The following is a 40,944-nucleotide window of genomic DNA, read 5'->3' as shown; positions in this document are numbered from 1 at the left end:
TGGTCTGTCCTTTCGCTTGCTGACGCATCCAAACCCCAACCCCGTCGGGGAAGGTGTGGGGGTTCCCAGCGGGGCCCACCCCCCCCCCCCCCCGCGGGGTCCCCCCCCCCCTCGCCCGGGGCGGCTCCGGCGAGATCGTCATCCAGGACAGGTCGGGGCCGCGGAGCGTGAACGTCGGTTTCTACCACGAGGGTTGAGACCGCCGGCCGTGGATCATTCGCGGGTCAGTCGACTACGCGGGCCAGCGCGAAGCCGTCGTACCCCTTGGTGCCCACCGTCTGGATCGCCGTGGCGCTCAGCCGTGGGTGCTCGGCCATGATCTCCAGGGCGGCGCGGGTGCCGAGCACGCCGGGGTCGGTGCTCGACGCGTCGGTGACGGCGCCGTTGCGGACGACGTTGTCGAGGACGATCAGGCTGCCGGGGCGGGTCAGTTCGAGCGCCCACTCCAGGTAGCGAGGATTGTTGACCTTGTCCGCGTCGATGAAGACGAAGTCGAAGGGGTCGGGGTCGGCGGAGTGGGCGGCGCCGAGTGCCGTGAGCGAGTCGAGCGCGGGGCCCACGCGCACCTCGACGATCTTGTCGAGGCCGGCGCGGACGAGGTTGCCGCGGGCCACGTCCGCGTGTTCGGGGCTGTATTCGAGGGTGATGAGGCGGCCGTCGGCGGGGAGGGCGCGGGCCAGCCAGATGGTGCTGTAACCGCCGAGGGTGCCGATCTCCAGGATGCGGCGGGCGCCCTGGAGCTGGGCGAGGAGGTGGAGCAGCTTGCCCTGGTTCGGGGCGACGCTGATCCGCGGGAGGCCGGCGGCGTCGCTGTCGCGCTGGGCCGCGGCGAGGGCGTCGTCGGCCGGGGTGAGGAGGTCGGTGAAGTAGGCGTCGACGGAGTTCCACTGCTGCTGGTTCATGCGGCTCGTACGGTCCCTTCGACTGACCAGTTAGCTTCGCTAAGTAGCCTACGCCGTGTGGGAGTTCGGGGCGCGGTGGTTGCCCGAGACGAGACGGGGTGGGGCGGGTGCGAAGGCCGGAAGGTGACCCCTCAGCGCCCGCCCCCGCGCAGCGCCACCGCTTCCGCTTCGGTCTCCACCGACGGGGGTGAGCCCGGGAGGGGCTGGCGGGCCGATTCCGTCATGTACCAGACGGCGATTCCGCCGACCACGGCCGCGGCCATCATGTAGTACGCGGGCATCATCTTGTCGCCCGTCGCGCCGATCAGCGCCGTCACGATCAGCGGGGTCGTGCCGCCGAAGACGGAGACGGAGATGTTGAAGCCGATGGAGAGGGAGCCGTAGCGGACCTTCGTCGGGAAGAGGGCGGGGAGGGTCGACGGCATCGAGGCCGTGAAGCAGACCAGGAGCAGGCCGAGGGCGCCCAGGCCCAGCGCGATCGCCCACAGGGAGCCGTCGCGGATCAGGAGCATGGCGGGGACGGAGAGCAGCAGGAAGCCGGCGCAGCCCGCGGCGATGACCGGGCGGCGGCCGACGCGGTCGGTGAGTGCGCCCATGAACGGCTGGACGCACATCATCAGCGCCATGACGGCCAGGATGACCAGCAGCCCGTGCGTCTCGTCGTACTTGAGCTCGCTGGTCAGATAGCTCGGCATGTACGACAGCAGCATGTAGTCCGTGACGTTGAAGACCAGGACCAGGCCCATGCAGAGGAGCAGGGCCTTCCACTGGCCCGCGACCATGTCGCGCAGGCGTACCTTCGCGCGGGTCTGCTCGTCCTTGTGGGCCTTCTCCAGTTCGGCGGCGAACGCCGGGGTCTCCTCCAGCTTCATCCGCAGGTAGAGGCCGATCAGGCCCATCGGGCCCGCGATCAGGAACGGGATGCGCCAGCCCCAGGAGAGGAGGTCGTCGGTGGAGAGGAGCGCCGTCATCAGGGTGACCAGGCCCGCGCCGCCGATGTAGCCCGCCAGCGTGCCGAACTCCAGCCAGCTGCCGAGGAAGCCCCGCTTCTTGTCGGGGGCGTACTCGGCGATGAAGGTCGAGGCCCCTGCGTACTCGCCGCCGGTCGAGAAGCCCTGGACCAGGCGGGCGAGCAGGAGCAGGATCGGCGCGCCGACGCCGATCGACGCGTACGACGGGATCAGGCCGATCGCGAAGGTGCCCGCGGCCATCATGATCATGGTGAGCGCGAGGACCTTCTGGCGGCCGACGCGGTCGCCGAGCGGGCCGAAGACCATGCCGCCGAGCGGCCGGATCAGGAAGGCGGCGGCGAAGGCGCCGAAGGTGGAGAGCAACTGGGCCGTCGGGTTGCCCGAGGGGAAGAAGACCTTGCCGAGCGTCACGGCGATGTAGCTGTAGACGCCGAAGTCGAACCACTCCATCGCGTTGCCGAGGGCGGCCGCCTTCACCGCGCGCCTCACCATCGCGGGGTCGGTGACGGTGACGTCACCGGCGGCTTCCGCGCGGGATCCGGCGGGGCGTCCTGCCGGGGGCAGGTGTTCCCGTGAGGATCGCGGTCCCCCCGGGGACTCGGGCTTCCGTAGGGCGACGGGTGTGGCGCTCGCCAAGGGTTCGCTCGCCTGCTCTCGGTCGACGACAAGGGCGGGGCCGCACCCGGTCACCGGGGGCGGCCCGAAAAGCGACCATAGGTGCAAGGAGCATCATTACGGTCGGTGTCCGTTCGGCCGCACAGCGCGCGGAAACCGCTTCTGTCCAGGTCAAACGGTGTTTCCGCAGACTGCGGGGATAAGGCGCCTTTGTGATCTATGTCGCGGCTCCGGCCGGGAACCGCACGCTGCGGCCCGACGCGCGATCCTGGAATTCGGGGTGTCGTCCCTGGTGCGTTCGGGTGGGGCCCACCCCCGAAGGGCCCTAAGGACACCCCGTTCGGGTCAAAGCGCCCGGGGGCCGATGGAAAGCGATGTGGCTGCCAGGTGAAAAGGTGGTTGCGTGCGTCTCACATCAGGGCGCGGAACTCTCGGGCCCTTCACCGGCCCTTCACGGACGGGGTCGCTGACATGACGGACGGGACGGGAGGGCCGACGGGGCGTGGCGAACGTTGAGCACAGGGGATCGGGCAATGCTGTGGGCGCCGACCGGCCGGGTGGGCCCGGGGCGCGGACCGCGACGGCCCGGGTCGTCCTCTGGCTGATCGCGGCCTTCCTGGCGGCCCGGCAGGTCGCCGACGTCCTGCGCACCCCCAAGGGGGAGCGGTTCACCGATCTGGAGACCTGGATCGGGCCGCAGGGCGTCCTGCACGTCAACGGCTCCTTCTACGACGGGGACAAGTTCACCGGACCGCCCTTCGCCGGCCTCGTCCTCAAACCGCTCGCGCGCTCGGGCGAGCAGGCCCTCGGCTGGGCCTGGACGTTCGGCACCCTCGGTCTCGTCGCCGTGCTCGGCCTGGTCGCGGCCCGCGCGCTGCCGCAGCCCGTCGCCCGGCGGACCTCGCTGCTGGCCGCGCCCGTCGCGATCAGCCTGCTCATCCTGTCGCTGCCGGTGCGCAACACCCTGCACCTCGGTCAGACCAGCGTCATCCCCGTGCTGCTCGTCCTCCTCGGCCTCTTCGCGGTCCGCGACGAACGGGTCGGCGGCGCCCTGATCGGCGTCGGCGCGGCCCTGCAGCCCACCGCGCTGCTCTTCGCGGCGCTGCTCTGGTTCACCGGCCGCAGGAAGGCGGCCGCGTCCACCGGCGCGGCCTTCGCCGCCTGCACGGCGCTGACCTGGGCGGCGATGCCGCAGGACTCGTCGACGTACTGGTTCCACCACCTCGCGGGCGCGGGCCTCGGCACCCATCCGGACGCCACCGCCAACCAGTCGCTGCACGGCATGCTGCTCCGCTTCGGCCTCACGGGCCCGCTGGAGACGGCGCTCTTCGTCGTCCTGAGCGCGGCCGTCGTCGTGGTCGGCCTGCGCCGGGCCGTGCGCTACGCGCGGGACGGGCAGCTGCTCCTGGCCGTCGCGATCACCGGCTGCGTCGCGGTCGCCGTATCGCCGACGACGTGGCAGCACCAGCTGCTCTGGGTGCTCTTCGCGGTGGTCGGCCGGGTCGGCAAGCGCCGGTCGGACCGGTACGTGTGGCCGGTTGCCGTCGTCCTCGTCTCGACGCTGCCCGCCACGATGATGCTGCCGAACATGCCGGTCATGGAGCCGATCCGGGACAACGTCGTGCTGATCGCGGCGCTCGCGACGGCCGTCCTCGTGCCGTTCCTGCCGCGCTCCCACCCGCAGTACGGGGAGCCCATCCCCACCGAGCACGCCGAGCCCGTCCCGGCCCGCTGGAGCCGGGTGCCGCTCGTCCCGTTCTGGCGGCGCGTCCTGACCCGCCCGAACCTCCTGCTCGAACTGCTCCTGATCCGCGTCGGCTACTCCGCGTACCAGCAGGTCAGGCTGGCGGCGACGGGCGGCACGATCTCCGGGGGGCGGGCCACCGCCGAGCACCACGGCGAGCAGGTCCACGCGATCGAGCAATTCCTCCACATCGACCTGGAGCGCTGGTTCAACCATCTGACGGCGCGGACCGGCTGGATGGAGGACTTCTTCAACTTCTACTACACGTCGTTCCACTTCGTGGTGCCGCTGACCATCCTCGGCGTCCTGTACGTCCGCAGGCCCGCCGACTACCGCTGGGCGCGCTCCGCGCTCGGCTTCGCGACGGTCCTCGCCCTCGTCGGCTTCTGGGCCTATCCGCTGGCCCCGCCGCGGCTGATGCCCGGGCTCGGCTTCATCGACACGGTGCACGGCGTGCAGGACTTCACGCAGCCCGACTACGGCACGCTGACCAAGCTCACGAACCAGTACGCGGCGATGCCCTCGCTGCACTTCGGCTGGTCCCTCTGGTGCGGCCTGGTCATCGCGGTCATCGCGCCCCGGTGGTGGATGAAGGCGCTCGGCCTGATCCACCCGTTCTTCACCCTCTCCGCGATCGTGGGCACCGGCAACCACTGGGTGCTCGACGCGGTGGGCGGCGCGACCGTCGTGGGCCTCGGCTTCGGCCTCACCTATCTGCTCTCGGGGCCCCGGGTGCGGCAGCCGGCCAAGGCGGCGCGGGCGGAGAGGGCGCGGGAGCCGGCCGTCAGCGGCACGTCGAAGGGCGGCTCCGCGGAGGACCGTACCCCGAGCTGATCTCGTACGTGCCGGGCGCGGGAACCGAGAGGCGCGTGAACTCGCCCTCGCGGCGCAGGCAGGCGCCGTTGGCCCGCAGCCACGGCGAGTACACCAGACGCAGCGTCACCGAGCCGCGCTCGGGCACCCGCACCACGACGTTCGACCCCGTGGAGCGCACGACGGCCGCGGGCTCGGAGACGAGCGGCACCGGGTTCTCGACGCGGAAGATCTGCCAGTGCGCGTCGTGCCAGACCGGCTCGAGCCACTTCGGCCCGCTCGCCACCAGCGCCGCCTCGTCCTCGGCGAAGCCGTCCGGTTTGCCCGCGGGCAGCACCACGTACCCGACGGCCCACTTGTCGAGCCACTTGCGGTAGGTGCCCGCGGAGAACGACCCGTCGTAGAAGAGGCGGCCGCGCTCGATGTCGAGCTGGCGGTTCCAGCCGCGCGCCATGTTCACGTACGGGGCGAGGGCGGTGGCCTCCCGGTGGTTGCGGGTCGGGACGACCTCGACGCGGGTGCGGTTGGCCTCCAGGCGCTCCAGTTCCCGTACGACGCCGTGGGTGTCGACCGCCCACTTCGGCACCTTCGTCGACACGGCGAGGTCGTCGAGGGTCTTCTGCGCCACCCAGGCCGAGGAGAGCACGAGCGCCACCGTCAGGGCGATCCTGCGCGCCCGGGTGAGGCCGGGGACGAGCAGGGCGGCGAGCAGCAGGGCGGGCCCGACCAGCTCAGCGAGCCGCTCGACGTTGGTGCCGATGGGGGAGGGGATGAGGTACGTGAGGACGGTGCCGACCGCGTAGACGCCGGCGCCCCACCGCACCACCCGCCACTCGCGGGGCCCCGCCAGGATGAGGGCCAGGCTGAACAGCACGGGCGGGAAGATCCGGTCGAAGGGCATCAGATGCTCGCCGGTGAAGGGGAAGAGCACCGTGGTCGCCGCCACGACCAGGACCGGCGGCAGGATCAGCGCCGCCGCCCGCACCCAGTCGCGCACGAAGAAGTAGCCGGCGCCCGCCACGACGAGGAAGAGCCCCGCGACCGGGGAGCCCATGGTGGCGAGGGCCGAGCAGGCGACGGCGGCCGTCACGCACCGCCTGCGCACCAGCGCCAGACAGGCCGCGAGGCCGAAGGCGAGGCCGAGCGCGAAGGTGGTGCGGCCGGAGGCGACGTTGCACCAGATCGCCAGCGAGGCGAGGACCGCGGGCCACAGCGGTCTTCGGATGCCGGTGCGGGCGATCAGGGCGGCGACCAGCCAGGCCCCGGCCACCCCGGAGAGCACGGTCACGGTCCGCACGCCGAGGGCGGCCATCAGGTACGGCGAGATCAGGCTGTAGTTGGCGGTGTGCATGCCGCCGTACCAGAAGAGGTTGTACGCGGCCGTGCCGTGCTCGGAGGCGAACCGCGCCCAGGCCTCCTGCGCCGCGAGGTCGCCGCCGCCCGTGGCGAGAAAGGCCACCCAGACGGCGTACAGCGGAAGGGTGGGGAGGGTGGCGAGGAGCGGGACGCGGTGGCGCCGCAGGAACGGCCGCAGGGGGGCGTTCCGGCCGGTGGGGGCGGTGCCGGACGGGCTGAGCGATACGTCGGCAGAGACCACGGCCACCGTTTCCGTTCGAGTCCAGGGGAGGCAAGGTTCACTTCTCAGGACGCTTCGTGCAACGGAAACGTTGGTTCAGTAAACGTGATTGACCTGATAGGTCGCTTCACCCGTCCGGGGGAGGCGGGGGCGGGGCGTGAGAGGTGTGCCCCCGCCTCCCTTGCGCCGGGTCAGCCGGTGCTGACCTGGAGCTCCTTGACGCCGTTGAGCCACGCCGAGCGGAGCCTGCGGGGGTCGCCGGTCAGGTGCAGGCCGGGCATGGCGTCGGCGATCGCGTTGAAGATGAGGTTGATCTCCAGGACCGCCAGGGACTTGCCGAGGCAGAAGTGTGGGCCTCCGCCGCCGAAGCCGAGGTGCGGGTTCGGGTCGCGGGTGATGTCGAACCGCTCCGGGGATTCGAACACGTCGGGGTCGTGGTTGGCCGAGGAGTAGAAGATGCCGACCCGGTCGCCCTTCTTGATCAGGGCGCCGCCGAGCTCGGTGTCCTGGGTGGCCGTGCGCTGGAAGGAGACCACCGGGGTGGCCCACCGCACGATCTCCTCCGCCGTGGTCACGGGGCGCTCGCGTTTGTAGAGCTCCCACTGGTCCGGATGGGTCAGGAAGGCGTGCATGCCGTGGGTGATGGCGTTGCGGGTGGTCTCGTTTCCTGCGACCGCGAGCAGGATCACGAAGAACCCGAACTCGTCGCCGGAGAGGTTCCCCTCGTCCTCGGCCGCCACCAGCTGGCTGACGATGTCTTTGGCCGGGCACTCCTTGCGGGCGGCGGCGAGATGCATCGCATAGGCGACGATCTCCATCGCGGCCTCGGCGCCGATCTCCTCGGTGATGGCGTACTCCGGGTCGTCGTACCCCGCCATCTTGTTGGACCAGTCGAATATCTTCGAGCGGTCCTCCTGGGGGACGCCGATCAGCTCGGCGATGGCCTGGAGCGGGAGCTCGACGGCGACGTTGGTCACGAAGTCGAAGGAGCCGTCCGCTGCCGCGCCGGCGAGCGCCGTCTCGACGATGGAGTGGGCGCGGGAGCGCAGCGCCTCCTCCAGGGAGCGGATCGCGCGGGGGGTGAAGCCGCGCTGGACGATCTGGCGGACCCGGGTGTGCTCGGGCGGGTCCATGTTCAGCATGATCAGCTTCTGGACCTCGATCTGGTCCCGTTCGATCGACTCGTTGAAGCGGATGATGGCGGTGTTGAGGTTGGAGGAGAACAGCTCGGGGTGCGTGGAGACGTACTTGACGTCCTCGTGCCGCGTGACGGCCCAGTAGCCCGCGTCGTCGTAGCCGGATATCCGCGGCCGCTGGGCGATCCAGCGCACCGGTTCCGTCTGCCGCAGCCGTGCGAACTCCGGCAGCGGCACGCGGTCTTGGAGCAGGTCGGGATCGGTGAAGTCGAACCCGTCGGGCAGCGCTGGACAGGGCATCGGCAACTCCAGGCGTGAGCTTGGTTCTGACGGTCCATCAGGGCAGTTCGCTCGCAAGGTAGTAACGGGTTCTACAAGAGGCAAGGCCCAGGGCGGCCCGGTTGCGTGCGGGTCCCGCGCAAGGTGCGTGCAAGACTCTTGCGGCGCCGGGGTCCGGCTCAGCAGACTGCTGCACAGAACTAGAACGCGTACTAGTTCCACTCGCGAGCCGCCGGGACGGCTCGCGGGACGTGGAGGGAGAGGACGAGCCCATGGCCGCGGAACCCGTCATCGTCGAAGCAGTACGCACGCCCATCGGCAAGCGCGGGGGCGCGCTCGCCAATCTCCACCCCGCCTATCTGCTCGGCGAGACCTATCGCGAACTCCTCGGGCGCACCGGAATCCACGCCGACTGCGTCGAGCAGATCGTCGGCGGCACGGTGACGCACGCCGGTGAGCAGTCCATGAACCCGGCGCGCACGGCCTGGCTCACCATGGGACTCCCGTACGAGACCGCGGCGACCACCGTCGACTGCCAGTGCGGCTCCTCCCAGCAGGCGAGCCACATGGTCGCCAACATGGTCGCGGCCGGTGTCATCGACGTCGGGATCAGCTGCGGCGTCGAGGCGATGTCGCGGGTGCCGCTCGGCTCGGGGTCCAAGCACGGGCCCGGCAAGCCCTTCCCCGACGAGTGGAACGTCGACCTGCCCAACCAGTTCGAGGCCGCCGAGCGCATCGCCCGCAGGCGCGGCCTCACCCGCGAGAACGTGGACTCGCTCGGCCTCATCTCCCAGGAGCGGGCGGCCGTCGCCTGGGCCGAGGAGCGCTTCAAGCGCGAGACGTTCGCCGTGCAGGTGCCCACCACGGAGGAGGAGCAGGCCGCCGGGCAGGGCATGTGGCGGCTGGTCGACCGCGACGAGGGGCTGCGCGACACCACCATGGAGGGGCTCGGCCGCCTCAAGCCGGTCATGCCCACCGCCGTGCACACCGCGGGCAACTCGTCGCAGATCTCCGACGGGGCGGCGGCCCTCATGTGGGCGTCCAAGCGGATGGCGCGGGCGCTGAAGCTGAAGCCGCGGGCCCGGATCGTCGCCCAGGCGCTGGTCGGTGCCGACCCGCACTTCCACCTGGACGGGCCGGTCGACGCGACGCGCGCGGTGCTCGGCAAGGCGGGCATGTCCCTGAAGGACATCGACCTCGTCGAGATCAACGAGGCTTTCGCGTCGGTGGTGTTGAGCTGGGCGCAGGTCTTCGGGCAGGACCTGGAGAAGGTGAACGTGAACGGCGGCGCGATCGCCCTCGGCCACCCTGTCGGCGCGACGGGGGCCCGCCTGATCACGACGGCCCTGCACGAACTGGAGCGCAGGGACAAGGAGTTCGCGCTCATCACCATGTGCGCGGGCGGCGCGGTGGCGACCGGCACGATCATCCAGCGGCTCTAGCGAGCACCACGGCGAAGGGGTCCTTCCGGGGGCGGGCCCCCGCCGGGTGGTAGTAAGTACACCATCTGGCCGGGGGGTTCTCGGATGTCGCGGGCGCCCCGGCCCTCCGTAGCGTCGTCGGCATGACCAACTCCACGCCCGTACGCACCCGTTCACCGCGCAGGACGGCCGTTGCCCTCGCCGCCCTCCTGCTCGCCGGACTCGCCGCCGCGCCCGCCGCCGGGGCCCTCGACGGCTCCGCGCACCCCCGGCACACCGGCCGCGGCGACCTCCTGAAGGTCACGCAGGTGGCCGAGCTGAGCCGCGCCGAAGTGGTCCGCCACCTCAAGGAGGGCAAGCTCGACACGGGACCGGTGCGGTACGGGGTGACGGCGTACCGTCTCACCTACCGCACCGTCGGCCCCGAGGGCCGGCCCACCACCGCCACCGGCCTGTTCGTGCTGCCGAAGAGCCCCGGGGGCCGGGCGCACGAGCGACGGCTCGGCCTCGTCTCCGACACCCACGGCACCATGGTCCACCGCGACTACGCGCCCTCCGTCGCCGAGGACTTCGGCCGCCTCACCCCCTATCTCCACGCCGCGGCGGGCAAGGCCGTCGCCGCCCCGGACTACCTCGGACTCGGCAGGGGCCCCGGCCGCCACCCGTACATGGACACGCGCTCGGCGGTGACCGCGTCCGAGGACATGCTGCGGGCCTCGCGCACCGCGGCACGGCGCGAGGGGCGCGGGCTCTCCGGCGATCTCTACCTCACCGGCTTCTCGCAGGGCGGGCAGGTGGCGATGGCGCTGGCGAAAGAGCTGAGCGGCAAGGACACGCCGTTCACGCCGCGCGCGGTGGCCCCCGTCAGCGGTCCCTACGACCTGTCCGGCGAGGAGATCCCCGCCCTGTACGACGGCCGGGTCAACGGCACGAGCGGCGTCTTCTACCTCTCGTACTTCCTGGTGGCCCAGAACCGGCTGCATCCCCTCTACAAGGACCCCGCCGACGTGTTCCGTGCCCCCTACGCGGGCCGGATCGAGAAGCTCTTCGACGGCCGGCACGGCGAGGAGGAGGTCATCGGGGCGCTCCCCGGTTCCGTGCGGGAGCTGGTCACCCCCGCTTTCTACGAGAAGATGAAACATCCCGTGGGCCCGCTGAAGGATGTGCTCGAGGCGAACGACGGCTCGTGCGCCTGGAAGCCCGACGCCCCCGTACGCCTCTATGCCGCCCACGGCGACACCGACGTGCCGATCGGCAACGCCCGCAGCTGTGCCGCGGACCTCGCCGCGCACGGCGTACGGGCCCCGGTCGTGGACCAGGGCGGCGTGCCGCACATGGAGTCGGTCGCGAAGGCGGCGCCGAAGATCGCGCGGTGGTTCGCGACGGCCCGGTGACGGGCCCCGGACGCGCCGGAGGCGGCAACCCCGTACAGGGGTCGCCGCCTCTCGGATGCTGCGGTGGCGGGTCGCGGCGGCTCAGTACCAGCCGTTGGCCTGCCAGTGGTTCCAGGCGCCGACCGGGCTGCCGTAGCGCTCGTTCATGTACTTCAGACCCCACTCGATCTGGGTCTCGGGGTTGGTCTTCCAGTCGGCGCCCGCGGAGGCCATCTTCGAGCCGGGCAGGGCCTGGACCAGGCCGTAGGCGCCGGACGAGGAGTTGGTGGCGCTCGGGTTCCAGCCGCTCTCGTGCGAGACGATCTTGTCGAACGCGGCGAACTGCGCCGGGTCCGCGATCTTCTTCTTGGCGATCGCCTTGGCGGACGCGGGGGCGGCGGCGGGAGCGGCGGCCGGGGCGGCGGCCTTCGCGGTGGTCGGGGTGGCTGCCTGAGCGGGGGCCGCGGCGAAGACCATGCCGGAAGCGGCGGCGGCGACGAGGCCGCCGGTGATGGCCTTCTTCGGGGAAGCGATGCGGCGGATGAGCGAGGCGGACACAGAGGACCTTCCGGTGGGGGACGGGGCTCGCGGCGCACGTCGTGGGACACGGGAGTGTGGGGGACATGCGGCGGCGCCGAGGCCCGGGTGGGCTGTCGGCGCCTTGCGACTCATCCAGAGAAGCAGGGCCGTTACCTCGCCGCAATGCCCCTGCTTACTAGTGGAAGTCGCATCCGCGCCGAATGTCCGTCGTGTGACGTGGCTCTCAATGCGCAGGTCAGGACGCAGATTGATGCATGCATGTCAAGAGAGATGATCTACGGGCCTCCTTCGTAGAGGACCAAAGTACTGTGGGCCGCCTCACGGATCCGGGGCCCCGATGTAACGGAGAGCGGCGGGCCCCTTACGGCTTCGGGGCCTCGAATGTGACGGGCGCCTCGAACGCGGCCCGGCGCGTGGCCCGGCGCAGCGCCTTCAGTACGGCGGGACCGAGCGTCAGACCGAGCACCACCGTGACGACGGCGCGCGGCAGGTCCCACCCGAGCGAGGTCGCCAGGCAGTACGCGATGAACCGCCCGAGGTTGTCCAGGACCGGATCGCCCGGCACGAAGGAGACACCGGTGGCCGGGCCGCCGAGGTAGGGCCAGCCCTGGAGGTTCATCACCGTCCCGTACAGCACGGAGGCCACCGCCCCGTAGAGCGCCAGCAGCCACAGCTCACGCCGCCCGCGCAGGGTGTCGGGGCCCGGCAGCAGCCCCGCGCCCATGCAGACCCACCCCATCGACAGCATCTGGAACGGCATCCACGGCCCGACGCCGCCGGTCAGCAGCGCCGACGCGAACATCGACACCGCCCCCAGCACGAATCCGAAGCCCGGCCCGAGCACCCGCCCGCTCAGCACCATCAGGAAGAACATCGGCTCGATGCCCGCCGTCCCCGCGCCGAGCGGCCGCAGCGCCGCACCGGCCGCCGCCAGGACCCCCAGCATCGCGATGGCCTTCGCGTCGAGGCCGACGTCCGCGATGGTCGCCACGACGACGGCGAGGAGCAGCGGCAGGAGCGCCGCGAACAGCCAGGGCGCGTCCTGCGCGTGATCGCCGAGCCCGGAGCCGCCGGCCGCGAGGAGCGGCCAGCCGAAGGCGGCCACGCCGACGGCGCTGACCAGGGCGAGCGCCACGACGGAGCGGGGGCCGAGCCGGACGGGTCGCGCCTGGGCCTGCACCCCGGCGCGGGCCTCGGTCTTGCCTCCGGACCCGGGGTCCCCGGGCCGGGGGAGCTTCCGGCCGCCCGTCACGACGCGTCCTCCTCGCCCGCGTCGAGCGCGCGGCGCACCTGCGCCACCGTCAGCCACTCCTGCGGCGCCAGAACCTTCGTGACCTGCGGCGCGAAGGACGGCGACGCCACCACGATCTGCTCGGTCGGACCGTCCGCGACCGCCTCGCCGTCCGCCAGGATCACCACCCGGTGGGCGATCTCCGCGGCCAGCTCCACGTCATGGGTGGCCAGCACGATGGCGTGCCCCCCGACGGCGAGCCCCCGCAGGATCGTCACGAGCCGGGCCTTCGCCGCGTAGTCGAGTCCGCGGGTCGGCTCGTCCAGGAGGAGCAGCGGCGGCCGGGCGGTCAGGACGATCGACAGGGCGAGCGCGAGCCGCTGGCCCTCGGAGAGGTCCCGTGGATGCGTGTCGTCCGCGATGCCGGGCAGCAACTCGCTCACCAGGGCACGGCACGCGCCGGGCGCGGCCCCCGCGTCACGGTCCGCCGCCGCGCACTCGGCGGCCACCGTGTCCGCGTACAGCAGGTCGCGTGGCTCCTGGGGGACCAGGCCCACGTGCCGGATCAGCTCCCGCGGGGGCGTGCGGTGGGGGACCGCGCCGCCGACGCGGACCGCACCCGATGTGGGTTCGAGCAGGCCGACGAGGGTGGACAGGAGCGTGGACTTCCCGGCGCCGTTGCGGCCCATCAGGGCGACGGTCTCGCCGGGCGTGACGGTGAGGTCGACGCGGCGCAGCGCCTCGACGCGGCCGCGCCGCACGGCGAGACGTTCGACGGACGCGGCCGCCGCGACCGTCTCGGGGGTACGTTCCTTGCCGCGCGGCCGGGACCACCGGCCGGGCGCCCGCCCCTTTGCCGGTGGGGTGGCCTGTGCGGCCTGTGCGACGGGTGCGGTGGGTGCCTCGGCCGGCGGCCGGGCCTCGGCCAGCCGCTCCCGCAGCGCCCCCGCCCTGCGGCGGGCGTCACGCACGGTCAGCGGCAGCGGCGACCAGCCCGCGAGGCGGCCGAGCGCGACGACCGGGGGGAAGACGGGGGAGCGGGCCATCAGCGCGGCCGGATCGCCGAGCACCGGCGGCTCACCCGGCGCGCCGAGCAGCAGCACCTGGTCCGCGTACTGCACGACCCGCTCCAGGCGGTGCTCGGCCATCAGGACCGTGGTGCCCAGGTCGTGGACGAGCCGCTGCAGCACGGCGAGGACCTCTTCGGCGGCGGCGGGGTCCAGCGCGGAGGTCGGCTCGTCCAGGACGAGGACCTGAGGGTGCGGGGTGAGTACGGAGCCGATGGCGACGCGCTGCTGCTGGCCGCCGGAGAGAGTGGCGATGGGGCGGTCGCGCAGGTCGGCGAGGCCGAGCAGGTCGAGGGTCTCCTCGACGCGGCGGCGCATCACGTCCGGCGCGAGCCCCAGCGACTCCATGCCGTACGCCAGCTCGTCCTCGACGGTGTCCGTCACGAAGTGCGAAAGGGGGTCCTGGCCGACGGTGCCGACGACGTCGGCGAGTTCGCGCGGCTTGTGCGTACGGGTGTCGCGGCCCGCCACGGTCACCCGGCCGCGCAGGGTGCCGCCGGTGAAGTGCGGCACGAGCCCGCTCACCGTGCCGAGCAGTGTCGACTTGCCGACCCCGGACGGCCCGACGAGCAGCACGAGCTCCCCCTCGGGCACGACGAGGTCCACCCCGCGCACGGTGGGCACGGCCGCCCCGTCATAGATCACCGAGACGTCCTCGAACCGGATCATGAGGTCTCCTCGGGGGGCGTGGGGGATGTCGGGGATGCGGGGGCTGCGGCGGTCCCCTCACGGCACGAACCCAGGGGTGAGGCGGCGTCGCCGGTGCGGCGCCCGGGGGCGGGGGCCTGCGCGGGCCGGTCGGGTGCGGGTGTGGGCGGGGGAGCCCCGGAGGGGTCGGCCGGGGGCAGACGCCAGGCGGCGGGCGAGGGGCGCCCGGCCACCGGCCCTGGCCCCCGCGATCCGGGACGCGCCGTCCCCGGGACGGCCGCGTTCCCGGACGACGCGGTCGTGCCGCCTGAGCGCGTGGAGCCCGAGCCTGAGGTGTCCGAACACGTGTCACCCGAGCCTGCGGTGGGCGAACGCGTGTCGCCCGAGCGCGCGGCACCAGAACGCGTGCCGCCCGACCGCGTGGCACCTGAACGCGTGCCGCCCGAGCCCGCGGTGTCCGAACGCCTGTCGCCCGAGCGCGTGGCACCTGGACGCGTGTCGCCCGAGCCCGCGCCCGAGCCCGAACTCGCGACGCCCGGACTCGACGCGGTCGCCTCGCTGGAGCCAGCGGGTTCTGGTGCGGTCGGGCTCGGGGTGCCGGTCGGGTCGGAGGTGGTCCGTCTGTCGGAGGATCTCCGCTTCCGCGCCGGGGGGCCGGACGGTCTGGAAGGGGACGTCGTCGGAGGTGGTGCCGGGGCGACGACTGCGGGGAGTAGGCCGATCAGGGCTGCCGCCGCGGGCCACAGTGGCAGGGTTGGGGCGACCAGTGGGACGACCCCGGGGTGCAGGGCCGCCGGGTCGTGCGACGCGGACCAGATCGTCAGGGCCGCCACCGCGAGCCCGGACGCGGAGACCAGCCAGGCGCGCGCGCCCCACGGATCGGGCCGGTACCGGGTCCGCGTCGAGCGCCGGCCGCCGAGCCGCAGCCCCGCGAGGGCGGCGAGGAGACCGGTGGCGAGGACGGGCACGCCGTAGCCGGCGCCGTCCGCGGTGAGCAGTCCGTACGTCCCTACGCAGACGCCCATCAGACCGCCGAGCGTGAGGACGGCCGTCGCCCTGCGCACCCCGGCGGGGACGGGGACGGTACGGCCGAAGCCGCGCGCGTCCATCGCCGCGGCCAGCGCGACCGACCGTTCGAGGGCGCCCTCCAGGACCGGGAGCCCGACCTGCAGCAGCCCGCGCATCCCGTGGTCGGGGCGCCCGCGCAGCCGCCGGGCGGCCCGCAGCCGCTGCACGTCGGTGACGAGGTTCGGCGCGAACGTCATCGCCACGACGACGGCGACCCCCACCTCGTACAGCGCGCCCGGCAGCGACTTGAGCAGCCGGGCCGGGCTCGCCAGCGCGTTCGCGGCGCCGACACAGATCAGCAGCCCGGCCAGGCGGATGCCGTCGTAGAGCGCGAAGGTCAGGCCCTCGGCGGTGACCCGGCCGCCGATCCGCACGCCCCTGGCCCAGTCGGGCAGCGGCACCTCGGGCAGCGTGACGACGGTGTGCGTGCCGGGGATCGGCGAGCCGAGCACGATCGCGAAGACCAGCCGGATCGCGATGACCACCAGCCCCAGCTTCACGAACGCGCCGTACGACTTCGCCCACGGCGCCGCCGTCCGCCGCGCCGCCACCACATACCCCGCGACGCCGATCAGCAGCCCGATCAGCAGCGGGTTGGTGGTGCGGGACGCGGCGGTGCCAAGGCCGATGGCCCAGATCCACCAGGCGCCGGGGTGGAGGGCGTTGCCGCGGTGCGCCTCAGGGGCGAGGCGGCGTCGCAGGCGGCCTGGCGCGCCGCTGCCGTGGTCCGTCATCGTGCTGTCCGTCTCCGGCCGCGTCAGCCGCGGCGGCGGCGGGCCTGCCAGACCGCGGCACCGCCGAGCAGCGCGACGGCGGCGGCCCCGGCGATCAGGCCCACCGAGGGCCCGCCGTCGTCCCCGCCGTCGCCGGCGCCCGCGTCCGGCGCGGTCTTCCGCCGCCCGTCGCCGTCGCCGGAGACCTGCTCGCCGCAGCCCGACTTCGGATAGCCGTCGATGGCGCAGAGCAGCGCCTTGCTGTCGTACCGCAGCGGCTTGGCGACCGAGGCGAGGGCCTCTGCGCTGGTGGCGTCGTCGGCGACCCGCGCGCAGGCGGTACGGGGCTTCGGCGGGGTCTCCCCGCCGGGCGCGTCGGCCGCCGTGCCGAAGTCGATGACCAGCGCGACGCGCTTGCGGCCGTCCCGCGCCGGGGTCTTCGCGCAGATGTCCTCGAAGCCGGCGGCGCCGCGCGGCTTGGCGGCGCCGGCGGAGTCCTCCGAGACCGCGAAGCGGAAGCCCTGCACGTCACCGTCGCCGGGGCGGGCGGTGCCGGGTCCCTGGGTCGCGTACGTCCACGTGTCGCCGTCCCGGTCCCAGAACGACCAGTAGCGGTACCCGGCGGCCTGCGCGGGCGCGGCCACCAGGACGCCGAGGAGCGCGGCGAGGAGCGCCGCGAGCGCAAGGCGCCCGCGCCGCGCACGGCCTCGGGTCACGGCTGCTTCTTCTTGCGGTTGCCGCTGTACAGGAAGCCGATGCCGATGCCGGCGACCATGCCGACGCCGATGATCCACCAGACGCTGACGCCGCCGTCGTCGTCCTTCTTCTCGTCCTTCTCGGCCGCGGAGGGGGAGTCCGACGCGGACTTCGGGGCCGGGCCCTGGGCGTTCAGCTGCTCGACCAGGTCGGTGCCGCCGAAGTCGCGCGGGTCGAGGCCCGCCGCGTGCGCGGCGAAGACCAGCTGGGCGTAGGCGGCGGGGCCCGCCTGCTTGGCCCACTTCGCGGAGTTCTCCGTGAGCCACACCGCGGACTTCTTCGCCTGCTCGTTCTGTCCTGCGGCGGCGAGGGCGATCACGGCGTCGGCGGTGTTGCCGACGTCCGGCTGGTCCTCGGCGCCCGGCATCGCGGACTTCAGGTGGTCCCCGTTCTCGCCGAGGGTGTCGAGGAGGTAGGCGGTGCCGTTGCTCGCGGCCTGCGCGGCCGTGTCCGGCTTCGCGCATTTCGGCGCACTGGAGGCGCCCTTCTTGGCGGGGGACACGACGAGTCCCCTGCCGAGGCTGCCGAGCACCCCGGCCGCGGTGGCGTCGGCGTTCGGCGAGAGCTTGCCGGACTTGGCGTCGGCGAGGCCGAAGGCGCCGCCGTCCTTGCCGCAGCCCATGGCGAGCTTCGGCAGCGCGTCGTAAGGGGATTTGCCGTCCTTCGACTTGGCGGAGGCGGGGTTCTCACCGGCCGCGACGAGCGCGCCGACGACGATGCCGGTGGAGTTGGCGTCGGAGGGCAGGCCCGGGTTGTACCCCCAGCCGCCGTCGTCGTTCTGCACCGACTTCAGCCACTGGACGCTCTTCTTCACCGTCTTGTCCTGCCCGCCGAGCGCGGCGAGGGCCTGCACGGCGGCGGCGGTGGAGTTGCTGTCGACGGCGGTCTTGGAGTTGCAGGGCTCGGTCGCGTCGGCGCGGAACGGCGCGAAGCCGCCGCTGGCGCACTGCTGCCCGGTCAGCCAGTCGACGGCCTTGGCGGCGGGCCTGACGCCCTCGGTGTCCTGGGCGAGCAGGGCGTACGACTGGCGGAAGACGCCGTCGAACTTGGGGTCCTGCTTGCCGTAGAGGCCCGAGGGAAGCGCGGTCGAGGGCTTCGGGGAGGGGGCCGCGACGGCGGCCGGTGCGGCGGCCGAGCCCAGCACGGCGACGGCGGCCAGGACCGCGGCGCTGCGACGAACGTTCATGATGGGGCGGGTTGCCTCTCCCTGCGGGGAGCGGGGCGCACGGCACCGTGCGGGCACGGCCTCCGGGCGGCTCCGGCTCCGTATACCTCGACGGTGCCGCTCACCGGGGTCCGGTGACGCGAGCCGGTCACGTTCCGCGCCGGGCATTCCGGCTTACCGAGTCTGACGCTCGGCATACGGATTGGGGTCTCCCCTGCTCGAGCGAAGCCGAGAGCTCGGGGAAGGGTCAGCGCCGGGTTCGCACCGGCTTCCCCCTGCGCGGACGTGAGGACGACGCACTCACTCTACCGGCCGGTCCGCGGGCGCCTCGGGTCACACCGCCACGAACGTGAGCGGATCGCTCCCGGCCACGGCTTCGGCGCGCCCCAGCTTCACCAGGCGCCGCAGGTGGGCCTCGGCCTCCGAGACGGCGATGTTGCGCGAGCCGTAGGGGATCTCGGCCCAGGGGCGGTTCCACTCCATGCGCTCGGCGAGCTGCCAGGGGGTGAGGGGTACGGCGAGCAGGCCGAGCAGGCCGGTAAGCCGCTCCTCGTGGTGGGCGAGGAGTTCGCGCACGCGGCCGGGGGCGTCGGTGAAGGCGTGCTGGTGGGCGGGGAGGACCTCGGCGGGGGCGAGCCGGCCGACGCGTTCCAGGGAGTCGAGGTAGTCGCCGAGGGGGTCGGTGACGACCTCGTCGTCCGGGTCCTCGTACAGGCCGATGTGTGGGGTGATGCCGGGCAGCAGGTGGTCCCCGGAGAAGAGGCGGCCGTTGCCGGGCAGGCCGGCCGGGTGGTCCTCCTCCAGGTGCAGGCAGACGTGGCCGGGGGTGTGGCCGGGGGTCCAGATGGCCCGGAGCCTGCGGCCCGGCAGGGCGAGGAGTTCGCCGGGGGTGATGGTGCGGTCGGGCAGGGCGGGGGCGAGGCCGGGAAGCGCGCGCGGCCTCCCCTCGTCGCGCGCGCGGATGAGCGGGGCGACGTGGTCGGCGGGGGCGCCGGCGGCGGTGAGCTTGGCCGCCATGTAGCCGTACCAGCGCGCGGGCGGTCCGGAGCGGGTGCGGCGCACGACGGACGCGTCCGCCTCGTGCATCGCGATCCACGCGCCGGACGCCTCGCGGACCGCTCCGGACAGGCCGTGGTGGTCGGGGTGGTGGTGGGTGATGACGACGCCGTGCACGTCCTCGACCGCGGTGCCGCAGGCGGTGAGTCCGGCGCCGAGGGTCTCCCAGGACGCCGGGTCGTCCCAGCCGGTGTCGACGAGGACCGGTCCCGCGTCGGTGTCCAGGAGGTGGACGAGGGTGAAGCCGAGGGGGTTGTCGGGGATCGGGACCTTGACGCTCCAGACGCCGCCGCCGTGCTCGATCACGGGCGGTCCGGCCGGCCGCGTGCCGCTCGCCTGCGTCATGGGCGCCTCGTCTCTGTCGCTGGTGCCGCCACTATAACTAGAACTAGTTTCAATGGTCGCCCAAGTCGACTGTCCGGTGCGCGAGTTGTCCCTTCCGTCCGTGGACTCCTCCAACTAGAACTGGTATCAGTTCTGAAACAGTGTCAGGAAGCGCTCCGCAGGAGGCAGTCAGCCATGACCGAGCTCGTGGAACACGGACAGCTGTTCATCGGCGGGGAGTTGGTGGACCCGCTCGGCACGGGCGTCATCGACGTCGTCTCCCCGCACACCGGAGAGGTCTTCGCCCGCGTGCCGCACGCGGCACCCGCCGACGTGGACCGTGCCGTCGCCGCCGCCCGCGCCGCCTTCGACCACGGCCCCTGGCCGCGGCTGCCCCTGGACGAGCGCATCGAGGTCGTCGCCAGGATCAAGGACGGCTTCGCCGCCCGCCACGAGGAGATCGCCCGCGTCATCAGCTCCGAGAACGGCACCCCGTACACCTCCAGCGTGATGGTGCAGGCCCTCTCCGCGCTGATGGCGTGGGACGCGGCGATCACGGTCGCCCGCGACTTCCCCTACGAGCAGGCGCGCGACGGAGTCCTCGGCCGCCTCCTCGTCCGGCGCGAGCCGATGGGCGTCGTCGCGGCCGTCGTGCCGTGGAACGTCCCGCAGTTCACCGCCGCCGCCAAGCTCGCGCCCGCGCTGCTCGCCGGCTGCCCGGTCATCCTCAAGACCTCGCCGGAAGCGCCCCTGGACGCGTACATCCTCGCCGAGATCGCCGCCGAGGCCGGGCTGCCCGAAGGGGTGCTCTCCATCATCTGCGCCGACCGCGAGGTGAGCGAGTACCTCGTCGGTCACCCGGACGTCGACAAGGTCTCCTTCACCGGATCCGTCGCCGCGGGCAAACGCGTCATGGAGGTCGCGGCCCGCAACCTGACGCGCGTGACGCTGGAGCTCGGCGGCAAGTCGGCCGCCGTCGTCCTGCCCGACGCCGACGCGGCGAGCGCGGTCGCCGGCATCGTGCCCTTCTCCTGGATGATCAACGGGCAGGCGTGCGTGGCGCAGACCCGCATCCTCGTGCCGCGCACCCGCTACGACGAGTTCGCCGAGGCCTTCGCGGCCGCCGCGTCGGCGCTCAAGGTCGGCGACCCGCTCGACCCGGCCACCGAACTCGGCCCCCTCGTCGCCGAACGGCAGCAGCAGCGCTCCCTCGACTACATCCGCATCGGCCAGGAGGAGGGCGCCAAGATCCTTGCGGGCGGCGGCCGTCCGCCCGGCCTGGACCGCGGCTGGTACGTCGAGCCGACCCTGTTCGGCGGCGTCGACAACTCCATGCGGATCGCCCGCGAGGAGATCTTCGGCCCCGTCATCTGCCTGCTGCCGTACGGCGACGAGGACGAGGCGGTGCAGATCGCCAACGACTCCGACTACGGGCTCAGCGGCAGCGTCTGGACCGCCGACGTCGAACGCGGCATCGACGTCGCGCGCCGGGTGCGCACGGGCACGTACTCCGTGAACACCTTCAGCCTCGACATGCTCGGCCCCTTCGGCGGCTACAAGAACTCCGGCCTCGGGCGCGAGTTCGGACCCGAGGGGTACGGCGAGTACTTCGAGCACAAGATGATCCACCTCCCGGCCGGTCACGAGGGGACGGGCGCCTGATGGGAGACCGCTGGCACGTCGAGGTCGACCGGTCGGTCTGCATCGGCTCGGGGATGTGCGTGCTCACCGCCCCCGGCGGCTTCACCCTGGACACCGCACGCCAGTCGCACCCCACCGCCGCCGAGACCGACGCCAACGAAAAGGTCCTCGAGGCCGCGGAGGGCTGCCCGGTGGAGGCGATCACGATCACGCTGGCCGACGGCGGAGAGGTGGTGTTCCCGCCGGAGGAGTAGAAAGAGCGCCCGAGCCCGAAACGGCCGACGCCCGCGTCCAGTTCACCTAGGTGACGACGCGGGCGTCGCCATTTGTCCGGTCCGTCGCTAATCTGGACTCTCGAACACGAGCGAACGTGACTTTACCCATGCGTTCCGCACGGTGATCCGATGACACTCGTGACTGTTCCGTCCCCTGCCGCCCTGGAAATCTCTCTGCCACGCCGAGCGGAGAGGGGACACCATGGACAAGCGGTACGAGGTCTACTGTCTGGCCGACAGGCACTTCTACGAGACCCCGGACCGACTGCCGTCCACCGCCACCAAGGGCTCACCGGATTTCCCCGTGTCCCGCCGCCCCGTCCCCGACGGCTGGCGCTCCGGGCGCATCGGCGACTGGCTCTCGTTCGTCCCGGTGGACGACAGCGGGGCCAGGCTGCCCGCCCCCCAGCAGGGGTGGAAGATCCACGTCTCCGCCACCCTGGAGAACGCGGACCGCATCGCGACGATCGTGTGGGACCACTGCGTGCCCCGCCGGATCCCCTTCAAGTTCGTGCCGGCCAAACACCTGCTGCACCTGCGCAACAGCAAGTACGCCGCCCGCGACCACAGCGGCAAGGCCGTCACCATCTACCCGGCCGACGAGGCCCAACTGCACCGGACGCTCGACGAGTTGGGTGAGCTGCTCGACGGGTTCGAGGGCCCGTACATCCTCACCGACCTGCGCTGGCGCCAGGGCCCCCTGTACGTCAGGTACGGCGCCTTCACCCGGCGCATGTGCGACAACGGCAAGGGCTCGCTGGTGCCCGCCATCGAGAACGGCGAGGGCCGACTCGTGCCCGACCCGCGCGACCCCGCCTTCAAGGTCCCCGAGTGGGTGACGCTGCCCGCCTTCCTCGAACCGGCGCTCAAGGCCCGCAACACCACGACCGTCGGCGACCTGCCGTACCGCATCGAGAAGGCGCTGCACTTCTCCAACGGCGGCGGCGTCTACGCCGGCACCGACACCCGCGACGGCAGCAAGGTCGTCCTCAAGGAAGGCCGCCCCTACGCCGGCCTCGCCTCCGACGGCGCCGACGCCGTGGCCCGGCTCGAACGCGAGAAGGACGCCCTGGAGAAGCTCTCCGGACTCGGCGTCGCCCCCGAGGTCCGCGACTGGTTCCTCCTCGACGGCCACCGCTTCCTCGTCATGGACTTCCTCGAGGGGTCCACCCTCAACTCCTTCTTCGCCCACCGGCATCCGCTGTGCACCAGCACACCCGACCGCGCCGACATATCCGCGTACACGGCCTGGGCGCTGCGCATGCACCGCGCCGTCGAGGAAGCCGTCACCGCCGTGCACGGACGGGGCGTCGTCTTCAACGACCTGCACCTGTTCAACATCATGGTCGCCCCCGACGAACAGTCCGTCTCCCTCCTCGACTTCGAAGCGGCGACGGCCGTCGGCGACAACGGACGCCAGATCGTCGCGCACCCCGGATTCCTCGCGCCGCCCGACCGCACCGGCACCGACATCGACCGCTACGCCCTCGCCTGCCTGCGGCTCGCCCTCTTCCTGCCGATCACCTCGCTGCTCTCCATCGACCGCGGCAAGGCGGCCCACTTCGCCGAGGTGATCGCGGCCGAATTCCCCGACGTACCGGCGGAGTTCCTCGCCGAAGCGGTCGCGGAGATCCAGCACGGCCCCCGGCGCGAGAACAGGCAGGACCAGGAGCAGGGCACCCCGGAGGCCGGCGCCGCCCGCCGCACGGCGGGCGCGGCCACCCCCCTGGTCGACCCCGCGGACTGGCCCCACAGCCGGGACTCGATGGTCAAGGCCATCCTCGCCTCGGCCACCCCGGACCGCGACGACCGGCTCTTCCCCGGCGACATCGCGCAGTTCGCCGAGGGCGGCGGGCTCTGCGTCGCACACGGCGCGGCCGGCGTGCTCCACGCACTCGCCGAGAGCGGCGCCGACCGCTACGAGGAGGGCGAGCGCTGGCTCCTGGAACACACCGCGCCCGTCCCGACCGGCACCCCGCTGGGCTACCACGACGGCCTCGCCGGCATCGCCCACGTACTGGACCGGCTCGGCCACCGCACCCGCGCCCTCGACCTCGTCGGCCTCCTCCTCGCGGAGAACTGGCAGCGGCTCCCCTCGGACCTCTACGGCGGCCTCGCCGGCGTCGGCCTCGCCCTCGACGCCCTCGCGCACAGCACCGGCGAGACCGCCCTCGCCCGCCACGCCGAGCAGGCGGCCGACATCCTCGGCGCACGCCTGACCGCCGAGGACACCGCGCCCGCCCTCAAGAACGGACGGCGCAGGGCCGGCCTGCTGCGCGGCGCCACCGGCCCCGCCCTGCTCTTCCTGCGCCTGTACGAGAGGAACGGCGACCCCGCCCTCCTCGACCTGGCGCGGCACGCCCTGACCAGGGACCTCGCCCAGTGCGTGACCCAGCAGCGGGACGGCAGCCTCGCCGTCGACGAGGGCTGGCGCACCATGCCCTACCTCGGTGACGGCAGCGTCGGCATCGGCATGGTCATCGACGACTACCTCGCCCACCGGGACGACCCCGGTCTCGAGACGGCACGGCCCGCCATCCTCGCCGCCGCCCGCTCCCGCTTCTGCGTGCAGCCGGGCCTGGTCCAGGGCCGGGCCGGAATGCTGCTGCACGTCAACCGCAGCACCACGCCGGGCATCACACCCGAGGACACCGCCGCCCAGATCGAGGAACTCGGCTGGTTCGCCATGACGTACGCGGGCCAGCTCGCCTTCCCCGGCCACCAGATGCTGCGCCTGTCCATGGACCTCCACACCGGGACGGCGGGCTGCCTCCTCGCACTCGCCGGCGCGCTCGGCGACGGCCGGGCCCACTTCCCCTTCCTGCCGCCACCACGGCGGCCCCAGACCCGGTCCCGCGGCATCGCGGGGTCGTGACACCAACCCACAGGGAGATCTACTCCCCTTAGAGAGAGGGAATTCTCATGGCACTTCTCGACCTGCAGAGCATGGAGTCCGACGAGATGACCGGTGGCGGCGGCGGTGGCGGCGCGAGCCTGGCCAGCCTCCTCCTCTGCTGGAGCGACGCGAGCGTCCTGCTCTGTCTCTGATGCCCGACCGCATCTGAGCGGCACGGCACTGAAGGCCCGGGCGGCACCCCGCAAGGGGCCGCCCGGGCCCGTCCGCCCCCGCCACCTAAAGACCAGGGCCCGCGAGACCCAGGCACACGACGAGGCGACGGAGACCCGCACCGCATGGCGACGACGACCCCACGCCCGCACCGACCCGCCGCGGACACCCGCCTGCTCGGCGCGGCGGCCCGGTACAGCGCCGCCCGCTGCACGGTCCTCGCCCTGTGCGCCGTCGCCGGTTCGGCCGCGACCCTCTTCCTGCCGCTGGCCATCGGCCGCGCCCTGGACGCCGTCCTCACCGGCCACCTCACCGGCGGCGACGACACCGGCGCCACCCGCTGGATCGTCCTCTGCGCCGCCCTGATCGGCACCAGCGCGCTCCTCGACGCCGTCGACGGCGTCCTCACCGGCACCACCAACGCCCGCACCACGGCCTGGCTGCGCGGCCGCGTCATCCGCCACGTCCTCGCCGTCGGACCGCGCACCACCGCCCGCTTCGCCCCCGGCGACCTCGTGGCCCGCCTCATCGACAACGCGGCGCACGCGGGCATCGCGCCCGCCACCGCCGCCGCCCTCCTCGCCGCCCTGGTCACCCCGGTCGGCGCCATCGTCGCCCTCGCCCTGATCGACGTATGGCTCGCCGTGGTCTTCGCCGTCGGGGCACCCGTCCTCTTCCTGCTCCTTCGCGCGTTCGTCCGCGTCTCCTCCGACTGCGTCGCCCGCTACCAGCACGTCCAAGGGGACATCGCCGGCCGCCTCGGCGAGGCCATCGGCGGGGCACGGACCATCGCGGCGGCGCACACCGAGGACAAGGAGGCGGCCCGCGTCCTCGGGCCGCTCCCCGAACTCGCCCGCCACGGCCGCCGCATGTGGCAGGTCCAGGGCCGCTCCCAGGCCCAGGCCGTCGCCGTCGCGCCGCTCCTGCAGATCGCCGTCGCCGCGGTCGCCGGCCACCTCGTCCTCGAGCACCGCATCAGCGTCGGCGACCTGCTCGCCGCCTCCCGGTACGCGGTGCTCGCCACCGGCATCGGCATGCTCGTCGGACAGCTCAGCGGCCTGGTGCGCGCGCGGGCCGCCGCCCGGCGCCTCGACGAGGTGCTCGCGGAGCCCCCGACCGCATACGGCACGGCCCGACTGCCCGCCGGGGGCGGCCTCCTGGAACTGCGCGGCGTCACGGCCCGCCGCGGCGGACGCGCCGTGCTCGACGGCGTCGACCTGACGGTCCCCGCCGGGCGGACCGTCGCCGTCGTCGGCCGGTCCGGCGCGGGCAAGTCGCTCCTCGCCTCCCTCGCCGGACGGCTCGCCGACCCCGACGACGGAGTCGTACGCCTGGACGGCGTGCCCCTGCACACGCTCGGCCGCGAGGAACTGCGCCGCGAGATCGGCTACGCCTTCGAACGGCCCGCCCTGCTCGGCGAGACCCTTGAGGGCACGATCGGCTTCGGCTCCCCGCGCCCGGCACCCGACCGGGTCCGCGAGGCGGCCCGCGCCGCCCGCGCCGACACCTTCGTCACCCGCCTCCCCGACGGCTACGCCACCCGCTGCGCCGACGCCCCGCTCTCCGGCGGCGAGGCCCAACGCCTCGGCCTGGCAAGGGCGTTCGCCCGCGACGGGCGGCTGCTGATCCTCGACGACGCGATGTCGAGCCTGGACACGGTGACCGAACACCACATCGCCGAGGCCCTGCTCCGCCCCACCCCGCACCGCAGCCGGCTGATCATCGCCCACCGGGCGGCGACGGCGGCCCGCGCGGACGCGGTGGCCTGGCTGCACGAGGGCCGCATCCGGGCGGTCGGCACCCACGCCGAACTGTGGCGACGCCCCGAGTACCGGGAGGTGTTCGGCGCGTGAGCGGGGCAGAGGCGCCCAGGGGTCCTTACCGTCGCGGCATCCGGTTCCTGTGGCGCAGGTGGCCGGTGGTGGCGCGGCTCGCGTTCTGGTCCGTCCTGGAGACCGGTCAGACGTTCCTCACCGGATACGCCCTCGCCCGCGCCCTGGACGACGGGTTCCTCGACGGGCGCGAGGCGGTCGGCCTCGGCTGGCTGGGCGCCGCGGCGCTCGGCGTGCTGCTCGCCGCGTACGGCACAGGGCGGGTCTACCGCGCCGTCGCCGACCTGGTGGAACCGCTGCGGGACACCCTGGTGCGGCAGGTCGTCGGCCGGGGACTGCGGGAGGCGGACGGCGCCGCCGTCTCCCGGCTGACCCAGCAGGTGGAGATCGCCAGGGACACCTTCGCGGGCCTGGTGATGGTCTCCCGCTCCTTCGTCTTCACGGCGGTGGGCGCGCTGGTCGGCCTCTTCTCCCTGGATCCGCTGCTGCTCCTGGTGGTGGCGCCGCCGCTGCTCGCCGGCATCGGGCTCTTCGTGGCCACGCTGCGCCCGCTGGCCCGGCGCCAGGACGAGTTCCTGGTCGCGGACGAGCGCCTCGCGGGCCAACTGGGCGTCGTGAGCCCGGGGTTGCGGGACGTCGCGGCGGCCGGCGCGGAAGAGGACGTGGCCGAGGAGCTTGACCGCGGCATCGGCAGGGAGTACGCGACGGCCGGCGCCCTCGCCCGCTGGGGTGTCCTGCGCACGGCGGCCCTCGCCGTCGGCGGGCAGCTCCCGCTCGTCCTGCTCCTCGCCACCGCGCCCTGGCTCCTGGACCGCGGGGTGACACCGGGCGCCCTCGTGGGAGCCCTCGCCTACGTCACCCAGGCACTGCTCCCGGCCCTGCACAACCTGGTGCACGGCCTGGGAGCGAGCGGCTCCCGCCTGGCGATCGTGCTGCGCCGCCTGATGTGGGACCCGCCGACGGAAGCCGGGGACGCGGGGGGCGTAGGGGATGCCGGGGATACGGGCGGTGCAGGAGAGGCCCCGGATACGGGCGGTGCCAGGGGTGCGGGTGAGGCCACGGAGACCGCGGACGCGGCGGGCGTACAGGGTGCCGAGCCCCCTGCCCTCCACCTCTCCTCCCTCACCTTCGCCTACGGCCCCCACGCCGAACCCGTCCTGCGTGACCTGGGGCTCACCGTCGCCCGGGGCGAGCATCTCGCCGTCGTCGGGCCCAGCGGCATCGGGAAGTCGACCTTGGCCGGAATTGTCGCAGGGCTCCTCGAACCCGACGCGGGAGAGGTGCGCGTCGACGGGCTGCCGGTGCACGGCACGGCAGCCGTGGGGCGGCGCGTGCTCATCCCCCAGGAGGCGTACGTCTTCACCGGGACGCTCCGCGACAACCTGCGCTACCTGCGCGCGGACCCGGTCGCGAAGGACGAGATGCTCGCCGCCGCGGAGACGGTCGGCCTCACCCCGCTCGTGGAGCGGCTCGGCGGCCTCGACGCGGAGCTCGTGCCCGCCGAACTCTCGGCGGGCGAACGGCAGTTGATCGCACTGGTCCGTGCCTATCTTTCGGCCGCCCCGCTGGCCGTCCTCGACGAGGCGACCTGTCATCTCGACCCGGTCGCCGAGTCGCGCGCCGAGCGGGCCTTCGCGGCCCGCCCCGGCGGCACCCTGGTGGTGATCGCCCACCGCATCAGTTCGGCCCGCCGTGCCGACCGCGTCCTGGTGATGGACGGAGCGCACGCCCTGTGCGGGCGGCACGACGAGCTGTTGGAGCGTTCGCCTCTCTATCGTGACCTCAACGGCGCGGGCGACTGGGACGGGACGAGCGCCACGTCACACCCACCCTTCGCCCTGCGAGATCCGTATCGCGTCGATCCTGTTCCGCGCCCCGGTCTTGCGGGTGATCGCGGCCATGTAGTTGCGCACCGTTCCGTTGGACAGATGGAGGCTGCTGGCGATCTCGGCGACCGACGCGCCCCCCGCGGCGAGTGACAGCACACTCAACTCCCGCCGGGTGAGCGGCATCTGCGCCGCCTTGAGGAAGCCGAAGCCCAGCGATTCGTCGACGAACCGCCGGCCCGCCGCCACCTGTCTGATCCCGGCGAGCAGCCGCTCCGGCGGGCTCGCCTTGTTCACATAGCCGAGTGCGTCGGCCTCCGCCGCCCGCCGTAACTGACCGGGCCTGTTCGCGGTGGCGAGCACCAGCACGCGGCACCCCCTCCCCAGTGCCGATGGCCCGGTCAGTTCGCCGAGCGGAGCGTGTGCGTACGTCGCCTCGTCGTCGAGGTCGACCACGCACAGGTCCGGCCGTACGCTGCGTTGACGGCCGCGCGCGTGTGACCACGGCGCGTGGAACACCTCCAGATCCGGCTCATGGGCGAGTTTTTCCGCCAGAGCCATTCGCAGTAGACAGGCGTCGTGCACGAGAAGGACCCGGATCACGCTCTGCCCCTCCAGCTCCCCGCTCCGGTTGCTCCGTTCAAGCACGCTGAACATTCATAGCGGCGAGTACCCCCGTCGTGACGCAGAGAACTGGCCAAGGGGGAGTTCGGGGGCGCATTTGCCATACGACTGTGCGCCCCCCGTGCCGCAGACGGAGGGGCGATGCGATTAGCCCCGGGGCTCCGCCGTGAGGTTGATGAGCCCGCACACCGTCTCGATGTCGATCTTCACCTGGGCGATCGAGGCGCGGCCGGAGAGCCAGGTGATCAGCGCGGAGTGCCAGGTGTGCTCGATGACCCGCACCGCGGAGAGCTGCCGGGCGGTCGGCGTCTCCGTCAGGCCCATCGCGTCCAGGATGATCGCCGTCGTCAGCCGCGAGACGGTGTCGACCTCGGGGCTGACCGAACGGTCCGCGAAGGTCAGGGCCCGTACCATCGCGTCCGCCAGATGCGGCTCGCGCTGCAGCGCGCGGAACGCCCGCATCAGCGTCTCCGAGACCCGCTCGGCGGGTGTCTCCCCGGCCGGGGGGCGTTTCCTGATGGTCGTGTGCATGTGCTGGAGCTGGTCCTGCATGGTGGCGACCAGCAGGTGGACCTTGGAGGGGAAGTAGCGGTAGAGGGTGCCGAGGGCGACGCCGGCGGCCTCGGCGACCTCCCGCATCTGCACGGCGTCGAAGCCACCCCTGCTGGCCAGTTGGGCGCTGGCGTGCAGGATGCGGCGGCGGCGCGCCTCCTGGCGCTCGGTGAGGGGCGGCGCCGCCGGGTTCGCCGCCTTGGCTTCCGCTGTCATGTCGATGCCCCTTTGAAAACGCCTCCCGAGATCGCACAGCATGGCAGGGAGCCCGTCGTGGCGCGAATCACCTGATCCGGGCCGTACACCTCGCCTACCTGCCGGTAGATTCAGAGCTCGTTCAGCGATCATTCAACGATCAAGTCTGAAACTTGTTCTAGATTACCGTCCCGGCGTAACCTCGCGGAGAACTGCAGGGAGAAGGGGGCCCGAGAGTGACCGCTGAGGCCATGGAGGCAGGCCCCCGAAAGGGCTCTGGCGACGACGGCGAACGTCCGCTGCGCATCGCTCTCCTCACGTACAAAGGGAACCCGTTCTGCGGGGGACAGGGCGTCTACGTCCGCCATCTCTCGCGCGAGCTCGCCCGGCTCGGCCACAGCGTCGAGGTCATCGGCGCGCAGCCCTACCCCGTACTCGACGAGGGCGAGGGGCTCGACGGCCTCAAACTCACCGAGCTGCCCAGCCTCGACCTCTACCGCTCGCCCGACCCCTTCCGCACCCCCAAGCGGGACGAGTACCGCGACTGGATCGACGCCCTCGAGGTCGCGACGATGTGGACCGGCGGCTTCCCCGAGCCCGTCACCTTCAGCCTGCGGGCCCGGCGCCATCTGCGCGCCCGGCGCGGCGAGTTCGACGTCGTGCACGACAACCAGACCCTCGGCTACGGCCTCCTCGGCGACCTCGGCGCGCCCCTGGTCACCACCATCCACCACCCCATCACCGTCGACCGGCAGCTGGAGCTGGACGCCGCACCCGGCCTCAAGCGCCGCCTCTCGGTGCGCCGCTGGTACGCGTTCACCCGCATGCAGAAGCGCGTCGCCCGCCGCCTGCCGTCCGTCCTCACCGTCTCCGGCAGCTCGCGCCAGGAGATCGTCGACCACCTCGGCGTCCGGGACGACCGCATCAGCGTCGTCCACATCGGCGCCGACACCGACCTCTTCTCGCCCGACCCGTCGGTCCCCGAGGTGCCGGGCCGCATCGTGACCACGTCCAGCGCCGACGTCCCCCTCAAGGGCCTGGTCTTCCTCATCGAGGCGCTCGCCAAGGTCCGCACCGAGAACCCCGCCGCCCACCTCGTCGTCGTCGGCAAGCGCGCCGAGGACGGACCGGTCGCGCAGGCCATCGAGCGGCACGGCCTGGCCGGCGCCGTCGAGTTCGTCAAGGGCATCACCGACGCCGAACTCGTCGACCTCGTCCGCTCCGCGCAGGTCGCCTGCGTCCCTTCGCTGTACGAGGGGTTCTCGCTGCCCGCGGCGGAGGCGATGGCCACCGGCACGCCACTCCTCGCCACCACCGGCGGCGCGATCCCCGAGGTCGCCGGGACCGACGGCGAGACCTGCCTCGCGGTGCCGCCGGGCGACGCCGGGGCGCTGGCGCTCGGACTGAACCGGCTCCTCGGCGACGCCGGACTGCGGGCCAGGCTCGGCGCGGCGGGACGCGCACGCGTGCTCGCCAAGTTCACCTGGGCCCGCGCCGCCCAGGGCACCGCCGAGCTGTACCGCGCGGCGATCGACCGCTCGGCGGCCGGCGGCGCCGGCCGCGCGGTCGCCCGCGGCCACGCCGTTCCGGCGGCCGCGGCTGCCCCCGAAGTTGCAGGACCTCACCACGAAAGCAGGGCCACGTGCTGACCGTCGACTTCACCCGTTTCCCGCTCGCCGCCGGCGACCGCGTACTCGACCTGGGCTGCGGCGCGGGCCGGCACGCGTTCGAGTGCTACCGGCGCGGCGCCCAGGTGGTGGCCCTCGACCAGAACGGCGAGGAGATCCGCGAGGTCGCCAAGTGGTTCGCCGCGATGAAGGAGGCGGGCGAGGCCCCGGCGGGCGCGACGGCCACGGCGATGGAGGGCGACGCGCTCAACCTCCCCTTCCCCGACGCGTCGTTCGACGTCGTGATCATCTCCGAGGTGATGGAGCACATCCCCGACGACAAGGGGGTCCTCGCCGAGATGGTGCGCGTCCTCAAGCCGGGCGGCCGCATCGCCGTCACCGTCCCGCGCTACGGCCCGGAGAAGGTCTGCTGGGCCCTCTCCGACGCCTACCACGAGGTCGAGGGCGGCCACATCCGCATCTACAAGGCGGACGAGCTGCTCGGGCGGATGAGGGAGGCCGGGCTCAAGCCGTACGGCACGCACCACGCGCACGCGCTGCACTCGCCGTACTGGTGGCTCAAGTGCGCCTTCGGCGTCGACAACGACAAGGCGCTGCCGGTCCGCGCGTACCACAAGCTCCTCGTCTGGGACATCATGAAAAAGCCTCTCGCCACCCGCGTGGCGGAGCAGCTGCTCAACCCCGTGGTCGGCAAGAGCTTCGTCGCCTACGCCACCAAGCCGCACCTGCCGAAGGCCTCGGCCGACGCCGCGGCGGACGCCAAGTGACGAGCCCCGAGCGGACCGAACACCTCATCCTGCCCGGCGTCCTGACGGCGGATCAGGCCGCGGCGACGGTGCGCGGCATCCTCGCCGTGCAGCGCGAGGACGGCGCCATCCCGTGGTTCCGCGGCCACCACCTCGACCCGTGGGACCACACCGAGGCCGCGATGGCGCTCGACGCGGCGGGCGAGCACGCCGCCGCCGAGCGCGCCTACGACTGGCTCGTGCGCCACCAGAACCCCGACGGCTCCTGGTACGCGGCGTACGCCGACGGCGACCCGCACGACATCACCGACCGGGGCCGCGAGACCAACTTCTGCGCCTACCTCGCCGTCGGCGTCTGGCACCACTACCTCTCCACCGGCGACGAGGCGTTCCTGGACCGCATGTGGCCCGCCGTGGTCGCCGCCGTCGAGTTCGTCCTCGCGCTCCAGCAGCCCGGCGGGCAGATCGGCTGGAAGCGGGAGGACGACGGCACGCCCGTCACGGACGCGCTCCTGACCGGCTCCTCCTCCATCCACCAGGCGCTGCGCTGCGCCCTCGCCATCGCCGAACAGCGCGACGAGCCGCAGCCCGACTGGGAGCTGGCGGCCGGCGCCCTCGCGCACGCGATCGCCCACCACCCCGAGCGCTTCCTCGACAAGGACCGCTACTCGATGGACTGGTACTACCCGGTCCTGGCCGGCGCGGTCACCGGCCCCGAGGCGAAGTCCCGCATAGCCGAGGGGTGGGACCGCTTCGTGGTCCCGGGCCTCGGGGTGCGCTGTGTGGTGCCCAACCCCTGGGTCACCGGCGGCGAGAGCGCCGAACTCGCCCTCGCCCTGTGGGTGCTGGGGGAGTCGGACCGCGCCCTGGAGATCCTCCAGTCCATCCAGCACCTGCGCGACCCGGAGTCGGGCCTGTACTGGACGGGCTACGTCTTCGACGACAACGCCATCTGGCCGGAGGAGCTCACCACCTGGACCGCGGGCTCGCTGCTGCTCGCGGTGGCGGCGCTCGGCGGCGACGAGGCGACCTGTGCCGTCTTCTCCGGCGACCGGTTGCCGCGGGGGCTGGCCCCGGACTGCTGCGGCGCCGCTCAGTAGCGCCGCAGGCGGCCGGCGAGGGCATGGCCGACGAGCAGGTAGACGACCGCGGCGAGGCCGTAGCCCGCGACGACGCGCGCCCAGTCCTCGTCGAACGTGCTGTGTCTTTCCCGGGGGTGCCCCCCGGACCCCCGGGTCATGGGACGGGTGTGCTGTGGGGCGGGCGCGTGCCTCAGTAGCGGCGCAGGCGGTTCGCGAGGGCATGGCCGACGAGCAGGTAGACGACGGCGGCCAGGCCGTAGCCCGCGACGACGCGCGCCCAGTCCTCGTCGAACGTGAACAGGTCATGGGACCAGCCGGCCAGCCAGCGGGCCACGTCGTGGATGAACTGGACGAGGTCGTTGGCCCGGTTCGCGTCCAGGAGGTACATCAGGATCCACAGGCCGAGTATGGCGGCCATGACATCGGCGACGAGCGCTATGACCCGTCCCGCAGTGCTGCCGTGGGAGTGCCGTGTGGGAGACATAAGGACCGGATACCAGGCAGCTCCCCCTTGAAACCCGTACGGGCCCGTCCCGCTGGCGGGGCGGGGCGGCCGGGGTGAGGCTGCGGAGAAGGACCGCGCTCCCGCGCGGCCCGCTCAGCTCTCGTCTGGAGGCCGTCCGTGCTCAGCTCCGTTCCCGTCCGCCGCGCCGGAGTCTCCCTCACGCTCTGCTGCACCCTGCTGGTCGGCGCGACGGCCTGCGGCAGCGGCAGCGGTGAGGACACCGCCGCCGCGTCGGCGCCGTCCGCCAGCCCCAGCCAGGAGAAGCAGAAGTTCGCCAAGACCCGCTTCGTCGCCAACGCGGGCCTCGCCGCGGGCGCGACCTACCAGTGGATCGTGAAGCCGTTCCGCGCCGGCAAGTTCAAGAAGGGCGCCCACGGCCGCAAGTTCGCGCTCGTCAAGGCAGGGCTCGCGGGGGCGTTCACGTACAACAGGCTGAAGGCCGCGACGAAGAACGCGCAGGGCGACCCGACCCTCGCCAAGGCCGTGGCACCGCTCTCCTCGGGCATCGACGCGCTGAAGGACCTCCCGTCCAAGCTCCGCAAGGGCGAGGGGACGGACTCGGTCGTGAACTCCTTCGACGACATCATCAAGGACGTCAAGGGCGCGGGCAGCAGCGCCGGCGCCGAGGTCAAGGACAAGGTGCCCTCGGCCGGGGAGCTGTCCAAGGGGTAGGCGGGGCCTACGAGTTGAGTTCGGCGAGGACCCGCAGGGTGTGCGGGTCCGGGGCGAGTACGAGCAGGTCCGTCACCGGACCCTTGCGCCACAGCTCCAGCCGCTCCGCGATCCGTGCGCGCGGGCCGACCAGGGAGATCTCGTCGGCGAAGGCGTCCGGCACGGCGAGCACCGCCTCCTGCCTGCGCCCGGCGAGGAAGAGCTCCTGGATCCGCCGGGCCTCGGCCTCGTACCCCATGCGCGCCATCAGGTCGGCGTGGAAGTTGCGGGCGGAGTGGCCCATGCCGCCGATGTAGAAACCGAGCATGGCCTTGACGGGCAGCAGGCCCTCGGCGACGTCGTCGCACACCGTGGCCCGGGCCATGGGGGCGACGAGGAACCCCTCGGGGAGGTCGGTGAGCGAGGCCTCGTACACGTCCGGCCGCAGCGGCGACCAGTACAGCGGCAGCCAGCCGTCCGCGATCCGCGTGGTCTGTGCGATGTTCTTCGGCCCCTCGGCGCCGAGCAGGACCGGCAGATCGGACCGGAGGGGATGGGTGATCGGCTTGAGGGCCTTGCCGAGTCCGGTGCCGTCCTCGCCCACGTACGGATGGGAGTGGAACCGTCCCGCCACCTCCACCGGCCCCTCGCGCCGCAGCACCTGCCGGATCACCTCGACGTACTCCCGCGTCGCGGTCAGCGGCGACCGGGGGAACGGCCGCCCGTACCACCCCTCCACCACCTGCGGCCCGGAGAGCCCGAGCCCCAGCATCATCCGGCCGCCGGAGAGGTGGTCGAGGGTGAGCGCGTGCATGGCGGTGGTGACGGGGGAGCGGGCCGCCATCTGCGCGACGGCCGTGCCGAGCCGGATCCGTGAGGTCCGCGCGGCGATCCAGGTCAGCGGCGTGAAGGCGTCCGAGCCCCAGGCTTCGGCGGTCCACACGGAGTCGTAGCCGAGCCGCTCGGCCTCCTGGGCGAGGGCGACGTGTCCGGGGTCGGGGCCGCGCCCCCAGTAGCCGAGTGCGAGCCCGAGCCGCATGCGTCCTCCCGTGGTCCAGGCGTTCTGACGGTACGTCAGGTGCGTGTCGGGGAGGTGACTGTACGGCAACGGCCCCCCGCCCGGAAGGGCGAGGGGCCGCGAAACCAGTGCGCCGGACCTAGCCGCGCTGGATCCCCGTGGTGTCCTGAAGGACGCCGCGACGACCGTCCTGCGTCTGGGCCACCAGACCGGGACCGCGCTGCTCGACGGCCAAGTACCACGTGATCAAGTGGCCGCCGCCGCGTCCGCCCGCGCAGAATCCTCTGCAGGTTATGTACGTCCGAAAAGGCGGCAGTGGATGATCGGAAACAGGTGCGCTCCCCTGGTATTGGACGTCGGTCTTCGGGGTGTGCTGGACGACAGCAGCAGATTGAGCTCAAGCAGTAAGACTTCGGGGTAGGCGCTCGTGATCCGTGCGGAGGCCAAGACGGAAAGCGCCGAGGTTCTCCTCGACCTGGCGGCATCCATTTCGACCCGGGGCTGCACCTGGAGCGAGAGGCCCGCACTCTGCCCGCGCGGCGCATTGGCCAGTGCCTTTCGGTCAGCGGGATGCCCGCGACCAGCACAAGGGCCGCATTCGTTCATGGTCGGCGCCGAGACTTTCGATGCGAGCCTAGATGGGCGCATAGGTCGTTTCAAACAGGCATCCTCACGATGGCCGTGAGTTCGTCGATACCGAATCAAACGCAGCCGTGGCGGCGCATGGGCGAGCCCACAACCAGGCTCAACTCGCGATCGGAATCGTTGGTTCTTTCGGCGACGCCATCAAGTAACTGAACACCTTCTGCGGCTACTTGGCGGCGTCGCGTCAGACGATGTAGGGGAACAGGCCCCGGTATCCGTAGATCGCGGAGGGCGGTTCTGGCCTGATCGGGGAAGTATCCCCTACATCGGATGTTTTCAGCTACACCCCTACAGCCCAGGGCATCGGTCGAGGCCTCCCGATTCCCAACGCACGTTGTCAGTGTATGCCCAACCCACTATTTCTGTTCCCGCAATACGGACACGGAACCACTGATTGCCGTGTGAATTGAAGACGTAGCACCAGAGGTACAGTGTCTTCCCCTTAGGTACCAAAGATACTACGTTACAGTCGGATGACCAGCCACTGCGAAGGCTGAAATTCCTTACGGCGGACATTTTGCCGTCAGAAACATTTGGCCCAACGGGAAATGCGCAGTGAGCCGGCTGGGCGCTAGCGGTGGATGTGCTGATGCCGATGAGGGATGTTGCCAGCAGGCCGACGGTTGCTAGCGACGCTCGAAATCTCTTCATTTTCAGTCAATGCCTTTCAATGCAAGTGGGTAATTGCGCTTGGTTGGAAATTAACTCCGGATGAAAATATTACGCGTTCGTGTCGACGTCAACCGCCCTATTTCGGCCATGTCAACCTCGCTGGCCCATTCGGTACGGCCGCTGAGCGGTGAACGCAACGCGCCAGGCTCCCGCGCCTTCGCAGAGGGCGCTTGATGTCTTAACCCCCAACACCCCGACACAGGAATCCCGTTAGTTTACCTACATCTTGCGTCGGGCCATGCTTGTGCCCTGGGCGCTCGGGGCGTCATGCTCATGCGTCACCGACGATGGTGAGCGTGGTGCAGCCGCTTCGAGCCGTGCTAGAGCGCCGCTGACTATTTCCATCAAGTCAGGCATGGGCTGTTTACGATGCCACGTCGCGCAGATGCTCGGGGTGGCTGGCCATCAGGGTTTGCGTGGTTGTCTGGAGTTGTCTGTCAAGCTGAGGTCGCAGCAGTGTGGCGTCGGCTGAGGCGATGAAGGACGTATCTGCTCAGCAATGCCTCTTACGCGTCTATGAGTTGTGCTCGGCCAGGACCCGCGACTTCCGTGGGTCTGCCGTCAGGACCATGAGACAAATGACCGGGTTGTTCCACCACAGGTCGAGCCGCTCGATGGTCCGCTCGCCCGGCCCGATCGGCGAGGTCTCGTCGGCAAACGAGCCCGGCACGGCTTTCAGGCCTCCCCGCATCTCGCCCCGCGATGAATAGTTCAGGAGGCGCCGGGCTCTGTCCGCGTATCCCACGCGGGCCATGAGGTCGGCGTGAAAGTTCCGGGCTCCGTGCCCATGTCGCCGATGTCGAAGCCGAACTTTGCTTTGACGGGCAGCAGCGCCCCGTACAGCAGCAGCAAGCCGTTGGCGATCTGCATCGACTGGGCGACGTTCTTGGGACCTTCGGCGCCGAGAGCGATGGGGAGGCAGGGGATGAGGGGATGAGTGATGGACTCTAGCGGCTTGTCCAGACTGGCTTCGTCGTCCCCCGTGAACGGCACCGGGTGGAATCGCCAGTCAAGCGTCACCAGGGCCTCGCGCCGGAGCACCCGTCGGACCACCCTCATTCACTCCCGCATCGAGGTCAGCGGCGGCTGCGGGAAGTGCTTGCCATCCAGCCGTGGACGGCCTGCGGCCCGGAGAGCCCCAGGCCCAGCATCATCCGGCCGCCAGAGAGGTGGTCGAGGGTGAGCGCGTGCATGGCGGTGGTGACGGGGGGCGCGCGGCCATCTGCGCGACGGCTGTGCCAGGCCGGATCCGTGAGGTCTACGCGGCGATCCAGGTCAGCGGCGTGAAGGCGTCCGAGCCCCAGGCCTCGGCGGTCCACGGGTACGTCAGGTGAGCGCCGGGGGGTGACTGTACGACAACGGCCCCCCGCCCGGAAGGGCGAGGGGCCGCGAAACCGCTGTGCTGGACTCAGCCGCGCTGGATCCCCGTGGTGTCCTGAAGGACACCGCGACGACCGTCCTGCGTCTGGGCCACCAGACCGGGACCGCGCTGCTCGACGGCCAAGTACCAGGTGCCGGGGGCCAGTTCGGCGATCGGCGTGGGCGAGCCGTCCTCCGCGTACAGCGGACGCGGCACCGGCACGGCGAACCAGAACGGCGAGAAGTCACCGGCCGGCTGCGCCTGCGCGGGCGGCGGGGTCTGCCCGGCCTGCGGCTGCGGCTGCTGCCCGCCGAAGGACTGTCCCTGCGGCTGACCCGGCTGGCCGCCGTAGGGCGCACCCGGCTGCGGCTGACCCGCACCGGCACCCGGGTAGCCGTAGCCGCCCTGGGGCTGGCCGCCGTAGGGCTGCGGGGGCATCGGCTTCGGGCCGCCCATGAGGGGGGCCTTCAGGGCGGGGACGGCCAGGGTGGCCACCGCGGCGGCAGCCAGCACCAGGGCGGCGATCAGGCCGAGGATGAGGCCGACGCCGACGTCGGGGGAGTCGGGGCCGCTGCTGGCGCCGCCGAACCTGGAGTTCAGGAGCTTGATGAACTCGTCGTAGGACTGGCCGGTGTCGAAGATCGCACCGAGCGAGCTCCAGGCGGCGGCGATGGTGAAGGCGATGCCGAGCTGTCCCAGGTCAAGGCCGACGATCTTGCGCGGCTGCGGCATCGCCCGGTTCAGGACGATGAGCACCGCACCGATGATGCCCAGCAGGTACACGCTCAGCAGCAGGTTGCCGTTGTCCCAGGCGTTGGGTACATCGTCGCCATCGCCGTCAAAGGTGCCGAGGAACGAAGCGATGAAGAGCAACACCGCTGCTCCGATCACCACGCCGTCGCCTCGAGTGAGGGAGCGGAAATTCACTTCAGGTCCTTCGTCAGTCGTCTCGTCAGTGGAGGCGTCGCTGTCGCCGTAGTCGCGGTCGTGTCGCGGTGCGCGAAGCGCGGGGGTGGCCCCTCATCGTAGGGAGGACAATATCGTCCGGACCCGTGGGGTGTCTGCTCGGGATAAAGACGTCCACGCCTCGAAACGATGACGTTCTCGCCCCTAACCCTGCAGGAATCCCGCGATTCCCTCAGAAATCCCCTGCGCCGCCTTCTGCCGCCACGCGTCACTGGTCAGCAGGGCCGCGTCCTTCGCGTCCCGCATGTTGCCGCACTCGATGAACACCTTGGGGACGGTCGAGAGGTTGAGGCCGCCGAGGTCCCTGCGGACGTCGAGGCCGGTGCCGCCGCCGACGTAGTTGGAGGGGGCGCTGCCCGTGACGCGCACGAACTCCCCGGCGATCCGTTCGCCCAACTCCTTGGAGGGGGCGACGATCGCGGAGGTGTCGGCCGCGCCGGAGCGCACCTTGGCGGGCAGGATCACGTGGAAGCCGCGGTTGCCGGCCGCGGAGCCGTCTGCGTGGACGGAGACCACCGCGTCGGCGTGGGCCTTGTTGCCGATCTGGGCGCGCTCGTCGACGCAGGGTCCCCAGGGCCGGTCGCCGTCCTGGGTGAACTTGACCGTGGCGCCCTGCTTTTCGAGCAGCGTGCGCAGGCGGCGGGAGACGTCGAGGGTGAACTTCGCCTCGGTGTAACCGGCGTTGGTGGACGTGCCCGTCGTGTCGCACTCCTTGCGGTTCGTGCCGATGTCGACGAGGCGGTTGATCTCCGCGGTGTGGCCGAAGTTGCCCGGGTTGTGGCCCGGGTCGACCACGACCACCTTGCCCTTGAGGGGGCCGCCCGGCGCGGGGCCGTGCGCGGACGGCTTCGTAGTCGAATCGTTGTCGTCGCCGTCCCGGCCCTTGCCGTGCTTGCCCTTTTCGTCGTCCTTGTCGGGCTTGCCGGAGGCGGGGCGGGAGGCCGAGGGGGCGCCGGAGGACGGGTCCCGGTCGGCCGACGCGCTCGACGACACCGGCAGCGATCTCGCGGGCTCGTTCCCCCCGGGCCCGCTCGTGGCCTGATAGACGAGCCAGCCCGCCAGGCACGTCGGGACCAGCGCGGCGACGGTCACCGTCAGCGGACGGCCGATGCTGCGCCTGGGCGGCTGGGAGGGATCGAATTCCGGACCTACGTACGACACGAGGGCGAGCCTATCGGCGAGGTCAGATCCCCGCTCCCGTTCGCCGCAGCACGCGCAGCGAGTCCACCCCCGGGACCTCGGTGAACGCGCCGGACTCCAGGGCCCTGAGGTAGACGCGGTACGGGGCCTGCCCGGTCATGATGTCGACGGGGTCGGGAAAGACGTCGTGGATGACGAGGAGCCCGCCGCGCGCGACGTGCGGCGCCCACCCCTCGTAGTCGGCCGTGGCGTGCTCGTCCGTGTGGCCGCCGTCGATGAAGACCAGGCCGAGCTCGCCGCCCCACGCCTTCGCCACCTGCGGCGAACGGCCCACGATCGCGATCACGTGGTCCTCCAGGCCCGCCCGGTGCAGCGTGCGCCGGAACGTGGGCAGCGTGTCCATCCGGCCGACCTCGGGGTCGACCGTCTCCGGGTCGTGGTACTCCCAGCCGGGCTGCTGCTCCTCGCTGCCGCGGTGGTGGTCGACGGTGATGGCGCTCACCCCGGCCTGCCGGGCCGCGTCGGCCAGCAGGATCGTGGAGCGGCCGCAGTACGTGCCGACCTCCAGGAGCGGCAGGCCGAGCGCGGCGGCCTCCGTCGCGGCGGCGTACAGCGCGAGCCCCTCGCCGCGCGGCATGAAGCCCTTGGCGGCCTCGAAGGCGGCGAGGATCTCCGGCTTGGGCTCGACGGCCATGGCCACGGGCTTCCTCCAGGTGTGGGTGGGTGGGTGCGGTGGGTGGGCGCATGCTCGGTGCGTACGGCCGCCATGATGCACGGCGCCCCCGCCACCCGGGTGACGGGGGTGTGCGGCCCCAGACCGGTGGCCCCAGGCCGTTGACCTCGGGCCAGTGGCTTCAGGCCGGTGGCCCCTGGCCGGTGACCTCAGGCCCGCGGCCCCAGGCCGGTGACCTCAAGCCAGCGCCCCCAGAGCACCGACCCCAGGCCAGCGCCCCCAGTCCACCGACCCCAGGCCAGCGCCCCCAGAGCACCGACCCCAGGCCAGCGCCCCCAGTCCACCGACCCAGGCCAGCGCCCCCAGTCCACCGACCCCAGTCCACCGACCCCAGTCCACCGGCCTCAGGCCGGTACGTCGCTCTCGTCGGTCGCCGCCGACAGGGACA

Annotated in this window: 31 protein-coding genes and 4 pseudogenes (1 of these 35 cut by a window edge); 14 read left to right on the top strand and 21 right to left on the bottom strand. The window is 72.3% G+C overall.

Annotated elements, in window-relative coordinates; all coding sequences use genetic code 11:
* Window positions 1-197: pseudogene (locus ACZ7DY_RS11090) on the top strand (hypothetical protein); the annotation flags it as partial.
* A 27-nt stretch (window positions 198-224) separates the two neighbouring features.
* On the opposite strand, the gene ACZ7DY_RS11085 reads toward ACZ7DY_RS11090, so the two are convergent.
* Both ACZ7DY_RS11085 and proP read right to left on the bottom strand, forming a co-directional pair.
* Window positions 225-902 (bottom strand): O-methyltransferase, encoded by a 678-nt coding sequence (locus ACZ7DY_RS11085; protein ID WP_471132976.1) that lies wholly within the window; start codon window positions 900-902, stop codon window positions 225-227.
* Between the two features lie 131 nt (window positions 903-1,033).
* Window positions 1,034-2,437: a glycine betaine/L-proline transporter ProP gene (gene proP / locus ACZ7DY_RS11080; protein WP_471134489.1), complete on the bottom strand. Its 1,404-nt coding sequence runs from the start codon at window positions 2,435-2,437 to the stop codon at window positions 1,034-1,036.
* Between the two features lie 553 nt (window positions 2,438-2,990).
* Between proP and ACZ7DY_RS11075 the strand changes: the two genes are divergently transcribed.
* Complete coding sequence (locus tag ACZ7DY_RS11075) at window positions 2,991-5,066, top strand: bifunctional glycosyltransferase 87/phosphatase PAP2 family protein (RefSeq protein WP_471132974.1); 2,076 nt, start codon at window positions 2,991-2,993, stop codon at window positions 5,064-5,066.
* Here the strand turns inward: ACZ7DY_RS11075 and ACZ7DY_RS11070 are convergent.
* Window positions 5,017-6,648 carry a hypothetical protein gene (locus ACZ7DY_RS11070; protein ID WP_471132972.1) on the bottom strand — a complete coding sequence of 544 codons (1,632 nt, stop codon included), beginning with the start codon at window positions 6,646-6,648 and terminating at the stop codon, window positions 5,017-5,019. The two genes, ACZ7DY_RS11075 and ACZ7DY_RS11070, sit on opposite strands and share 50 nt — an antisense overlap.
* A 164-nt stretch (window positions 6,649-6,812) precedes the next feature.
* Window positions 6,813-8,057, bottom strand: a complete 1,245-nt coding sequence (locus ACZ7DY_RS11065; protein WP_471132969.1) for a cytochrome P450 — start codon at window positions 8,055-8,057, stop codon at window positions 6,813-6,815.
* A 251-nt stretch (window positions 8,058-8,308) separates the two neighbouring features.
* Between ACZ7DY_RS11065 and ACZ7DY_RS11060 the strand changes: the two genes are divergently transcribed.
* Both ACZ7DY_RS11060 and ACZ7DY_RS11055 read left to right on the top strand, forming a co-directional pair.
* On the top strand, window positions 8,309-9,478 hold the full coding sequence (locus ACZ7DY_RS11060; protein ID WP_471132966.1) for a steroid 3-ketoacyl-CoA thiolase: 1,170 nt from the start codon (window positions 8,309-8,311) through the stop codon (window positions 9,476-9,478).
* A gap of 122 nt (window positions 9,479-9,600) precedes the next feature.
* Window positions 9,601-10,851, top strand: a complete 1,251-nt coding sequence (locus tag ACZ7DY_RS11055; RefSeq protein WP_471132964.1) for an alpha/beta hydrolase — start codon at window positions 9,601-9,603, stop codon at window positions 10,849-10,851.
* Between the two features lie 81 nt (window positions 10,852-10,932).
* On the opposite strand, the gene ACZ7DY_RS11050 is transcribed toward ACZ7DY_RS11055, so the two are convergent.
* The 7 genes and pseudogenes from ACZ7DY_RS11050 to ACZ7DY_RS11020 all read right to left on the bottom strand — a co-directional run bounded on the left by ACZ7DY_RS11050 (window position 10,933) and on the right by ACZ7DY_RS11020 (window position 19,419).
* A complete protein-coding gene (locus ACZ7DY_RS11050; protein WP_471132961.1) occupies window positions 10,933-11,388 on the bottom strand; it encodes an aggregation-promoting factor C-terminal-like domain-containing protein in 456 nt (151 codons plus the stop codon).
* A gap of 343 nt (window positions 11,389-11,731) precedes the next feature.
* Window positions 11,732-12,550 carry an ECF transporter S component gene (locus tag ACZ7DY_RS11045; RefSeq protein WP_471134486.1) on the bottom strand — a complete coding sequence of 273 codons (819 nt, stop codon included), beginning with the start codon at window positions 12,548-12,550 and terminating at the stop codon, window positions 11,732-11,734.
* Between the two features lie 68 nt (window positions 12,551-12,618).
* Window positions 12,619-14,337: an ABC transporter ATP-binding protein gene (locus ACZ7DY_RS11040; RefSeq protein ID WP_471132959.1), complete on the bottom strand. Its 1,719-nt coding sequence runs from the start codon at window positions 14,335-14,337 to the stop codon at window positions 12,619-12,621.
* 653 nt (window positions 14,338-14,990) lie between these two features.
* Window positions 14,991-16,118, bottom strand: a pseudogene (locus tag ACZ7DY_RS11035) (energy-coupling factor transporter transmembrane component T); the annotation flags it as partial.
* Window positions 16,119-16,141: 23 nt separating this feature from the next.
* Window positions 16,142-16,813 carry an SCO2322 family protein gene (locus ACZ7DY_RS11030; RefSeq protein WP_471132956.1) on the bottom strand — a complete coding sequence of 224 codons (672 nt, stop codon included), beginning with the start codon at window positions 16,811-16,813 and terminating at the stop codon, window positions 16,142-16,144.
* Window positions 16,810-18,039, bottom strand: a complete 1,230-nt coding sequence (locus ACZ7DY_RS11025) for a prenyltransferase/squalene oxidase repeat-containing protein (protein WP_471132953.1) — start codon at window positions 18,037-18,039, stop codon at window positions 16,810-16,812. Before ACZ7DY_RS11025 ends, ACZ7DY_RS11030 begins: the two co-directional genes overlap by 4 nt.
* Window positions 18,040-18,351: 312 nt before the next feature.
* The gene (locus ACZ7DY_RS11020) at window positions 18,352-19,419 is read right to left on the bottom strand and encodes an MBL fold metallo-hydrolase (protein ID WP_471132950.1); all 1,068 of its coding nucleotides are present in this window, start codon (window positions 19,417-19,419) and stop codon (window positions 18,352-18,354) included.
* A 174-nt stretch (window positions 19,420-19,593) separates the two neighbouring features.
* On the opposite strand from ACZ7DY_RS11020, the gene ACZ7DY_RS11015 reads away from it, so the two are divergent.
* The 6 genes from ACZ7DY_RS11015 to ACZ7DY_RS10990 all read left to right on the top strand — a co-directional run bounded on the left by ACZ7DY_RS11015 (window position 19,594) and on the right by ACZ7DY_RS10990 (window position 28,192).
* The gene (locus tag ACZ7DY_RS11015) at window positions 19,594-21,060 is read left to right on the top strand and encodes an aldehyde dehydrogenase (RefSeq protein ID WP_471132948.1); all 1,467 of its coding nucleotides are present in this window, start codon (window positions 19,594-19,596) and stop codon (window positions 21,058-21,060) included.
* Window positions 21,060-21,293, top strand: coding sequence for a ferredoxin (locus ACZ7DY_RS11010; protein ID WP_471132947.1), 234 nt, complete (start codon window positions 21,060-21,062; stop codon window positions 21,291-21,293). Before ACZ7DY_RS11015 ends, ACZ7DY_RS11010 begins: the two co-directional genes overlap by 1 nt.
* A 223-nt stretch (window positions 21,294-21,516) precedes the next feature.
* The gene (gene lanKC / locus ACZ7DY_RS11005; RefSeq protein ID WP_471132944.1) at window positions 21,517-24,189 is read left to right on the top strand and encodes a class III lanthionine synthetase LanKC; all 2,673 of its coding nucleotides are present in this window, start codon (window positions 21,517-21,519) and stop codon (window positions 24,187-24,189) included.
* Between the two features lie 47 nt (window positions 24,190-24,236).
* A complete protein-coding gene (locus ACZ7DY_RS11000; RefSeq protein WP_471132942.1) occupies window positions 24,237-24,362 on the top strand; it encodes a SapB/AmfS family lanthipeptide in 126 nt (41 codons plus the stop codon).
* 144 nt (window positions 24,363-24,506) lie between these two features.
* Window positions 24,507-26,234: an ABC transporter ATP-binding protein gene (locus ACZ7DY_RS10995; protein ID WP_471132940.1), complete on the top strand. Its 1,728-nt coding sequence runs from the start codon at window positions 24,507-24,509 to the stop codon at window positions 26,232-26,234.
* Window positions 26,231-28,192 carry an ATP-binding cassette domain-containing protein gene (locus ACZ7DY_RS10990; protein WP_471132938.1) on the top strand — a complete coding sequence of 654 codons (1,962 nt, stop codon included), beginning with the start codon at window positions 26,231-26,233 and terminating at the stop codon, window positions 28,190-28,192. The genes ACZ7DY_RS10995 and ACZ7DY_RS10990 overlap by 4 nt, the downstream gene beginning before the upstream one ends.
* Here the strand turns inward: ACZ7DY_RS10990 and ACZ7DY_RS10985 are convergent.
* Window positions 28,118-28,600, bottom strand: a pseudogene (locus tag ACZ7DY_RS10985) (LuxR C-terminal-related transcriptional regulator); the annotation flags it as partial. The gene ACZ7DY_RS10990 and the pseudogene ACZ7DY_RS10985 overlap by 75 nt on opposite strands.
* A gap of 210 nt (window positions 28,601-28,810) precedes the next feature.
* Window positions 28,811-29,431, bottom strand: a complete 621-nt coding sequence (locus ACZ7DY_RS10980; RefSeq protein WP_471132936.1) for a TetR family transcriptional regulator — start codon at window positions 29,429-29,431, stop codon at window positions 28,811-28,813.
* 215 nt (window positions 29,432-29,646) lie between these two features.
* Between ACZ7DY_RS10980 and ACZ7DY_RS10975 the strand changes: the two genes are divergently transcribed.
* The 3 genes from ACZ7DY_RS10975 to ACZ7DY_RS10965 are packed head-to-tail and all read left to right on the top strand — an operon-like array spanning window position 29,647 to window position 32,884.
* Window positions 29,647-31,059: a glycosyltransferase family 4 protein gene (locus ACZ7DY_RS10975; protein WP_471132934.1), complete on the top strand. Its 1,413-nt coding sequence runs from the start codon at window positions 29,647-29,649 to the stop codon at window positions 31,057-31,059.
* Complete coding sequence (locus tag ACZ7DY_RS10970) at window positions 31,053-31,805, top strand: class I SAM-dependent methyltransferase (protein ID WP_471132931.1); 753 nt, start codon at window positions 31,053-31,055, stop codon at window positions 31,803-31,805. The genes ACZ7DY_RS10975 and ACZ7DY_RS10970 overlap by 7 nt, the downstream gene beginning before the upstream one ends.
* Window positions 31,802-32,884 (top strand): prenyltransferase/squalene oxidase repeat-containing protein, encoded by a 1,083-nt coding sequence (locus tag ACZ7DY_RS10965; RefSeq protein ID WP_471132928.1) that lies wholly within the window; start codon window positions 31,802-31,804, stop codon window positions 32,882-32,884. Before ACZ7DY_RS10970 ends, ACZ7DY_RS10965 begins: the two co-directional genes overlap by 4 nt.
* On the opposite strand, the gene ACZ7DY_RS10960 is transcribed toward ACZ7DY_RS10965, so the two are convergent.
* Both ACZ7DY_RS10960 and ACZ7DY_RS10955 read right to left on the bottom strand, forming a co-directional pair.
* Window positions 32,878-33,024 (bottom strand): hypothetical protein, encoded by a 147-nt coding sequence (locus ACZ7DY_RS10960; RefSeq protein WP_471134596.1) that lies wholly within the window; start codon window positions 33,022-33,024, stop codon window positions 32,878-32,880. The genes ACZ7DY_RS10965 and ACZ7DY_RS10960 overlap by 7 nt on opposite strands.
* A gap of 32 nt (window positions 33,025-33,056) precedes the next feature.
* Entirely contained in the window at window positions 33,057-33,350 is a 294-nt protein-coding gene (locus ACZ7DY_RS10955) for a hypothetical protein (protein ID WP_471132925.1), read from the bottom strand.
* A gap of 138 nt (window positions 33,351-33,488) precedes the next feature.
* Here ACZ7DY_RS10955 and ACZ7DY_RS10950 point away from each other — a divergent pair, with 138 nt between their 5' ends.
* Window positions 33,489-34,043 carry a hypothetical protein gene (locus tag ACZ7DY_RS10950; protein ID WP_471132922.1) on the top strand — a complete coding sequence of 185 codons (555 nt, stop codon included), beginning with the start codon at window positions 33,489-33,491 and terminating at the stop codon, window positions 34,041-34,043.
* Between the two features lie 7 nt (window positions 34,044-34,050).
* On the opposite strand, the gene ACZ7DY_RS10945 is transcribed toward ACZ7DY_RS10950, so the two are convergent.
* From ACZ7DY_RS10945 to ACZ7DY_RS10920, 6 genes and pseudogenes are all read right to left on the bottom strand, one after another.
* Complete coding sequence (locus ACZ7DY_RS10945) at window positions 34,051-35,061, bottom strand: LLM class F420-dependent oxidoreductase (RefSeq protein ID WP_471132920.1); 1,011 nt, start codon at window positions 35,059-35,061, stop codon at window positions 34,051-34,053.
* Between the two features lie 1,810 nt (window positions 35,062-36,871).
* Window positions 36,872-37,675, bottom strand: a pseudogene (locus ACZ7DY_RS10940) (LLM class flavin-dependent oxidoreductase); the annotation flags it as partial.
* 90 nt (window positions 37,676-37,765) lie between these two features.
* Window positions 37,766-38,644, bottom strand: a complete 879-nt coding sequence (locus tag ACZ7DY_RS10935; protein WP_471132918.1) for a hypothetical protein — start codon at window positions 38,642-38,644, stop codon at window positions 37,766-37,768.
* A 183-nt stretch (window positions 38,645-38,827) separates the two neighbouring features.
* Window positions 38,828-39,844, bottom strand: a complete 1,017-nt coding sequence (locus ACZ7DY_RS10930; protein WP_471132915.1) for an N-acetylmuramoyl-L-alanine amidase — start codon at window positions 39,842-39,844, stop codon at window positions 38,828-38,830.
* 22 nt (window positions 39,845-39,866) lie between these two features.
* Window positions 39,867-40,517, bottom strand: a complete 651-nt coding sequence (locus tag ACZ7DY_RS10925) for a class I SAM-dependent methyltransferase (protein WP_471132912.1) — start codon at window positions 40,515-40,517, stop codon at window positions 39,867-39,869.
* A 383-nt stretch (window positions 40,518-40,900) separates the two neighbouring features.
* Window positions 40,901-40,944, bottom strand: partial view of an MFS transporter gene (locus ACZ7DY_RS10920; RefSeq protein ID WP_471132910.1) — the final stretch only. Its footprint extends 1,699 nt past the window's final position; 44 of the gene's 1,743 nt are visible here — the last part of the coding sequence; its start codon lies beyond the right edge, outside the window; its stop codon occupies window positions 40,901-40,903.

This window comes from Streptomyces sp. NPDC037013 (assembly GCF_055607265.1).
The sequence above is the reverse complement of the archived record's forward strand: the minus strand, read 5'-3'. Positions and strand labels throughout refer to the sequence as shown.

Excerpts from the sequence above, each read along its gene's own strand:
- ACZ7DY_RS11060 (WP_471132966.1), top strand. The coding sequence starts at position 8,309 with ATGGCCGCGGAACCCGTCATCGTCGAAGCAGTACGCACGCCCATCGGC.
- lanKC (WP_471132944.1), top strand. The coding sequence starts at position 21,517 with ATGGACAAGCGGTACGAGGTCTACTGTCTGGCCGACAGGCACTTCTAC.
- ACZ7DY_RS11040 (WP_471132959.1), bottom strand. The coding sequence starts at position 14,337 with ATGATCCGGTTCGAGGACGTCTCGGTGATCTATGACGGGGCGGCCGTG.
- ACZ7DY_RS11010 (WP_471132947.1), top strand. The coding sequence starts at position 21,060 with ATGGGAGACCGCTGGCACGTCGAGGTCGACCGGTCGGTCTGCATCGGC.
- ACZ7DY_RS10955 (WP_471132925.1), bottom strand. The coding sequence starts at position 33,350 with ATGTCTCCCACACGGCACTCCCACGGCAGCACTGCGGGACGGGTCATA.
- ACZ7DY_RS11065 (WP_471132969.1), bottom strand. The coding sequence starts at position 8,057 with ATGCCCTGTCCAGCGCTGCCCGACGGGTTCGACTTCACCGATCCCGAC.
- ACZ7DY_RS11055 (WP_471132964.1), top strand. The coding sequence starts at position 9,601 with ATGACCAACTCCACGCCCGTACGCACCCGTTCACCGCGCAGGACGGCC.
- ACZ7DY_RS10925 (WP_471132912.1), bottom strand. The coding sequence starts at position 40,517 with ATGGCCGTCGAGCCCAAGCCGGAGATCCTCGCCGCCTTCGAGGCCGCC.
- ACZ7DY_RS11020 (WP_471132950.1), bottom strand. The coding sequence starts at position 19,419 with ATGACGCAGGCGAGCGGCACGCGGCCGGCCGGACCGCCCGTGATCGAG.
- ACZ7DY_RS11085 (WP_471132976.1), bottom strand. The coding sequence starts at position 902 with ATGAACCAGCAGCAGTGGAACTCCGTCGACGCCTACTTCACCGACCTC.
- ACZ7DY_RS10945 (WP_471132920.1), bottom strand. The coding sequence starts at position 35,061 with ATGCGGCTCGGGCTCGCACTCGGCTACTGGGGGCGCGGCCCCGACCCC.
- ACZ7DY_RS11025 (WP_471132953.1), bottom strand. The coding sequence starts at position 18,039 with ATGAACGTTCGTCGCAGCGCCGCGGTCCTGGCCGCCGTCGCCGTGCTG.
- ACZ7DY_RS10960 (WP_471134596.1), bottom strand. The coding sequence starts at position 33,024 with ATGACCCGGGGGTCCGGGGGGCACCCCCGGGAAAGACACAGCACGTTC.
- ACZ7DY_RS10995 (WP_471132940.1), top strand. The coding sequence starts at position 24,507 with ATGGCGACGACGACCCCACGCCCGCACCGACCCGCCGCGGACACCCGC.
- ACZ7DY_RS11000 (WP_471132942.1), top strand. The coding sequence starts at position 24,237 with ATGGCACTTCTCGACCTGCAGAGCATGGAGTCCGACGAGATGACCGGT.
- ACZ7DY_RS10980 (WP_471132936.1), bottom strand. The coding sequence starts at position 29,431 with ATGACAGCGGAAGCCAAGGCGGCGAACCCGGCGGCGCCGCCCCTCACC.
- ACZ7DY_RS11015 (WP_471132948.1), top strand. The coding sequence starts at position 19,594 with ATGACCGAGCTCGTGGAACACGGACAGCTGTTCATCGGCGGGGAGTTG.